Below are 47,178 nucleotides of genomic sequence, written 5' to 3'. Positions count from 1 at the left end.
GGGGCGGCCGGGGAGGGCGCCTGGGGCTGAGGCTGGGGCTGCGGGGAGGGCGCGACGGCCGGGCCGGCCCCGGCACCCGCCCCCGACCCGGCACCCGGGCCGGCCCCGGAAACCGGGTCGGGGGCGGGTCCGTCGGAGGCGCGCACGGCGGCGCGGGCGGCGGCGGCTCCGCCGCCCGGGGGGATGTCGGGCGTCCCGGGGCCCGGCGGCGGCACGGGAACCCCCGGCTGCTGCACGCCCGCGTGGGCCTCGGGCCCGGGGACGTACCCCATCGGGGGCGCGGTGGCGGGCCCCGAGGCCGCGAAGTGGCCGCCGCGCTCCAGCCGGTCGAGGCGGGCCATCACGGAGCGGGCGTCGTCGTACGCGGCGGGCAGCAGCACGCGGGCGCAGATCAGCTCCAGCTGGAGGCGGGGCGAGGTGGCCCCGCGCATCTCGGTGAGGCCTTCGTTGACGAGGTCGGCGGCGCGGCTGAGCTCGGCGCCGCCGAAGACACCAGCCTGGGCCTGCATCCGCTCCACCACGTCGGCGGGGGCGTCGATGAGCCCCTTCTCGGCGGCGTCGGGCACCGCGGCGAGGATCACCAGGTCCCGCAGCCGCTCCAGGAGGTCGGCGACGAAGCGGCGCGGGTCGTTGCCGCCCTCGATGACGCGGTCGACGACTTCGAAGGCGGCGGCGCCGTCACCGGAGGCGAAGGCCTCGACGACGGCGTCGAGGAGCGAGCCGTCGGTGTACCCGAGCAGGCCCGTGGCCATGGCGTACGTCACACCGTCCTCGCGGGCGCCCGCGAGGAGCTGGTCCATGACGGACATGGAGTCACGCACGGAACCGGCACCGGCGCGCACGACGAGCGGCAGCACGCCGTCCTGGACGGTCATGCCCTCGCGCCCGCACACCTCGGCGAGGTAGTCGCGCAGCGTGCCGGGGGGCACGAGCCGGAACGGATAGTGGTGGGTGCGCGAGCGGATGGTGCCGATGACCTTCTCGGGCTCCGTCGTCGCGAAGATGAACTTCAGATGCTCCGGCGGCTCTTCGACGACCTTCAGCAGGGCGTTGAACCCCGCCGGCGTGACCATGTGGGCCTCGTCGATGATGTAGATCTTGTACCGGCTGGAAGCGGGCCCGAAGAAGGCCTTCTCCCTCAGGTCCCGGGCGTCGTCCACACCACCGTGCGAAGCGGCGTCGATCTCGATGACGTCGATCGAACCCGGGCCGTTCCTCGCGAGGTCGCGGCAGGACTGGCACTCGCCGCAGGGGGTCGGGGTGGGACCTTGCTCACAGTTCAGACAGCGGGCCAGGATGCGCGCGCTCGTCGTCTTGCCGCAGCCGCGCGGGCCACTGAACAGGTACGCGTGGTTGACCCGGTTGTTCCGCAGCGCCTGCTGCAGCGGGTCGGTCACATGTTCCTGCCCGATGACCTCGGCGAACGACTCCGGGCGGTAACGGCGGTAGAGCGCGAGAGACGACACGTGTACGAGGTTATAGGCGCCCACTGACAACCAGGACCGCCCCGGGAAACGCAAGCGCCCCCCACGCACCCGCCAGAGCCGACCTACCCTTGCTGCCTTCCGGCCCTGGGGGAGTTCAGTCAGATAGCGCCGCGTGAGGGGCTGGCCCCCACCCTAGCCGATGCCGGGGGGTGGGAACGAGTTCGCGAGCACTCCTCAACGTCTTGTATTGTTTGCCGCGGAGGATTCGCCTAGAGGCCTAGGGCGCACGCTTGGAAAGCGTGTTGGGGGCAACCCCTCACGAGTTCGAATCTCGTATCCTCCGCAGCCGCCTGAACAGGCGAGACGAAGAGCTGGACCGCCCATCGCGGTCCAGCTCTTCTGCGTGCCGTGGTTGCAGTTTCGGTCGCATTCAGAGGCGACATTTGGGACTTTTTCTCAAGCAGGCAGGGCGCACGCTCACGTCCTACAGGGCGACCGGCGATGACTCTGAGGAGCTTTGACACCGCACGCAGCCGCATCCGTCGATGCCTGGTTCACTCATCGCGGGCCGGCCTGCGGCAACTCTGGCTCTGGACGGATCCACGCGGATCCGTCCATGAACCCGGGACGATGGTGCGGTCATAGCCCGATCATCCGAACCTTGCCGCCGCACAGCCGGGTCATGTCATCGACATCAGACGTGAGGACGGCGACCGGGCCAGGCTGACGCAAGGCCGCTTCCGCGACAGTGGCATCGATCGCGTACTTGTGTCCGTGCAGACCGGCGCCCTTGAGCAGTTGTGCCGCCGCCTTCGCCGCCGCCTCCGTGATCGGCTCCACCTTGACACGGGAGAGCGCCCATTGCAGTCGGGGCAGGTTCACCCTGGCGTGGCTCACCTCCACGATGGTGTTGGCGCTGACGACAAGGTCCGCTCCCATGTCGTGGAACACCTGGAACATCGCCAGAACCTTCCGGTCCTGCGCCAGCCAGGCCGACAGCCCCTCGCTGTCCAGGACGACGGTCTCGATGTGCCCGCTCACGCGGCGCTCGCGCCGCCGGCGGCCGACGTCGTACCGAAGATCCGCGCCCGCGCCTCGGCCAGCTCTTCCTCACTGAAAGCCCCGTGCTCGTCTGTGTGGCTGCGCAGGTCGGCCCCCAGGAGCTGGTGTCGGATCTGCCTGGCGACCGCTTCGGCCACGTAGCCGGAGATGTTGTCCGTGATCTTCTTCAGCTCTGCTACCTGCTCGGTGGGAAGTGTCACCGTGATGCGTGTGGTGTCTGCCATACTCGCAAGCATACTGCGGTATGCGCGCTACGTGCTGCCTGTTCCCGCCCTCGGAGACGGGTGGTCCCAGGTGCTCATGGCCTCACCTGTGTTCAGCAGTGGCATGTCTTCGTCGTGGCGCCGTCGTCAGCAGTCAAGCCAAGGCCCGCGGTTGCCAGCGTGTGACGTTGCCTGGTGAGGTTCGGTAGTGAGCGCGCCCGGGGAGGGCCCGGCAAGCGACAGGGCGGGAGAGAGTGGCACGAGGCGTCGCACGAGAGCAGAAAACGGGCACAAAGAGCGCACCGCCGCTGGCCCGGCAGGAAACCTCCGCCTTCGTGAGGGAGTTGCTCGGCGTCGGCTGGGCGGCGGTGTTCCTGCCCGGTGAGCCCGCCCGTCTTGGGCGGCTGCTGCTGTGGAAGCCGGCCGGGGCGGCGGCCGGAGACAGTATGGCGCCCGCCGGCCTCGAGACCGAGGCGGTGGAGCTGATCCTGCCGCACGGCCGCTCGGTCAGGCGGCGCAGGGTCGAGGGTTACGCGCTGCCTGTCGCTGTCGCTGTCTCCGCCCTGGCCACTGCGGAGCCGACGCATCCCTCCGGCGCCGCCTGGCAGGCCGCCACTCGCCTCGCGCTGCGGCTGCTCGCCGACGGCCGCCTTCACCCGGCCCTCACCCCCGCCGGTTACGACACCTGGCAAGTGGGTCCCTGCACCGCCGCCCAGCGCCAGACGCTGGACACCCTGGCCGCCGCTTTCCCGCCACACGCCCACTGCCTGCCCGAGCCCGGCCCCGCTCCGGCACGGATCGCCGAACCGGCCGCACTGGTACGGCAGTTCTGCGACGCGGTCGCCGATGATCTGGTCCGTACGCCGGCCGCGCCGCTCGCCATGGGAGCGCTGCCGTACGCCTGGCGCGAGGCGCGCGCCGTGCCCGCCTTGCGTGAATGGGCCGAGGAAACCCAGGCGGCGCTCACCGCCGAGGTCAGTGTCTCCCTGCGCGTCGACGTACCCGAAGGACGCCGACGGCAGTTCCGGGCCGTCCTGCAACTGCACACCGCGGCGGACCCGGCGCTCGTCATCGAGGCCGCACGACTGTGGAGCGAGCCGACCGAAGTGGAGCGGCTGCTAGGCCCACGCGCCGAGTGCGAGACCCTTCTCGCCCTGCGCCGCGGCGCCCGCGCCTGGCCCCCTCTGCGGAGGCTGCTCGACGATGCTGCTCCCGATCAGCTCCGGTTGACCGACGACGAAGCCTTCGATCTCCTCGGGGACGCCACGGACGCACTGCGCGCGGCCGGTGTCGACGTGCACTGGCCGCGGGAACTGGTCAAGGCGCTCACCGCTACCGTGGAGATCGGGCAGCGCACCGCCCCCGGTTCCACCGCGGGCGGCCTGCTGGACACCGAGGCCCTCCTCGACTTCCGCTGGCAGATCTCCTTCGGCGGCGAGCCGCTCACCGAGGCCGAGATGGACGCTCTCGCGGAGTCGCGCCGTCCCCTCGTCCGGCTTCGCGACCAGTGGGTGATCGCCGATCCGAAGCTGGTGGCCCGCGCGAAGCGCCGCCGGACGGAACCGCTCACCCCCATGGAGGCGTTGAGCGCCGCGCTGACCGGCGAGGCCGAGCGGGACGGTGACCGGGTCCCCTGTGCGGCGGTCGGTGCGCTCGGCGACTTGGTCGCTCGTATCCGCGACCCCGAGTCCCGCACCCCCGTGCCCCAGCCCGCCGCCCTCAAGGCCACGTTGCGCGAGTACCAGAAGCGGGGCCTGGCCTGGCTGGCCGAGATGTGCGCGCTCGGCCTCGGCGGCTGCCTCGCCGACGACATGGGCCTGGGCAAGACCATCACCCTGCTCGCTCTGCACCTGCACCGCCAGACCGACCCCGCCACCGCCGGCCCCACGCTCGTCGCCTGCCCCACCTCTCTGCTCGGCAACTGGCAGCGCGAGGCCGCCAGGTTCGCGCCTTCCATCCCCGTGCGCCGCTACCACGGCGGCGACCGACACCTGAAGGACCTCGCCGGTGACGAGATCGTCCTGGTCACCTACGGCGTCCTGCGCCGCGACCGGGAGACCCTCACCGAGCACGCATGGTCGCTGATCGCCGCCGACGAGGCACAGCACGTCAAGAACCCCTACGCCGTCACCGCCCGTGAGCTGCGCGCCCTGCCCGCCCGCGCCCGCGTCGCCCTCACCGGCACCCCCGTGGAGAACAACCTCTCCGAACTGTGGGCGCTGCTCGACTGGACCACCCCCGGACTCCTCGGCCCGCTCACGGCCTTCCGCGACCGGCACGCCCGAGCGATCGAGTCGGGCGAGGACCCACAGGCTGCCGACCGGCTGTCCCGTCTTGTCCGCCCGTTCCTGCTGCGCCGCAGGAAGTCCGACCCGGGCATCGCACCCGAACTGCCCGCCAAGACCGAAACCGACCGTGTCGTGCCTCTGACCGCCGAGCAGGCAAGCCTGTACGAGGCAGTGGTCCGCGAAACCATGGCGAAGATCGCCCAAGCCGAGGGCATCGCCCGCCGCGGTCTGGTTCTGAAGCTCCTCACCGCGCTGAAGCAGATCTGCAACCACCCCGCCCAGTACCTGCGCCAGTCGGCACCGCTGCGCGGCCGGTCCGGCAAGCTCGACCTGCTCGACGAACTGATCGACACCATCATCGCCGAGGGCGAGTCGGTGCTGGTCTTCACCCAGTACAAGCAGATGGCGACCCTGCTGGAGAAGCATCTCGCAGAGCGAGGAGTGCCCACCCTCTTCCTGCACGGCGGTACCCCCGTCACCGCGCGCGAGGAGATGGTGGACCGCTTCCAGCACGGCGAGACGCCGGTGTTCCTGCTCTCCCTCAAGGCCGCGGGCACCGGCCTCAACCTCACCCGCGCCACCCACGTCGTGCACTACGACCGCTGGTGGAACCCGGCCGTAGAGGACCAGGCCACCGACCGCGCCTACCGCATCGGCCAGGACAAGGCCGTACAGGTCCACAAACTCCTCGCGGAGGGCACCGTGGAGGACAAGGTGGCGAAGCTTCTCGAGTCCAAGCGCGCACTCGCCGACGCCGTCGTCGGCTCCGGTGAGGCCGCCCTGACCGAACTGTCCGATGCCGACCTCGCCGAACTCGTCGCCCTGGGGAGGCAGACATGAGCCCTTCGTTTCCCGGCCAGCGCCGTGCGCCCGCCCGCGGCAGGCATGCTTTCGCCGCTACCTGGTGGGGCCAGGCATGGGTGACGGCCCTGGAGGACTCCACTCTGGACTCGGGGCGCCTGTCCCGCGGACGCACCTACGCCCGCCAGGGCATGGTCGGCGCCGTCACCATCGCCCCCGGCCAGGTCAAAGCCGCCGTCGACGGCAGCAGGCCCCGCCCCTACCGCTCCGCCGTCCACCTGCCCGTCCTCACCGACGCCCAATGGGGCACTCTCCTCGACACCATCGCCGCCCGAGCCGGGCATCTCGCCGCCCTCCTCGACGGCGAGATGCCCGCCGAACTCGTCAACGACGCCCACCGAGCAGGCGTCCCCCTGCTCCCGCAGCCCACCGAACTCGATCCCGAATGCTCCTGCCCCGACTGGGGCTACCCCTGCAAACACGCCGCCGCGCTCTGCTACGCCATCGCCGCCACCATCGACGCCGACCCGTTCGTGCTCTTCGCGCTGCGCGGCCGCGGTCGCGAGGAGGTCCTCGCCCGGCTGCGCGCACTCCGTACGGCAGCACAGGAGACCGCCGCCCCACCGGCACCGGCCGGCATCCCGGCCGCCGCCGCGTACGCCCGCTGGGTCGAAGAGCCCCCCGAACTGCCCGGGCTCCCGGAACCCGCCGCCCACACCACAGCACTGCCCGTCACCCCACCACCCGGCACCGGTCCGACCGCCGCGGACCTGGAGCGCCTCATGGCCGACGCCACCGCGCGCGCCTCCCGGCTCCTCGCGGGCGACACCGCCGACCTGCACCTGACCCAGCACCAGGACGCCGTCCGCATCGCCGCAAGCAACCCCGGGCCCGAGTGGTTCCACCACCTGATCCAGAGCACCGGCGTCAAACCCACTGCCTTCGCACGCCTCACCCGCGCCTGGCGCCACGGCGGTCCTACGGGCATCACCGTCGCCGAACAGCCCTACGCCCCCGACTCGACGGTGATGAAGGCCGCCCGCACCGCCCTGGACGCGGCCCTCGCCGAGATGACCGACTCCCCCGCACCCCTCAGAACCTGGCGCAACCGCCTCACCCTCACCCACCAGGGCATCCAGCTGCGTCTGGGCCCCGACGCCCGCTGGTACGCCTACCTCCGGGACGAAGACGGCGAATGGTGGCCCGCGGCACCAGCCGACTACGACCCGGTCACCGCGCTTACCGCGGCCTGGTCGCAGAACGGGGAGTAAGGAGGCGATCCCCCGCTGACCAGGAACCACGAGCAACAGCTGGACACACTCACGCTGCTCCATTTCCGTGGTCGCAGTTCTGGTTGCGTTCACCGGCGTACAGCACCGTTCAGCCCCCCGGACCAGCTGCACCGCAGGTCAGGACGTGGCCGTACGCGCCAGAACCCCCGGACGAACATTTGGAAAGCGTGTTGCGGGCAACCCCTCACGAGTTCGAATCTCGTATCCTCCGCCAGTGCCTCACCGGGCACGATGTCGAAGGGCCCCACCGTTCGCGGTGGGGCCCTTCGACGTGTGCGGTGGGCCCCGCGTGCGCCGTGGGCCCCGCCTGCGCGGTGGGGCCCGTCGCGTTGTCCGGGTCAGGCGCGGCCCACGTACGCCGCCAGATGCTCCCCCGTCAGCGTCGACCGCGACGTCACCAGTTCCTGCGGGGTGCCCTCGAAGACGACCTTGCCGCCGTCGTGGCCCGCGCCGGGGCCCAGGTCGATGATCCAGTCGGCGTGGGCCATCACCGCCTGGTGGTGCTCGATGACGATGACGGACCTGCCGGAGTCGACGAGGCGGTCGAGGAGGCCGAGGAGCTGTTCGACGTCGGCGAGGTGGAGGCCGGTCGTGGGCTCGTCGAGTACGAGGACGGGCTTGTCGCCGGCCTTGTCCGCCATGTGCGTGGCGAGCTTGAGGCGCTGCCGTTCGCCGCCCGACAGGGTGGTGAGGGGCTGGCCGAGGGTGAGGTAGCCGAGTCCGACGTCCGTGAGGCGGGTGAGGACGCGGTGGGCGGCGGGCGTGCGCGCCTCGCCCGCTGCGAAGAACTCCTCGGCCTCGGACACGGACATCGCGAGCACCTCGCTGATGTCGCGCCCGCCGAAGCGGTACTCGAGGACCGAGGGCTGGAACCGCTTGCCCTCGCAGTCCTCGCAGGGCGTGGCGACCCCCGCCATCATGCCGAGGTCGGTGTAGAGGACGCCGGCGCCGTTGCAGGTGGGGCAGGCGCCCTCGGAGTTGGCGCTGAACAGGGCCGGCTTGACGCCGTTGGCCTTGGCGAACGCCTTGCGGATCGGTTCCAGGAGGCCCGTGTACGTCGCCGGGTTGCTGCGCCGGGAACCCTTGATGGGGGTCTGGTCGACGGCCACCACGCCCGCGTCGGCGGGGATCGAGCCGTGGATCAGGGAGCTCTTGCCGGAGCCCGCGACGCCGGTGACGACGCAGAGGACGCCGAGGGGGACGTCGACGGCGACGTCCCGCAGGTTGTTCGCCGTGGCTCCGCGGATCTTCAGCGCCCCGGTGTGCGCCCGCACCACCTCCTTCAGGGCGGCCCGGTCGTCGAGGTGCCGGCCGGTGACGGTGTCGCTGGCCCGCAGCCCCTCGACGGTGCCCTCGAAGCAGACGGTGCCGCCCGCCGTACCGGCGCCGGGCCCGAGGTCCACGACGTGGTCGGCGATCGCGATCGCCTCCGGCTTGTGCTCCACCACGAGCACCGTGTTGCCCTTGTCCCGCAGGCGCAGGAGCAGGTCGTTCATGCGCTGGATGTCGTGCGGGTGCAGCCCGATCGTGGGCTCGTCGAAGACGTACGTGACGTCGGTGAGGGAGGAGCCGAGGTGGCGGATCATCTTGACGCGCTGTGCCTCGCCGCCCGACAGCGAGCCCGCGGAACGGTCGAGCGCGAGATAGCCGAGGCCGATCTCGACGAACGAGTCCAGGGTGCGCTGAAGCGCGGCGAGGAGCGGTTGCACCGACGGCTCGGACAGGCCGCGGACCCACTCGGCCAGGTCCCTGATCTCCATCGCGCAGGCGTCGGCGATCGAGATCTTCCTGATCTTCGAGGACCTGGCGCCCTCGCTGAGCCGGGAGCCGTCGCACTCGGGGCAGGTGGCGAAGGTGACCGCGCGCTCCACGAACGCCCGGATGTGCGGCTGCATCGCTTCCTTGTCCTTGGACAGAAACGACTTCTGGATCTTCGGGATCAGGCCCTCGTACGTGAGGTTGACGCCGTTGACCTTGACCTTCGTCGGCTCCCTGTGGAGGAAGTCCTGCATCTCCTGCTGGGTGTACCCGCGGATCGGCTTGTGCGGGTCGAGGAAACCCGACTCGGCGTAGATCCCGACCGTCCACACGTTGTCCGACTTCCAGCCGGGGATGGTGAAGGCGCCCTCCGCGATGGACTTGGAGTCGTCGTACAGCTGGGTGAGGTCGATGTCGGAGACCGTGCCCCGGCCCTCGCAGTGCGTGCACATGCCGCCGACGCGGTGGAAGGTCGCCTTCACCGTCTTCGTCCTGTCGGTGCCCCGGTCGACGGTGATGCCGCCGCTCGCCCGGACGGACGCGGTGTTGAAGGAGTACGCGCCGGGCGGGCCGATGTGCGGCTCGCCGAGGCGGCTGAAGAGGATGCGCAGCATCGCGTTGGCGTCGGTGGCGGTGCCGACGGTGGAGCGGGGGTCGCCGCCCATCCGCTGCTGGTCGACGCTGATCGCGGTCGTCAGTCCGTCGAGCACGTCGACCTCGGGCCGCGCCGCCGTCGGCATGAAGCCCTGTACGAAGGAGCTGTACGTCTCGTTGATGAGCCGCTGCGACTCGGCGGCGATCGTGTTGAACACCAGCGAGCTCTTGCCCGACCCGGAGACGCCGGTGAACACCGTGAGGCGGCGCTTCGGGATCTCGATGCTGACGTCCTTGAGGTTGTTCTCGCGCGCGCCGTGCACCCGGATGCACTCGTGGCTGTCGGCGGCGTGCGACGCGGGCGACCGGCCGTCGCCCGCTCTCTTCGTGCTGCTCATCGTGGTGTCGTCTCCCTGTGGGCGGACTCGCCCGTTCGGCGCTGCTCCTGGATGCGGATCAGATTGCCCGCGGGATCGCGTACGGCACAGTCCCTGACGCCGTGCGGCTGCTCGGTGGGCTCCTGGACGATCTCCGCGTCCCAGTCCAGCAGCCGTGCGAAGACTCCGTCCAGGTCGTCGGTGGCCAGGACGAGGGCGGCGTAGGTGCCCTTGGCCATCATCTCCACGACGGTGCGGCGCTCGGTGTCGGTGATCCCGGGGCCGAGCGCGGGCGGCTCCAGCACGAGCGACGTGTCCGGCTGCCCCACGGGCCCGACGGTGATCCAGCGCAGCCCGTCGTACCCGACGTCACCGCGGACCTCGAAGCCGAGCAGGTCCCGGTAGAACGCGGCGCAGGCGTCCGGGTCGTCGTGCGGGAGGAAGCTCGCGTACAAGGTGATGGCCATGCCGGCCACGCTAGGCGCGCAGCCGGGGGCCGCGCTTCTCGAATCCTGACCGTTCGCCGCAGGGCGTGTGCCGCAGGGCGTCTGCCGCAGGCCGTGTGCCGCAGGGCGTGTGCCGCAGGGCGTGTGCCGCAGGCCGTGTGCCGCACGGCGGCAGCGTCACAGGGGGCCTAGGTACACCCCAGGACACCGCTTCGCCCCATGCCCTGCGAGCCGCGTACGCAGCAGAGTTGAGGACATCAGCGAAGACGACGACCGACAGACGACGACCGACAGACGGCTCAGACGCGGCGCAGGCACGGCGCAGCAACGGCGCCGACACGGCGCGGTTGCCGCGCAGAGACGAGGACGAGGCCCGCCATGACGATCGACACCCTCCCCCGCACCACCGCTCCCGCCCGCACGCGGCCGGAGCGGGCACACAAGGGCCCCGCCTTCCGCACGTCCCGCCCCGGCTTCTGGCGGGCCCCCTTCGCCGCTCCCACCTTCCGCACGTTCGGGTACGTCCTGACGTCGCTGCCGGTGGCCGTCGCCGGATTCGTCTTCGCCGTCACGCTGTTCTCGCTCGGCGCGGGCCTCGCGGTCACCCTGCTCGGGCTGCCCGTGTTCGCGGCGATGCTGGCGGGCGCGCGCGGACTCGGCGCGAGCGAGCGGCGGCGGGCGCGGGACCTGCTGGGCGTGGTCGTGGCGGGGCCCGCGCCCGTGCGCGGGGCGGACGCCGAAGGCGCCTGGGCGAGGGCTACGGGCGCGGCTCGGGGACGCGGCGGGCTGGAAGGCGCTGCTGTTCCAGGTCGTCATGTTCCCGTGGCGGGTGGCGAGCTTCGTCCTCGCGGTGACGGTCTGGGTGACCGGCTGGGCGCTGGCGCTGTTCCCCGCGTACTCCTGGGTGTTCTCGCACTACCTGGACTGGCCCGGCTACCGCGTCTTCGACTTCGACTCGGGCAGCGAGCACTACGAGTACTACATCGAGTCGCCCTGGCAGGTCGCGGGCGTCAGCGCGCTCGGCGTCCTGGTCGTCCTGCTCACGCCGCTGCTGCTGCGCGCGTTGACCGGCGTGGACCGGTCGGCGGTACGGGGCCTGCTCGGCCGGTGAGGCCCGGTCCGCGTCAGGGCGGCCCCGGCAGGGTCACCGCCATGCCGCCCTGCGAACCGCGGCTCCCCGCGAGATGATCGCTCCATGACTGCCAAGGCCAAGCTGCACCTCGCACAGCAGGAGGAGGCGGACGCGCTGTTGAGCCGCAGTCCGCTGGCCGCGCTCGTGGGGATGCTCCTCGATCAGCAGGTGCCCATGGAGTGGGCGTTCGCCGGTCCGTACACGATCGCGCGGCGGATGGGGGCGGAGGATTTGGACGCCCATGACATCGCCGCGTACGACCCCGACTCCTTCGTGGAACTGCTGTCCGCGAAGCCCGCGGTGCACCGGTATCCCGGGGCGATGGCGGGGCGGGTGCAGAAGCTGTGCCAGTACCTGGTGGAGCGGTACGACGGGGACGCGGAAGAGGTGTGGCGGGACGCCGGGAACGGCAAGGAGCTGCTGCGGCGCCTGAACGAGCTGCCCGGGTTCGGGAAGCAGAAGGCCCAGATCTTCCTGGCCCTGCTGGGGAAGCAGCTCGGGGTGCGGCCCGCGGGGTGGCGGGAGGCCGCGGGGGCGTACGGGGACGCGGACGCTTTCCGGTCCGCGGCGGACATCACCGGGCCCGAGTCGCTCCAGAAGGTACGCGCCCACAAACAGCAGCAGAAGGCTGCCGCCAAGGCGCAGAAGGCCGCCGCCGATGCGGCGAAGTCCTAGGCCTGCCTCGCCTCCGCCTCCTGCCCCCCCCCGCGGGCGGAAAGCCGAATAACCGAGGGGCAAGGAACGGGCGAGCCGAGGAACCGAAGAGCCGAGGGGCCAAGGAGCCGAGGAGCCGAGGAGCCAAGGAACCGAGGAGCCAAGGAGCCAAGGAGCCAAGGAGCCAAGGAACCGAGGAGCCAAGGAGCCGGGAACCGTCAGCGGCGGCGGCGGGCGGTGCCGAAGACCGAGCGGGAGATCTCGCGTCCGATCTGCGTGCCCATGGACCGCATCAGCGACTTGAACATCCCGCTGCCGACCACCTGCTCGACCACCGATCCGCCACCACCACCCCCGTCGTCCCTGCCGCCCCCGCCCCCCTCGCGCTTCCCGGGCGGTGACGACGGCTGCACCGCCTCCGCCTCCGCTTGCGCCTGCGCCCGCGCGTTCAGCCTCTCGTAAGCCGACTCCCGGTCCACCGCTTCCGCGTACCGCCCGTACAGCGCCGACCCCCGCACGGCCCGTTCGAGTTCGGCCGCCGCCACCGGCCCCATCAGCGACTGCGGCGCCCGCAACCGTGTGACCGCGACCGGCGTGGGCGCCCCCTTCTCGCTGAGGACGGTGACGACGGCCTCGCCGGTGCCGATGCCCGTGAGGGTCTCCTCCAGGTCGTACGGAGAGTTCGGAAAGGTGCGGACGGTCGCCTTGAGGGCCTTCTGGTCCTCGGGCGTGAAGGCCCGCAGCGCGTGCTGGACACGGTTGCCGAGCTGCGCGAGGACGTCGGCGGGCACGTCCTTCGGGGTCTGGGTGACGAAGAAGACGCCGACCCCCTTGGACCGGATCAGCCGCACGGTCTGCGTGATGGACTCCAGGAAGGCCTTGGAGGCGCCGCCGAACAGCAGATGGGCCTCGTCGAAGAAGAAGACGAGCTTGGGTCTGTCGAGGTCACCGACCTCGGGCAGGTCGTGGTAGAGGTCGGCGAGCAGCCACATCAGGAAGGTGGAGAACAGCAGGGGCTTGTCCTGCACGGAGGGCAGCTCCAGCACGGAGACGAGCCCGGACGGCGGCGGCCCCTCCCCGGACCCGCCGAACCCGCCGGAACCGCCGGACCCACCGAACCCGCCGGAATCACCGGACCCACCGGACCCACCGGACCCGACCCCCACCCGCAACAGCTCACTCGTGTCGAACTCCGGCTCCCCGAAGAACTCCGCCGCACCCTGCGCCTCGAACGTCGTGAGCGCCCGCAGGATCACCCCTGCGGTGGCGGTGGAGAGCCCGCCGATGGCCTTGAGCTCGGGCTTTCCCTCGTCGGATGTGAGGAAGGCGACGACGGCGCGCAGATCCTTCAGGTCGACCAGTTCGAGGCCCTTCTGGTCGGCGTAGTGGAAGATCAGGCCGAGCGACTGCTCCTGCGTCTGGTTGAGCTGGAGCACCTTGGACAGCAGGACGGGGCCGAAGCTGGTGACGGTGGCGCGTACGGGAACGCCTGTGCCGATACCGCCGAGGGCGTAGAACTCGCAGGGGAACGCGCGCGGCTCCCACACCTGCCCCACGTCGCGCGCTCGCGCGGTCACCTTGTCGCCGCCCTCGCCGGGGGCGGAGATGCCGGAGACGTCGCCCTTGATGTCGGCGAGGAAGACGGGCACGCCCTGGGCGGACAGCTGCTCGGCGATGAGCTGGAGGGTCTTGGTCTTGCCGGTGCCGGTGGCACCGGCGACGAGTCCGTGCCGGTTGAGCACGGCCAGCGGAATCCGCACCGGGGCGCCGGGCAGACACTGCCCGTCCCAGAGCAGAGCCCCCAGGTCGAGGGCGGGCCCGTCGAAGGCGTACCCGGCGGCGATGGCGGCGACCTCCGGTGCCCCCGGCGTACCGGAGGCCGCCACGTCACCCCCGGAAGGCAACCCGTTCGGGCGGTTTCCGTCCGCGGGTGTGGACGGCATCGGCTGGCTGTCGCTCACTTCGGCCCCTGCTCCCGGCTTGAGACTTTCCGGTTTGTCCCACTTTCCGGCGTCATTTCCCAGCGTCGCACTAGCCCGTCGAGGCTGCGCCCGGAGAGCCTTGACCGGTAGGCTTTCCGTGTGATCTTCAAGCGCATCGGAAACGGCCGGCCGTACCCCGACCACGGCCGGGAAAGCACCCGGCAGTGGGCGGACGTCGCGCCGCGCCCGGTCCGCCTCGATCAGCTCGTGACGACCAAGGGCCAACTGGACCTGGAGACCCTGCTCGCCGAGGACTCCACGTTCTACGGCGACCTCTTCGCGCACGTCGTGAAGTGGCAGGGCGACCTCTACCTGGAAGACGGACTGCACCGAGCGGTGCGCGCCGCGCTGCAACAGCGCCAGGTGCTGCACGCCCGCGTGCTCGAACTGGGCTGACGCACAGAACTGACGCACCGGGCCGCCGGCGCCCGGCGCGACACCCGCCCCGCCCCGTCACGGAACGGCTCCGGGCCGACATTGGCCCTTTCGGGTTGCCCTGACGACCGAGCAATGATCATCTAGTAGGAATCACCGGCGCACAGCACTACGCTGCGCCCATGAGCATGCTCACTCCCCCCGGCATGGGCGGCAAGTACCGCATCACGGGGGACAAGTACCCGCGAATGCGCCGCCCGAGCGGCCGTCGCCGGATCGTGCTCGCGGCGATCGCGGCACTCGCCGTTGCCGGTCTGCTCGGCTGGGGCAGCTTGCAGCTCATCGACGTGTTCGGCGGTGAGGACGAGGCGTCCGCCGCCAGCGGGACGAAGGACTGCGTGACGACGCAGCAGTCGGATGCGGCCCGGCAGCGGAAACCGCTCCCCGAACCGGCCCAGATCAAGGTCAACGTCCTCAACGCGACCCCGCGGGGCGGCCTGGCCAAGGAGACGGCGGACGAGCTGAAGAAGCGCGGCTTCGCCATCGGCAAGGTGGGCAACGCGACGAAGGCGTACGACAAGAAGGTCGAGGGCCCCGGGATAGTGCTCGGCCCGAAGTCGGCGACCGACACCGCGCTGCCGGTGCTCGCGACGCAGGTCGCGGGGGCGCAGCGGCAGACGGACACCCGAAAGGGCGGGGAGATCGACCTGATCCTCGGCAGCAGGTTCAAGGACCTGGCGAAGAAGGAGGACGCCGACAAGGCCCTGGCGGCACTCGCCAAGCCCGCACCGGCGCCCTCGCCGTCGGCGGACGGCAAGAACTGCTGAACACGCGCACAGCGGAACACGAACTCCGCCCGCACGACCCGAGCCCCGACTCAGACGGCGTCGACCGCCGCGACCTCGGGCACGCGACCTCGACGTCCGAGACATCGACGTCCGAGACATCGACGTACGAGGTGTCGACGTACGAGGTGTCGACGTACGAGGTGTCGGCCGCCGCAGCGCGGGCGCAGGCGCCTTCGGCCGCCGCGGTCGCGGCGTACGCAACTTCGGCGCACGCGGCTTGAGGCGCCGCGGCATACGCGACTCCGACGCACGCGGCTCAAGGCGTCGCAGCCGCGGCGTGCGCGACCTCGGCGCACGCGGTCTCGGCATACGCGGCTTCGACGCACGCAGCCTCGGCGCACGCAATCGCGGCGTACGCAGCCTGCTGCGCGCCTACTCGGCGGTCCCGTACATCCGGTCCCCCGCGTCACCGAGCCCCGGCACGATGTATCCGCTCTCGTTCAGGCGCTCGTCCACGGCGGCCGTCACGACGGTGACGGGTGTCCCCGCGAGTTCCCGCTCCATGATCTCGACGCCCTCCGGGGCGGCGAGCAGCACCACGGCGGTCACGTCGTCCGCGCCGCGCTTGATGAGCTCCTGGATCGCCGCGACCAGCGTGCCGCCGGTGGCGAGCATGGGGTCGAGGACGTACACCTGGCGGCCGGAGAGGTCCTCGGGCATCCGGGTCGCGTAGGTGGACGCCTGCAACGTCTCCTCGTTGCGGATCATGCCGAGGAAGCCGACCTCCGCGGTCGGCAGGAGCCGGACCATGCCGTCGAGCATGCCGAGCCCGGCGCGCAGGATCGGCACGACCAGCGGCCGCGGGTGGGACAGCTTGACGCCGGTCGTCGTCGTCACCGGCGTGTCGATGTCGACCTGCTCGGTGCGCACGTCCCGGGTGGCCTCGTACGCGAGCAGGGTGACCAGCTCGTCGGCGAGGCGCCGGAAGGTCGGGGAGTCGGTGCGCTTGTCGCGCAGTGTGGTGAGTTTGTGCGCCACCAGCGGGTGGTCGACGACGTGGATCCGCATTGTTCAACAGTAACCGGGCGAAGCGCCCCCTCGACCCAGCCCCGCACCCGGCCCCGTACCGGACCTCACCGTGCTCCCGCCACCCCACTGGCATCAACAGGCGCCCCGGAGGGAAGGTGGAGATACGAACTGGGGTGGTGTGGCCGATGCCCGACCGGGACGCACGGAACGCACGGGATGCGCGGAACGCACGGGACGCACGGGACGCGCAGAACGCGCGAGACGCACGGGACACGCGGGACGCGCGCGACGCACGGGACGCACGCGAGACCGACGCCGAGCGCCGCAGGCGACGTGCCCAGTTCCTGTACGAGCTCAACGAGGCCCGCGAGCTGCGGGCCCGTGTGACACCGCGCCGCGCGAGGGCGGCCAGACTGCGACAGGCGATGCGTATGCGTACGTTCCGCTGGTAGCCGCGGGGGCCCGCGGCACGGCCCGCGGCCCGCGATTCGAGACGCGACGCGAACACAGCGGCCGGAAGACCTCTCCTGAAGCCGTTGTTTCTGCCACGATTCCGAGTGGGCGGGGCTTGGAACAGCACTCCCGCCCCCTACGTCCGCCGGGGGGATCCCCAACCGGCGCCTATGAACAGTGGGAGAGTCACGGTGTACTTCGCCGCACTGCTCGCGCGCACCGAAGACGGGTGGGAAGCGAGCGACACGGAGCTCGACAATGTGGAGACCCTGTCGGATCTGACCGACCTGGCCCGCGAGGCCGCCGCCGAGATCAGCGAGAACTACGACGACACAGTGCTCGTCTTCATCGAGCAGGAGGACGCCTGGTTCGGCGTCGTGCGCATCGACGGCGAGGAGGACCCGCGCATCTTCGTCTCGAACGGGGCGGCCGCTTCCCGCAGCGCCTACGGCGAGATCCTGCTCACCGACGAAATGCTCGGCCGCGACCCGGACGACGGGGCGGACGACCTGGACGCCCTCGACCTCGACGGCACGGAGGACGGCGAGTCCGAGGCCGGCGAAGCCGAACCGGACGGGGCGGACGCCGGCGGCGACGCCGTGCCCGCCGGGGCTCTCGGCGACACGGAGATCCTCAGCGACCTGGGCGTGCCGGAGAAGGACCTGCTCGGCCTGGTGAGCGGTGACGCGCTCAACGAGATCGCCGACATCCTCGGAGCCGCGGAGGTCCTCGAAACCGTCCGTTAGGTTCGCCGTGTGACACAACTCCCAGATCCGGTACGAGAGCGCTGGCGGGCGCCGATGCGGGTGGCCCTGGACGAGGCCGTGCGGGCCGTCCGGGGCGGCGACGTGCCCGTCGGTGCCGTCGTGCTGTCCGCGGACGGCGAGACCGTGCTCGCCACCGGGCACAACGAGCGCGAGGCCGTCGGCGACCCCACCGCGCACGCGGAGGTCCTGGCGCTGCGCCGGGCCGCGGCGAAGCTCGGCAGCTGGCGGCTGCCGGGCTGCACGCTCGTCGTCACCCTCGAACCGTGCGCGATGTGCGCGGGGGCGCTCCAGCAGTCCCGGGTGGACCGGGTGGTCTACGGTGCCCGCGACGCCAAGGCGGGCGCCGCGGGCTCGCAGTGGGACCTGCTGCGCGACCGGCGCCTCAACCACCGCCCGGAAGTCGTCGAGGGCGTCCTCGCCGAGGACTGCGGACGGCTCCTCACGGCCTTCTTCCGGGACCGCGGCACCCCCCGGGGGCAGGGGTAGCCACAACCGATTTCGGACCGGGGCCCACCTTGGGCTAGGATCTCTCTCGGTAGCGTGTCCGAGCGGCCGAAGGAGCTCGCCTCGAAAGCGAGTGTGGCGCAAGTCACCGAGGGTTCAAATCCCTCCGCTACCGCTGGTAGAAGGGGCGCCCGGTTCGATGAACCGGGCGCCCCTTCTGCTTTCGTCTCAGTTCCCGTCTCAGTAGCGCTTTTTGGGGCCTGCTTCCCTCACCTTGGGCACCGTCCGGCCGTGTTTCAGCGAAGCGGCCCACACTCGATCCGGGGCCCCATAGGCTTCACTTCGGGATGGCCGTGCGCCGTTCCGTCAGTCCCCCAGATCCGTCCCGTGCCCGTCACGGACGGGCTCCGATCTGGAGGTGATCGATGGAAGGCAGGAAAGACGGACAGCCCCCCTCCGAACCGACTCGGGCGACCGAGGACGAGAAGGAGGTACGAAAGAAGGGCCCAAGCTGGGCTGCGGGCTCATTCGCGCTCAACCTGTGGCGCACTTGGCGCGACTGGTGGAACGAGAGTGAGTGATCGCAACCTCAACTCAGGCCCTCCTTCCCGAGAGGACTGCGTAAGCAGTCCAGCCCTGCCGTGAGGCAGGTCGACGCGCCCTGGAACGACGCGTCGGAGGAGGCCGCACGCTTAACGGCGCTGCGGCCTCCGGCCTTGGGGAACTGCGTCTGAGTCCGAGGTACCGGCTTGGTGGCGGGTCCATGCCGGGCCAGTCTCTTAGTAGGTACCTAAGTTTGCACCGTCAGAGTAGCGGTCCATCCCCGCACGCGCGGGGCGAAGGAGCGACAAAGTTGCGTTCCTGTCTGTGTCTCCACACCCTCATATCAGGACACGGCACCACTCTGACCTGCATTTATAGCTAAGCGTGAAACGATTCACGCTTGTCCAGTGCCGAGCCGTAGCCCCTCAAGGGGTAACTCAGCAGTGTCAGTTTCCTTCTCTCCCGCCTGCTGACCAGATGATTCCGTCGACTTGCCGAGCAACATCGCTGCGGACTGAAGCGACCATGTGCTGGTAGCGAGCGGCCATTGCGGTAGTAGACCAGCCCATGAGCCCCATGACAGCGCGTTCCGAGACGCCGAGAATCAGGAGAACCGTGGCAGCCGTGTGCCGTGCGTCGTGCAAGCGGCCGTCGCGCACCGTGGCAGCCTTGAGCAGTTCCTTCCACTCGTCGTAATCCGTCCGGGGTGACGTTCCCCGGCCGGTCGGCGTCGCAAAGAGCCATCCTTCTTCCGTCCAGTCGCCGCTAGCAGCCGCTCGTTCGGTCCGCTGCCTGACCTGGTGGGCACGCAACAGGTCTACGAGCTGGGCCGGCAGCCCGACGGCTCGCCGTCCAGCCCGAGACTTCGTGTCAGCCGTCTCCGGGTTCGTCCGTTGACGCTGCGGGCAGTACCCGGCTTTCTTGCCACACCTATCCCCGCACCCGTGGGCGTAACGCGGACGACGTCGACTGCGCCGGACCATCAGAACGCCCCGTTCAAGGTCCACGTCCGACCACTTCAGGCCAAGTGCCTCGCCCTGCCGAAGTCCGAGGGCGAGCGCGACAGCCCATCGTGCCGCGTTCCGACGCTCGTTAGCCGCGCGCAACAGGCGTTGCACCTCTTCGACGGTGTAGGGCTCCACCTCCTCCTCACTGACCCGGGGGGCTTTGGCGAGTTGGACAGGGTTGCGGCCGAGGTGACCGCGCCGTACCGCTTCGTTCAGAGCGGTACGGAAGGTGCGGTGAATCTGGTGGATGGTCCCCGCCTTACGACCGTCGGCGACCATGCGCCCGTAGAAGTTCTCGATGTACTCCGGCTTGAGCTTGTCCAGTCGGTGAGCACCGAGGGCGGGGATCAAGTGCTTTCGCACGGCAACGCCGTACCCGACCATCGTGTTCTCGTTCACGGCGAGTGGTGCGATGTTCTCGACCCAGTGCGTCAACCACGTCTTGACGGTCCACGGGCGCCCCGCCTTCCGGATCGTCTTGGCGTCGCGCTGCCGTTCCAGCTCTCGGACGGCGGCGGTCACCTCCGCGCGGGTCTTGCGTTCGACGTGGCGGCGGTCCGGCGTGCCATCGTCGCGGATGCCAACCGTCACGCGACCATGCCATTTGCCGTCGCTGCCCTGGTAGATGGAACTGCGGCCGTTGGGCTGCCGGGTGCGCTTCTTGTCTTCCGCCACTGGCGGACTCCTTGAGGTAGAGGTCAGCGAAGAGGGCCGGAGCGCTGCTCGCGGTGCGGCAGCGCTCCGGCGGGGCACGGGTCAGGCAGCCTGTCGCTCGGCGCGGCGGCGGGCGAGGTAGGCGGCCGGAGCGTCGGCGGGGACGCGCCGGAGTCCCCCGACCATCAGGGACTCCAGTTCTCCGGCGCGGATGAGGGCGAAGCAGGTGGTGCGGCCGATGCGGAGACAGCGGGCAGCTTCTTTGACGGTCAGGAGTACGGGGTCGGGGTGGGTGGCCTGGGGAAGTCGGGTGGTGTCCACGCTGGCGAGGCTCATGTGGGCTCTCCTGTGCGGCAGTCCGGCGGGGTTCCCTCTGAGGGCCGCTACTTCCGCTACCACCGCTACCGTGCAGGTCAGGGGCCTGTTCGGGGTAGCGGGACGGGGTAGCGGTAGCGGATGGGGTAGCGGCAAGCCCAGGGCCTGCCGCTACCGTTTTGTTGCTGGTCAGGCCAGGTTTTCGGTGCCCGGTAGCGGAGGTAGCGGACTTTCCGGGGGCGGGGGGCAGTAGCGCTGCCATGCGTCGTGCAGGTCTGCGGCGTAGTAGCCCTTCAGGACGCTTCCGGCGGTCTTGATGTTGCGGGAAGCGATCGGCTCGTTCTCGCTCGTCACGTACTCGGCGAGCATCTTGGACAGGCGCCGGTTGTCGAGCGGCTTGCCGTGCAGGTCGGCCCACGGGGCGTCGTCCAGGGCGTTGAGCCTGTCCAGGATGGCGACGGTGGGCAGGCGGTCGATACCGACCATGACGTGATCGCGCAGATCGGTCAGCAGCCGGACTCCCACGCTGCCTCTGTCGTTGGCCTGCGAGGCTTTGACCAGGGTCAGGCAGGCTGCGCGGGCCCGCTCCGGCCACGCGCCACCGGCGGCATCCGCGATGGCGAGCAGGGGCTCCCACACGTCCGCGGGACGATCGCTGACCCCTTCCGGCATCGTCGGCCAGGCGTCCATGACCGATCCGCGGACCTGCTCGGCCCATGCCGCAAGCCGGTCGCGCAACTTGTGCCCTTGCGCCTCATGGGTGCGGGCCCGGAAGGGCTCGACCTTCTCGTTCCTGGCCCTGCGGCGCATGCGGATGATGACGGAGCGGGTCAGGATCGTGTCGGGCAGCGAGCCGAGTCCGGCGACCGCGACCGCGCAGTACGAGGGGAAGGCCTGCACGGTCTGGTTGCCGCCGTCACCGATGCACCGGTAGGTGACCCCGGTACGGCGGTGTCCGGCGTTGAGGAACCCGCGCAGTTCCTCGTTGTCCCCCGCTTTCGGCCCGAAGACCGTATCGATCTCGTCGAACAGGATCGTCGGCTTCCCGGCGCCCGCGGACACGGACCGGAACAGGGCGGCGGCGGACGCGTTGACGGCGGTCATGGGTTGCGGCACGAGCGTTTCCACGATCTCCAGAGCCCGGGTCTTGCCCGAACCCGGCTCCGGGGACAGGAACGCGACGCGCGGGGTGGAGTCGAAACAGTCGAGCAGGTGGGCGTGCGCGTCCCACAAGGCCACGGCCACGAACGCGGCTTCGGTGGGGAAGACGTTGAAGCGGCGGTGGAAGGCCTCCACCTCGTCCAGCAGTGCGGCACCGTCGATGGGGGCGATCATGCGGCGGCCCTTCCTTCCTGGGGGGTGCGGAGCGGGCACAGGTCGCGGTGCGCTTCGTGCTCGGAGATCAGCGCGAGCACGCGGACCATTCCGACGGCGCTGCGGTCCCGGCCGCACTCGCACCGCGAGGTGGCCGTGGGGGTGGCGCCGCGCGGGGCGACGATGCACAGCCACGCCACGGGGTACCGTCCGTCTCCTGCGGGCGGGTTCGGGCGAACAGCAGTGGGGACGCCTTCGGCGACGCCCTTCGGGGCGCCCACGGCCGCCCGGTGCGCACCCTGCCCTGCGGCTCGCGGGTCGGTCGTGGTGCTGGGGATGCTCTTCAGCAGGGGGCGGGGTCGGGTGCTCATGCCGCGTCCCGGCGCTGCTGGTTATGGGCGATGGACCAGTCCAGGGCGCTGCGCAGGGTGGAGCGGCACTGGGAAGGCGGCAGTCCGGCCGCCTCCCCCGCCTCCTGAAGAGCCTGCTCGACCCGGTGACGGGGGAGGTCGCCCCACGCGATGAACCGTCCCAGGGCTCGCGCTGCCCGGAACAACGTCGCGTCGCGCCGACCCTGTTGGGCCCCGGCGACGTTGCGCACCTCCAAGACGAGCGCGGTGTCCGCGTATCGGCGGGATTGTGCCGCTACGGCCGCAGAACGGACCTGTACGGCTTTGGATGACGGACGGAGGATGCTCAGCAGCCATGAGGGCAGCGGAGCCGCCACAGGGGCGCCCACGGGCTCGTAGGGTCCGGTAGGGGTGGTGCTGCCCGCCGCGACGACGTACCCGCCCCAGGCCCGGGTGTCCACCAACGGCGCGATGGTCCCTGCCGTGTTGGCCAGCCGGATGCCGTCCGGTGCGGTGAAGTACAGGTGGCGTCCGCCGCTTGCGGTCCGGGTGCGGTAGGTGTCGGGGACGGCGTGGCCGGTGCGCTCGCAGAGCGCCGTGAAGGTCGTCACGCCGCAAGGCGTGTCCGCACTGCTGTTGTCCTTGGGCATGTCGAGGTCGACGACGACCAGCCCGGACGGACCCGTGGCGATTCCGATGTTGTACGGCGCGTGGGTCCAGGTGGCGCGGATGAGCACGGGGTCGGTGGTGGCGCGCCGCTCCCACTTCAGGTGCCCGACCGTGCACGGGCCGGTGCGGGGGCAGGTGGTTTCGCCGTGCAGGGCGGGGCGCTTGGTGCCGGGGCGCAGGGGGAAGACGTGCCAGCCGCGGGCGGCGGCGTCCAGTGCTGCGGACAGCAGCGCGGGGCGGGGGTCATGCGTCATGCTGGATGCCTCCAGTCCTTTCAGGGTGCTGGGTGACAAGGGCGGCCCCGGTGTCTTTGGCGAGATGGGGGCCGCCCTTGGTCGTGCGCGGGTCAGGTCGCGAGGGGCCGGAGCAGGACGATCACTGTTGTGTCGTCGCGGTACAGCTCCCCGGAGTCGTCTTCCTCGCCCTCGGCTGCGGCGACGAGCGCGTCGGCGAGTGCCTGCGGGTCCTCGGGGTGCTCCCGGCACAGGGCTTGCCACGTCTCCTGGGTCACCTGGTCAGAGACACCGTCGCTGACGAGCAGGACCATCGGGACGTCCTCGGGGATCTCGACCTGACGGCACGTCACTTCCGTTGCCTGGCTGAGTCCGAGACGGGCCCAGTTGTCCTGGGTGGCGGCGATCTCGACCGGAACGCCTCCGTTCCAGCGGAGCCACTGGCCCATGGTCTGGTCCGTGCTCCACTGGGTGAGCGTCTGACCGTCCCAGCCGTAGGCCCGACAGTCCCCGATCCAGTGAATCCCCGTGGGGTGGCCCGGCTCCATGGACGCGTAGACGGCGGACATGTGCGGGGGCCTGCCGTAGGCGCCGGTCATCCGCCCGGCGGTGATCAGGCCGACGAGCCCGCCCATGGCCATGCCCACGAGAGTGATCACGGACGGGGCGTGCCGGGCGAGGTCCACCACGTCCGGGTGGTGCCCGGCGCCGTCCACCACCGCGGCGGTCACGCGGTTGTCCCGGCGGTGGATGTGGGCGCCGTCCGCGCAGGGAGTTTCGGTTCCCTCGCGGGTGGCGTGACCTGTACGGATCATGAGGTCTCCTTGGCGGAGTGGAGGTGCCGACGCGCGCGGATGACGCGGATCTCGAACACGGCTGCTCCTACTTGGCATTGGGGCGGGCGAGGCGGAGGGTGATGCCGCCGACACCCACGGGCCCGGCGGCGGCACCGACGGCGGCGGCGGTGTGGGCGGCGACGTCGAGCAGGGCGAGGAAGGCGGCCACGAGTCCGAAGACGCCCATGGCGCCCGCGCCCGCGACGGCGAGGGGGAAGAGGTAGTGGCGCAGAGGGCGCCCGGTCTGGTCGGCGGTGTGGACGACGATGACCACGGGCTGTCCGGTGGCCTCGGCGCGGCGGTATTCGTCGGCGGGGATGTGCGGGGCGATGATCCCCGGCGGGTCGCGGTGGTTCATCCGGAATCCCTTCAACCGGTGGCGCAGGGAGGCAGCAGCACCCCCTTGCGGGGGCGTTGCAGAGGGGTTTCAGGGGCGTTGACCTGCGTGCCTCCCTGCCTCCCTGACAGATCATTTGCGCAGGTCAGGGCCAGGGAGGTGGGGCAGGGAGGCGGGCAGGGAGTTCTCCCTGCCTCCCTGCCCGTCCTGGCTGTGGCTCCCTGCTATGCCGCGTCGGAAGCGGAACCCTCGCCGTCACGGTTGGCGAGGGCGCGGGTGACGCGTTCGCGGGCGACGACCATGCGCCCGTCGGACTTGTACGGCTCGGCCCCGGTGCCTTCCAGCACCCGGCGCAGGTCGCCCGGAGTCCACGAGCCGTAGGCGTCCTTGTCCAGCGCGTCGAGTCGCTTGATGACGTCTTGGGTGACCAGACGCGGCGCGACCCCGAACACCGAGGCGATGTCGGCCAGCGGGTCACGCTCCTGGCCGCGCTCGATGGCGTGCAGCGTACTCACGCCGCCGCGCAGGGTCTTGGCCCGGTCGGTGATGGCGGTGGCCTGCTCGTCGTCGATGTAGTGCGTGCGCACGGTGAGGGACGCCTGCCCCGCGGGGATGGCGATGCCGTCCGTGGCAACGACCAGGGTCCCTTTGTCCAGTCCCTGCCGCAGCAGGTGCGGCGCGGCACCGCCGTCCACCGCCTTGTCTCCCAGCGCCATGCGGGCTTGCGACTCGGTTCCAAGGGCGAGGGAAGCGCGGGTGTGGGCGCCCTCGCGCACGAGCTTGGGCAGGTTCTGGTCGGTGGGGTCCTGGGTGCCCTCCCACAGCAACACGTCGACCACGCGGCCTTGGTTGTGGACCTTGCGGACACCCATGAAGTACCGCGAGACAGCCTTGGACCCACCGTAGGGGCGGCCGTCTTCGTCCTTGACCGGGCACATGAACGCCACCTGAGCTTCGTCCACGATGCCGATCAACGGGGAGAACACCGCGCTGGAATCCCGGCGGCGGATCTCGATCCGGCGGTTCATCTCTTCGACCAGACCCTCCACCATCTCGGTGGCCTCGATCACCTGCTCATCGGCCGGGCCCTGGATCAGGATCGTGGCGAGACCATCGAACATCGCCCAGTCACCGGCGCCTTTGAGGTCGGCAACCCGGAACTCCACTCGACGGTCCAGGCAGGCCCACAGCGCGAGTGCCCGCAGCGCGGCGGTCTTGCCCTGGTTGGACAGTCCCGTGATGAGGAGGTGGCGCTGGTGCAGGCTCAGTGCGGCGGCATCTCCGCGCAGGTCCTGTCCCCAAGGGGCGCGGCCCTTGGCGTAGTCGGCGGTCAGCGTCTCGTCGGTGACCAGCGGGGACGGGCCGATCGGCTCGTCCAGCGCACCGGAATCGGCGATCCACAGCCGCACCGTGCGCGCGGCCTGGGGGATGGTGATGAACACTTCGTGCTCATGGCGGGTGAGGTTCTCCGCGAGCTTGCGGCGGCGCTGCTGGACTTCCACCGTGGACACCCCGGAAGGCAGGGTGACGTCGACTTCCACGCCGCACCCGGCGATCCGGATCGGTCCCAGCATGGCCGCGCCCGCATCCCCCATCTCCTTGATGGCGTTGCGCAACGCAGACACCCCCAAATCCCGCAGGGCCTTGACCACGATCGAAGGGGTGATGGGCTCGCCCTCGCCGTCCCGCTCCCGCGCGGGCAGGGCCCACTGCGGTGCTGCCTTCTGACGCCGACCCACCGACCACAGGCCCAGCAGGGCCAGGAACGGGCCGATGGTGACCAGCGGCCCCCACACCACCGTGACGATGGTGATCAGCAGAGCAACCAGCCCGATCACCGCGGCCAGCGGCGTGATGACGTCGGCGGGGTCCTGGTTGGCGATGGCCAGCATCACCCCGAGCCCGACCAGCGCACCCGCCCCCATCCCCGTGCCGACCAAGGCGCCCTTGGCCGCGTCGATCGGGGAGGTCAGCAGGTCCATGCGGCGGCGGTGGCGCTCGGCACGGAAGCGCTGCCCGCGCTCCTCCCACTCCGCAGCCACCTCATAGTTCCCAGCCGCCTCCGCCGCGCGGAGCATCCGCTCGTAGCGGGACGCGGTCCGCCCGTCCCAGGCCCGCCGCGCCACGATCCGGGTTCCGCCGACCACGTACAGGCCGTGCCGGGCGACCGCACGGGCGCCGGTCCTGGTCCGCTCATGCGTGAGGGCCGTGCGCACGGCGCGGCCGGAGCACACCCACAGCGGCACCACCGGCGCCGCCTCCACCCCCGCGGCCGGATCGGGCACCACGGTCAGGACGGTCGGGCCCGCACCCGGAGCGGGGTCCTGACGGTCTTTGTCGAGACGTACGACGTTCTCACTCATAGGGGAAGGTCTCCAGAATCCTTGAGGGCTGCTCAGGCAGCGGCGGATGCGGTGGCACCGGGGATGAGCTGGTCGGCCAGGTACTCGTGGCCGTACGCCTCCTGCTCGTGCTGCTCGACCAGGCGGGCGAACGCACGGGCCTGACGGCGCGACTGCCGCTCCACCCCGAACTGGGCACGCGCATCGCGCCCGACCTGTTCGGCGACGTTCTTGCGGCTGAACTGCATGGCGTGCACGAGTTCGTGCACGAGCGTCACGGCGAAGTGCGCCGGGGTGCGGTGCTGGTCGACGTTCACCAGGACCAGGACGCTGCCGTTGGCGCGAGGGACGGCGCGGCCGGACGCGTCCCGGGCCAAACGCAGTGCGGCGCGCTCGATGCGGCTGCGGGTGCGCCTGTCCAGGACGCCGGCCAACTCCGCGTCCGCCGCGGTGCCGAGTTCGGCCAGCCCTCGCGGGTCGGTCAGGATGAGTTCGACGTCCGGCATCCGGCCCGGCACGGCCCGCTCCACCAGGCGCACGGCCTGCGGGGCGAGCTGCTTGGCGGTGCGCAGGGTGGGCCCGTAGCCGGGAATCTTGTGCGTGCTCACGGTGAGGTTCACAGAGAGTCTCCGTCTTCAGATGCCGCAGCTCAGGCGGCGGACCGGCGGAAAGGATGATGTGGCGACGGCGCTTGGTACCTGTCGGGCCCGGCGCGGTCGAGGAGGATGCGCAGCGCGGCCGCGGCCTGCGGTGGGACGACGCCGTTGCCGAGTGCTTTGAGCTGCGCGGTGCGTGACAGGCCTGGCACGGCGGTGACGTGGCCGTTGTCCAGGGCCATGAGCCATTCGACGAAGGGCGGGTTCAGTCGTCCCAGATCGTCAGTTGGCCGGGGGGCGGGGCGGCCGGTGACCGTTTCCCACCTGCGGATCGCGGGCTCGTACTCGCCCCAATCCGGTACGCCGCCGACGGCAGCGTGAGGTCGCCCTTGCTGCCCCGCTGGTTTGGCCCGCCCTTGGTGCCGTCCGTCGCCCTCGGTGTCGGCAGCAGGTGCGCCACCTCCGCGGCCAGGCTCTTGCCGTGCGTCCCGGCTTCCTGCGAGGGACTGCGTCGGGTTTGCCGGTTCTCGCTGGCCGACGCGCGTGGGGTGGGCAGCAGGGCGACCCTTGCCCGCAGCGTGTCGTTGCGGTTCCCGTCCGGCCTGCCCACCCCGGTGGCCTCGGAGGTCGAGGGGGTGGGCAGCAGGGAGACCGCGGCCGGAAGCCCGTCGGGGTAGCCCCTGCCCTTGCCGTCCCTCGCCCTGGGGGTCGGCAGGGCGGGCCAGGACGAACAGCCGCTTGCGCTGGTGGGCGCCCCCGACGTCCGACGCGCGAAGAGTGCACCACTCCGCATCGAACCCGAGGGCGGCAAGGTCGGCGAGGACGGCGTCGAATCCGAGGGAAAGGTGCCCTGCGACGTTCTCAAAGAACGCGTAGCGGGGTCGTAGAACGCCAAGGGCGCGGGCGATGTGGGGCCAGATGTGCCGGTCATCCTCGGTTCCCTTCCGTTTGCCCGCGGTGCTGAACGGCTGGCACGGGTAGCCGCCGGTGAGGATGTCTACCGGTTCCACGTCGCGCCAGTCGACGGCGGTGATGTCCCCGAGGTTGGCCACCTCGGGGTGGCGGTGGGCGAGGATCTGGGCGGCGCCGGGGTCGTTGTCCGCCACCCACGCCAGCTCCCCGCCGAACACGGCTCGTACGGCGTCGTCCAGACCCCCGTATCCGGTGCACACCGACCCGATCCGCAACCCGCTCACGCCGCTGCCCCCCGCTCGCGACGCAGGGTGTCGCGCAGCACGCGAGCGTTCGCGGGCGAGGTGTGGACCTCCCGGCGGATACCCTCGCCGGTCAGCTTCGACAGCGGCCAGTCGGCGGTTGCCGTACGCGTCTCGTCCAGCAGCTCAGCCGCAGTGCGCTTGGCGCGCCGCGGCCGGGCGACGTCGGGAACCCGGCCGGTCGCCCGACGCGGCCGGACCGACTCCGCAGCGGCCACCGTGCGCGGCCCGATCGGCGCCGCGATCGGGGCGACCGGAGCCATCGGGGCGGGGGCGACCGGCTTGAGCGGGAGGGTCGACTTCAGGAAGCCGACCGGCACCGGATCGGGCATCCGCACCCGATGCACGGCCACCGGCCCCGGGGTCGATTCCGGCAGGTCAGCCGTAGACCGTTTCCTCACACTCTCAGTAGATTCCTCCACTTTTGCGTCCCGTGCAGGGGTCGGGGTGGAAACGCTGTGGAACATCGAGGCGAGTGCGGCGTCCGCGCCTTGGGTGATGCGGTCGCGCTGGACGTCGAGCAGCCTCGATCCCAGCGCCACGTCCCCGATGCCGACCTTGCGGGCCAGCCGCCACGATGTCCGTTCCGAGGACTTCCTGACCCAGCCGGTCGGGTGCTGCGCGGCACGGGCCCGGTGGTAGGCGAGCGCTTGGACGATGTCGGCGGTGCGCCGTTCGTGCTCCGCGTCGCGGCCGTCGGTGTGCACGACGATCCTGCGGGCGAGGAAGGCCATGCCCTCCGCGGAGACGGACATGCCCATCGGGGTCAGAGCGAAGATGACCGTGCGGCCGATGTCGGGGGCGGCCATGGCGCCCATGACCGCGGCGGCGGCGGGCAGCGCCCACAGTCCCGCCCGCACGATGCGGGGGGAGGACTGGCCGAGCATGGTCAGACCGAGCAGGACCAGGGCGAGCACCGCGGTGGCGCCCTCGCCCGCGGCGAGCGCACCGAGCGCGGTGCCCTTGCCGTAGGCGTGCCCGATGTTGCTGTAGGTGCCGATCCCGCCGAACACGCCCGTGGCGAGCATCGGTACGAACGCGGCACCCAGCACCCCCGCTTGCACCTTCGTCAGCTTGACGTCGGCCATCACGCACCCCCGACTGCGAGCAGGGCGGCGAGGATGAGCAGGGCGCCCCCGGCGCAGGTCAGGTCGACCGCGCGGCGCAGGCAGGTGAACTTGCTGACGGCCATCCGGGACAGTCCGGCGATGTCTGCGGCGAGATCGTTCGCCATCGCGGCGGGGATTTCTTCCGGGGTGAGCGTCGCCCACAGGGTGAAGCCGTGCCGACCCCGCAGGTTCGGCCGCGTCGAGCGCAGCAGCAGACCAGCCGCCGCGACCAGCAGACCCAACCCCAGAGCGCCCGCGACGCAGGCCGCAGGGTTCAGGGGCAGGGCACGGGCCACGGTCCAGGCGCCGGCGAACACCGCGCCGACGAACGCCAGCAACAACCCGGTCTTGGTGTCCGTGCGCGTGATCTCCGCCTTCACCTCCGCATGCGCGGCAGCAAGGTTCCGGTCGGCGGCGCTCACGCGGCACCACCCGGCAGACTCGCCCCGGCGGTGCGGTTGGTGAGCGCGATCCGCGCGGCCAGCGCCCGGCGCCGGGCCCGGCGGATACGCCGCTCGTCCAGCTCGGACGGCGTGCGGTCCAGGGTGATGATCTGCGCGTCCAACAGGTCGACGTCCGCGAGGATCACGGGCATCTCCTGCTCGATCGCGTCCAGCTCAGCAGCCGTCGGTTCGATCCAGTCCGCGAACGCCGTAACAGCGTCCTGAACAGTGACGATGTGGTTCATGGGTCGTGTCTCTCCCTAGCAGGTGAAACGGCCCGAACAGCACCCCCGGAGTTGCCCCTCCGGGGGTGCGCGCCGTTGAGGTGATGAAGGTCAGGCGTAGATGTGCCGGGCACCGGCCACGCGCAGCGCGGTGTGTGCCTGACGGGCCCGCAGGCCTGCCGCGTCCAGCTCACTGGCCGGTACGTCGCCGACAGCCATCGCGGCATCCACCGCTTCCTGCGCGATGGCGAGAAGGTCGCTGTCCTGCGTGGTCATGAACAGGGTGTCCATCGCGCTGGTGACAGCGGAGCGGGCCGCGTACCGGGCCCGCCGCGCCTCGACGGTGTCGGCCACACCGTCCCGGCGGGCCACGATCTTCAAGTACTGCTGCTCACGGTGGCGGACCAGCGCGGACAGCAGCGCCGGGACGGCGGTAGCCAGTGCCTTACGGCGCTGCTCTGCCATCGCCGTGCGGGCGGTGCGGGTGGTGCTCAGGTGCTGCATGAAACCGGCGACAACGGCCCCGGCCAGAGTGCCGAGAACCGCGATCAGCGTTGCAGTCATGAGGACTCCCAAAGGATGAAAGGAGCGCGTTCCGGCTCCCCTCAGCGCTGCTCGTACGAGACGAGCAACGGAGGCAACCGGCCGCAGCGAGAGCCGCGGAGAGGCTGACGTGCGCTATGCCGCACACGGGACAGGACCCGTGCGCGCCCGCCCACTTGCAGAGGTGGGGCGGGATTCCCTCAGGACCCATCGACCATCCGTGTACAGATGGCTGAGTCCGCACGCTGTTGAGTTCTCAAGGACCGACAACTCCCCGGTGGGCGCGGTAACCCCTAAGGGCTCCCGTTCGCACGGGACACACCGAGTGCTGCCACCCGCTAGTCCAAGAACGGACCGGCGGTCACATCCCTAAGGTTCCCTAGGGTTCCCTGCGGTGTCAAGCAGTAAGCTAGGGAACCTCAGGGATGTGACGAGAAGGAGCAAGCGAAATGGCAGGTCACGCCGACAATCGGGCTCCGTACGCGAAAATCGCTGCCCACTACTCCGAGCGGATTGCGTCCAGACAGCTACAGCCGGGAGACCTCCTGCCGAGCATCAAGAACCTCTCGGAAGAGTGGAAGGTGAGCACGGCGACAGCGGAGAAAGCGCTCCGCAAGCTGCGCAACGACGGGCTTGTCCGTGGCATCCACGGCATTGGCACTGAGGTCCTGGAGCAGCACGCCCCGATGTCGTCGGGGGCTCAGCGTCAGGACCGGGGACGCCGCACCGGTTCGAGCTGGGGAGCGGGCGAGCGGTCCGACTCGCACCAGGCGGCCGTGGTCCCCGCGCCCGACGAAGTGGCGCAGGCTCTGGATATCCAGCCCGGTTCCGACGTGGTCCGCCGTAGCCGCGTGTACAGGGACCGGCACGGGATCGTCGCCCACAGCACATCGTGGATTCCCGCGCGGTACGGGAAGCTGATCCCGCAGCTAGCAGCGAGCGAGCGACTGACGGGGGGAACCTCGCTTCAGCTCATCGCTCAGGCAACCGGCCACCCGATCAGCCACCGCGTCGACACAGCGTCGGCCTGTCGAGTGACGCCGGAACACGCCAGGCTCCTCGAACTCGACCCTGACCATCTGCCTACAGAACCGGTAGTCATGATGACTGCGAAGTTCGTCGACTCCGAGGGCAACATCGTGGAGTACGGCGTAGACCTCGGCGGGCCCGGCCGAAGCTGGCGCACAGAATCGGAGGTATCCACGTGACGGTCGCGGATGACACCCTTGTGCACGTGCTCGAAGACCGACTCGATGCACTGCTTGCGGCCCGCAGGGCGGGCACCGTCACGCCTGAGGCCGAAGCCGAGATAGCCGTTATCTGCCGGACCATGACGAGGCCTATGCCCGCGCGCCCTCCCTTTTGCGTCCTGATGGCCGGACTTCCCGGCTCCGGCAAGACGACCCTTTCCCGCGCGCTCACCACCCGTGGATTCGTACGCCTGTGCCCTGACGAAGAGATGTTCCGCCGACACGGCGTCTATGGGGTGGACTTTCCCCGGGGCGTCTTCCCCACCCTTGAGCGGCCGGTTCTGGAGGACGTGGCCAGCGAACTTCGGGAGCACCTCAAGGCCGGGCGGGACGTCGTCGTTGACCATGGCTTCTGGACCCCTGAGGATCGGGCGAGATGGCAGGTCATAGCGCAGGACTCCGGCGCCACCTCCGTACTCGTCTATCTCGCGGCCACTCACGACGAGCTTTGGGCGAGGATCAGCAAGCGCAACGAGTTCCACGCGAACGATCCCAATTCGATCTACTTCGCCGAAAGCGACCTACAGCGGTACCGCACCCGGTTCGTTCCTCCGGGGGCCGACGAGCCGCACTTGCTGTACGACGGCGACTCAGCTCCCGTGCTCGCAGCTCTTGACGAATCTCGCCCGTGAGGAGCGGTCGAACGTGCTGGTCAGGGCCGGAGCGCCCCGTCTCAGTTTCCGTCTCATTCATCCCCGTCCAAAGCCGTTCACAGCGGTTCGCGCGGCGAGGGTCCGTACGGGGATGAACGAGGTTGAACGGCCCCGGCCCACCCTCTCACCAGCATGAACAGACCTCGAAAGCGAGTGTGGCGCAAGTCACCGAGGGTTCAAATCCCTCCGCTACCGCTCAGATAGAGGAAGGGCCCCGTCCGATGGACGGGGCCCTTCCTCTATCTGCTCCTCTATCTGCAAAAGCTCTGGACGGGGGAAGCGACATCGGGGGACAGCCGCTTCCCCCGATGAGGACCGAACTCTCAAGTCGGCGCCGTCACCGGGGGAAGAGGACGGCGCGGACTCCGCAGTGGAGACCGGTCCCGGGCCCGTGGATTCCTGCCGGATCCGACGGGCCCGATCCCCATCCTGCTCGGTGCGGCACGGCGGAAAGGCAGGCGAAGGGCCCGTGCCGCCGGGTCATTGGTCCCTAAAAACCTGGTGAAACCTGGTGAGTTCGCGCCACGTTAGACTCGCCCGGCACAGACGGAGCAGAAGGCACACGGCACACGGCAGCGGCGGCAGCGGCACACGGCAGCAGGCACACGGGTGCGGACATGAGCGGGCACGGGGAGGCCACAGCGTGAAGGACCCGAAGAAGATCGTTCTCTTTCTGCTCGTGGTGTTCGTGCTCTACGTGATCATCACGGACCCGGAGAAGGCCGCCGACTACGTCCAGGTAGGGTTCGAGGGCATTTCGGACGGTGCCAAGGCCATCGGCGACTTCATGACCTGGGTGGCCAACGGCGGCAAGGACGACTGACCGAACTGAACGACCCGTACGACCTGACCGACCCGTACGACCTGAACGACCTGTACGACCTGAACGACCTGTACGACCTGACCGACGGAACCGACGGGACCGGCTCGACCGGCCCGGTCGGCCCGATCGGGCCGACCGCTGGGAGCCCCCGTGATCCGCCATCTGGTCCTCTTCAAGCTCAACGACGGCGTCGAGCGCGACGAACCGCGCGTGGCAGCCGCCGTCAAGGCCTTCGAGGAGCTCGGCGGGATCGTTCCCGAGCTGCGGTTCTGGGAGTGCGCCTGGAACATCTCCGAGCGCCCCATCGCGTACGACTACGCCATCAACTCGGCCGTCGACGACGCCGATGCGCTGACGCGCTACCTGGAGCACCCGGCCCACCAGGCGGGCGTCGCGCTGTGGCGCGAGTTCGCCACGTGGGTGATCGCCGACTACGAGTTCTGAGGGCGTCCCCGCACCGCCCCGACACAGCCCCGCACCGCGCCGGTGCGGGGCTTTCGCGCATCGTGCGCCCAACTTGCCGGTCAACACGGAATTTCAGGGTGCTTGCACACAGTGCACATGTCTTGTGATGCTATGACCGCTTTTGACGGATGAGTTGACCGAGTGCGACCGGGCTTGACTGGGATCGACTGAGCTCTGCCGGACTCGCGGGAGAAGGGGTGGCGTTGACCGTGCCGGCCAGTTCTGCGCCCGAAGCACCACCCGCCCAGGCCGCCGAGGCGGCAACCGCCCCGGGAAGCGAGGCCCCGCCCGCCCAGGCCGCGCCGGCCGACGGAGCACCGCGCACCGCACCGGCCGGGGCGCCACCGCGCGCCAAGGCCCCGAGCACCCGCGGCGCCGACACCCGCGCCCTCACCCAGGTCCTGTTCGGCCAGCTCAAGCAGCTCGAGCCGGGCAGCGCCGAGCACGGCAGGGTGCGCGGCGCCCTCATCGAGGCGAACCTGCCGCTGGTGCGGTACGCGGCGGCCCGCTTCCGCAGCCGCAACGAGCCGATGGAGGACGTCGTCCAGGTCGGCACCATCGGCCTGATCAACGCCATCGACCGCTTCGACCCGGACCGGGGCGTGCAGTTCCCCACCTTCGCCATGCCCACGGTCGTCGGCGAGATCAAGCGGTACTTCCGCGACAACGTGCGCACGGTCCACGTACCGCGGCGGCTGCACGAGCTCTGGGTGCAGGTCACCGGCGCCACCGAGGACCTGACCACGTCGTTCGGGCGCTCCCCGTCGACCGCGGAGATCGCCGAGCGGCTGCGGATCACCGAGGAGGAGGTGCTCTCCTGCATCGAGGCCGGGCGTTCGTACCACGCGACGTCCCTGGAGGCCGCGCAGGAGGGCGACGGGCTGCCCGGCCTGGTCGACCGGCTCGGGTACGAGGACCCGGCCCTCGACGGCGTCGAGCACCGCGACCTCGTACGCCATCTGCTCGTCCAACTGCCCGAGCGCGAACAGCGGATCCTGCTGCTCCGCTACTACAGCAATCTGACGCAGTCCCAGATCAGCGCGGAATTGGGCGTTTCCCAGATGCATGTGTCACGACTGCTGGCCAGAAGCTTCGCTCGGCTTCGGTCCGCAAATCGGATCGAGGCGTAACCGTATCGGGTGGAACGGCCTTTTGGCCGTTACCGACGGAGTCGCGGCAGAAAAAGTCCCAGACCCCCTCTTTCCTGCACGGATGTCACCCTCACTTGTCGACAAGTCACTACAGCGTGTTGCCGACATGTGACATTCTGCTGGAACAGCGTTTGCCGGGGCCTCGCCGCCGGTATTCAGGTGGAGGCTGCGTTCCCTCGGAGGAGCGTCGGCCGCGACCGTCCGCGACCTCAAGGGGGTGGCATGTCCGCAGACCAGGGCAGCTCGAAGGTGCTCACGCTCACGCTCGAAGACAGCGAGAGCGGATCAGCGCCCGACGCGCTTCACGGTTCCGAGGCCACGGCGGCCCCGGAAGCCATCGACACCCGCACCCTGTCCCGCTCCCTCTTCCTGCGGCTCGCGACGCTCGCTCAGGACAGTCCCGAGCGCGCCTACGTCAGAGACACCCTCATCGAGCTCAACCTCCCCCTCGTGCGCTACGCGGCGGCCCGCTTCCGCAGTCGCAACGAACCGATGGAGGACATCGTCCAGGTCGGCACCATCGGCCTGATCAAGGCGATCGACCGATTCGACTGCGAACGCGGTGTGGAGTTCCCGACGTTCGCGATGCCGACCGTCGTCGGTGAGATCAAGCGCTTCTTCCGGGACACCAGTTGGTCCGTGCGCGTGCCGCGCCGGCTCCAGGAGCTGCGGCTCGCCCTGACGAAGGCCAGCGACGACCTGGCCCAGCGCCTGGACCGCTCGCCCACGGTGCCCGAACTGGCCGCCGTGCTCGGTGTGTCCGAGGAGGACGTGGTCGACGGCCTCGCCGTCGGCAACGCGTACACCGCCTCGTCCCTGGACTCGCCCGCGCCCGAGGACGACGGCGGCGAGGGCTCCCTCGCGGACCGGCTCGGGTACGAGGACACCGCCCTGGAGGGCGTCGAGTACCGCGAGTCCCTGAAGCCCCTGCTCGCCAAGCTGCCGCCGCGCGAACGCCGCATCATCATGCTGCGGTTCTTCGCCAACATGACGCAGTCGCAGATCGGCGAAGAGGTCGGCATCTCGCAGATGCACGTGTCCCGGCTGCTCACGCGGACGCTGGCGCAGCTGCGGGAAGGGCTCATCGCGGACTGAGCCGCCCCCCTGCCGAACCGGTCCCGGTCGGTCAGGTTCCTTTCCGCTGCCCTGATTCCCCAACACCGTTGGCCCCTCGGGGCGTTCGGGCAGCGTCACCCTCGGTACGCACATCATCGGCGGCCTCGGCGCGGACCGCGGGACGATCGGGTCCGCGCCGAGGCCGCCGATGATGTGCGGTGGAAGTAACCGCCGTGGCGAAGGAGTAGCGGAACCGACCTGGCGGAAGGGCTACTTCAGCGCGAGCCAGGCGACCGCCGCGACGATCACGACGCCGACGATCACGCCGAGGATCACGCCGATGCGCGGGCCCGCCGGGGCCGCCGCCTGCCGCTGCTGGGCGCGGCCGCCCTGCGGCGGCTCGTCGACGAAGGCGCGGAACATCTGGGTGGAGCCCGCCGGGTCGTGCTGGCCCTCGGGGCCCTGGGGGGCATGGGGGTTGTGTGCCATGAATCAGGACCCTAGCGAATCCCCCGCGCCCGGCCCAACCCCCGCTGACCGGCGACTTTACATCCGGCGGCGGAGACTTTTGCCAGCCCTTTAGGCCTTTCCTCCGAATTTAGTTTGCCTGCGGCAACCAACTGCTTCTATGGTTGCCCTAAGCAACGAATAAGTGGTGAGGGTGGGTGCCGTGGCCGCACAGCGTGAGTACGAGGAGCTGGCCCGCCAGCTCAGCGCGATCGGCGCCGTGAAGCGCGGCCTCGGCCGGGGCCTGCCCGCCGACTGTCCGGGCGGCTCCGCCGCCGTGCTCACGCTCCTGCAGCGCCACGGCGAGATGCGGATGAGCAGGCTCGCGGAGCTGCTCGCCGTCGACATGTCCGTGACCAGCAGGCATGTGGCGCACGTCGCCGAGCGCGGCTGGATCGACCGGGCCCCCGACCCGGCGGACCGGCGCTCGCGCATCCTGCGGCTCACCCCGGCGGGCGAGGCCAAGTTGGCGGAGCTGTCCGAGCTGTCCATGCGGACCCTCGCCCACTACCTGCACGACTGGTCCGACGACGACGTCGGCCGGCTCAGCTCGCTGCTCGGGCGCCTGCGCACCAGCTTCGGGGACTGCCGCGCGGCTTCGGCCCGGCTCCCCGGGCCGCCGCACGCGACCGAGGAAACAACCCGTACACCCGCGTAAGTACCAGGAACAGGAAAAGGAATCCCATGGCAACATCCACACCGTCCGGTGTGCGGGGCAGCCATGCCAAGCACGGAGCGCACGGCGCGCACGGCGGCCGTGGCGCCGACGGTGCCCCGATGACGCACCGGCAGATCATGGAGGCCCTCTCCGGCCTCCTGCTCGGCATGTTCGTCGCGATCCTGTCGTCGACGATCGTCTCCAACGCCCTGCCCGAGATCATCGGCGACCTCGGGGGCGGCCAGTCCGCCTACACCTGGGTCGTCACCGCCGCGCTGCTCTCGATGACGGCGAGCACCCCGCTGTGGGGCAAGCTCTCCGACCTGTTCAGCAAGAAGACGCTCGTCCAGATAGCCCTGGTGATCTTCGTGCTCGGATCGGCCGCGGCCGGTCTGTCGCAGAACGCCGGGATGCTGATCGCCTGCCGTGTGGTGCAGGGCATCGGCGTCGGCGGTCTGTCGGCGCTCGCCCAGATCGTGATGGCCGCGATGATCTCCCCGCGTGAGCGCGGGCGTTACTCCGGCTACCTCGGCGCGACCTTCGCCGTCGCCACCGTCGGCGGCCCGCTGCTCGGCGGCGTCATCACCGACACCTCCTGGCTCGGCTGGCGCTGGTGCTTCTACGTCGGTGTGCCGTTCGCGGTCATCGCCCTGATCGTGCTCCAGAAGACCCTGAAGCTGCCCGTCGTGAAGCGCGAGGTCAAGGTCGACTGGGGCGGCGCGTTCTTCATCACCGCCGCCGTCTCGCTGCTCCTGGTCTGGGTGACCTTCGCGGGCTCCGGCTCCGGCAAGAAGTACGACTGGCTGTCCACGCAGTCGTATCTGATGGTGGGCGGCTCGATCGTCCTCGGCCTGCTGTTCCTGCTCGTCGAGTCCAAGGCGCGCGAGCCGATCATCCCGCTGCGCCTGTTCCGCAACCGGACCATCGCGCTCGCCTCGGTCGCCTCGCTGTTCGTCGGTGTCGCGATGTTCGCGGGCACCGTGTTCTTCAGCCAGTACTTCCAGCTCGCGCGCGGCAAGTCGCCGACGATGTCGGGCGTCATGACGATCCCGATGATCGCGGGCCTGTTCGTCTCGTCGACCGTCTCGGGCCAGCTCATCACCAAGACGGGCAGGTGGAAGTCCTGGCTGGTCAGCGGCGGCGTGCTGCTCACCGCCGGTCTGGGTCTGCTCGGCACCATGCGGTACGACACCCCGTACTGGCACATCGCCGGCTACATGCTCCTGATGGGCCTCGGCATCGGCATGATGATGCAGAACCTGGTCCTGTGCACGCAGAACCAGGTCGCGCCCGAGGACATCGGTGCCGCCAGCTCCGTCGTCACCTTCTTCCGGTCGCTCGGTGGCGCGGTGGGCGTCTCCGCGCTCGGCGCCGTGATGGCGACGCGCATCAGCGACTACGTCAAGGACGGCCTCGCCGACCTCGGCCCGAAGGGTGCCGCGGCGGGTCACGGCGGCACCGGCGGGGGCGGCATCCCGGACCTGGACGCGCTGCCCGCGCCGTTCAGGACCGTAATGGAGAGCGCCTACGGCCACGGCATCGCGGACGTGTTCCTGATCGCCGCGCCCATCGCGTTCCTCGCGTTCCTGGTGACCCTGTTCATCAAGGAGGTGCCGCTGCGTACGGCGGGCGCCCTCGCACAGGCCGCGGAGACCTCCGCCGCCCCGGTGTCCGCCGAGGCCACCGCCACCGCGACCCCCACGGCCACCGGCGCCCCGGTCGACGACGAGCCCGTGCTCGCCTCCGTGGCCGCGCGCACCGAGCCCGCGCCCGGGACCGGGCCCGCGGGCACGCAGCGGCTCGCCGCCGTGGCGTCCGTCGCCGGTTCCGGTGCCGCGCCCGCGCAGGCGTCCGGCGGCGGAGTGCCGGTGACCGGGTACGTGCGCGGTGCCGAGAGCGCGCCCGTGCCGCGGGCCGCCGTGACGCTGATCTCGCTCGGCGGGCAGCAGCTCGGCCGGTCCGTCGCGCAGGGCGACGGCTCGTACTCCCTGGCCGCCCCCGGCGCGGGCTCGTACGTCCTCATCGCCTCCGCCGACGGCTTCCAGCCGCAGGCCTCCACCGTCGTCGTCGGCACCGAGCCGCTCGGGTACGACCTGCTCCTGAGCGGTACGAGCGGGCTCACCGGATCGGTGCGCACCGCGGACGCCAAGCTGCCCGTCGCGGGCGCCATGGTGGTCGTCACCGACGTGCGCGGCGACGTGCTCGCCACCGGCGCCTCCGGTGAGCAGGGCGACTTCGCCTTCACCGAGCTGGTGCCCGGGCCCGTGACCGTCGCTGTGAACGCGGCGGGGCACCGGCCGGTGGCGCTGCCCGTCGAGGTCTCCGCCGTGGGGGTCACCCGCGTCGAGGTCGAGCTGCGCTCCGGTACGCGGGTGCTCGGCACCGTGCGGGCCGCGGGCGGTCCGCTGAACGGCGCCCGGGTCACCCTCGTGGACGCGGCCGGGAACGTGGTGGCCTCCGCCACGACCGGTACGGACGGCGAGTACGCCTTCACGGACCTGGACGGCGGCGAGTACACGGTCATCGCGACCGGCTACCCGCCCGTGGCCACCAGCCTGTCCGTGGCCGGTGACAGCGGCGTCGTCGAAGGCCACGACATCGAACTCGCCCACCCCGGCGAGTGACCGACCCCGCCCCGGGGCCGCGCTTTGAGCGGACGCGGCCCGGGGGCGGTGTGTAGGGCCCCCGGAACGGTGGCGACACGACGGCAGGGGACGGCCGGTCGTCACCGCCGGGGGCCGCTTTTCTTGTGGATCCCGTTTTTCCTGTGGATCCCGTTTTCTTATGGATCCCGTTTTCCTATGGATTCCGTGTCTTTCGGATCTTGTGGATCTTGGACTTGTACGAGGAGTGGGCAGCGTGGGACTCAGTGGACGCATCAGGACCCGGGACGGGTGGGCCGTGCCGCATGCCGTCGTGACGGTCACGGACATGACGGGTGCGCAGGTGCTGCGGGCCGGGGTCGACGGTGACGGCGTGGTGCGGGACGCCACGGAGCTGGTGCCCGGCCCCTACACCGTCATCGTCACCGCGGTCGGGTACGCGCCCGCCGCCGCCACCGCCCTCGTCACGGCGAGCGGGCGGGCCGAGGTCGGCACCGTGGTGCTCGCCCGCGCCGGCGGCACCGAACTGCCGCCGCCGGGACCGTGGACCATCGACCCCGTCCACTCGACCGTGGCCGCCGTCGCCCAGCACCTGGGGATCTCCAGCGTGCGGGGCCGGTTCGGCGAGTTCTCGGGGCGCATCGAGATCGCGCGGGACACCGGTGACCTGGAGAAGTCGCGGGTCGACGCGGTGATCCGGTCGGCGTCCGTCGACACCGGCAACGCCCTGCGGGACGGGCACCTGAAGTCCGCGGACTTCCTGGACGTGGAGACGTACCCGGAGATCACCTACCGGTCGTCGGGCCTCGAACCGGCGGGCACCGACCGGTGGACGGTGCACGGCGAACTCGGCATGCACGGCGTCGTGCACCCCGTGGACCTGGACCTGGCCTACCTCGGCACCGGCGCCGACCCGTGGGGCGGCACCCGGGCTGCGTTCCGCGCCACCGCCGAGCTGCGCCGCGAGGACTTCGCCATGAACTACAACCAGGTGCTCCAGGCGGGCATCTCGGCCATCGGCACGACGCTGCGGGTGGAGCTGGACATCCAGGCGGTGCAGGGGGAGAGCCTGCCGCAGATGTAGGGAGCGGTGCCGGGCCTCAGGGCCCGGCTGCCGCGGGTCTCAGGGCCTCGCGCCGGTCCCGGGGTCCTGCGTCGCGGGCGGGGTCAGCGGGCGGTCGGGGTCCAGGAGGGCCTCGATGCCCGCGATCATCAGGTCCAGGGCGATCGTGAAGTCCCGTGCCCACATCTGGCTGACGGTGCCCTCGCTGCGGGAGTCCATGAGTTCCTGGGCCGACCGCACCGCCTCGTTCGTGGCCAGTTCCTCGTTGACGCTGCCGACCGCGTCCCGGAAGTACTCGTCCTGGGTCATCCCGGCCGCCGCGCACCGGGCGAGGAAGTGCCCCTCGATGGTCCCGAACCCGTACACGAACTGGAACACCGCGGCGATGGCGCCGTTCCTGCGGTAGGGCGACAACCCGGTGTTGCCGACGGCCTGCTGGATGGCGAGGGAGAACCGCAGCCAGTTGGGGCCGATGTTCAGGAACTGGCCGACCAGGGGCGACACCCAGGGGTGGCGGACGAGGAGCTCCCGGTAGCCGTCGGCGAGTTCGCGCAGCTGTTCGCGCCATCTCTCCGGTTCGGACGTGGTGTCGGGCAGCCGCACCTCCACGCACACCGCGTCGAGCGCGAGCTCAAGGAGGTCGTCCTTGGTGTCCACGTACCAGTACACGGACATCGCTGTGACGTCGAGCTCCGCCGCGAGCCTGCGCATGGAGAACTTGGCGAGCCCCTCGGCGTCCAGGAGCCGGACCGTGGCCGCGGTGATGCGGTCGCGGTCGAGGCCGGTCGGCTGGTCGCCCCTGCGGGAGGTGGAGCGGCGGGCCTTGCCCTCCAGCCAGACGCTCGTGCGCGCCGCTCGCTTCGCGCGGTCGGCTGCCTTCGCCATGGCGCACGCACCTTCCTGGTCCTGAACGGATATTTGCCTCCCCGGAGGGACGGATGCCTGGTTCCCCGGAGGGGCGGGTCGCTGATCCCCGGAGGGGATGCCTGATCCTCCGGAGGGGCGGGCGGTCCGGAAAGTCCCGGTCCGCCCGCCCCCGATGCTATGCCGACGCGGCTACCCGGTGGTCTTCTCCGTGGCGTCCTCCGGCTGCGCCGGGCGCTGCCGGGAGTCTGCCCGCTCCGCCCGCCACAGCAACGCCGCGGCCAGCGCGCCACCGAGGAACAGGGCCACCGCGCCGACGAGCTGGGACGTCTCCAGGCCGGAGGAGAACGCGTCCGCGATGCGCTCCCGCTCGCCCGCCGACTGAGCCGCCGCCATGGCCGCGGGGAACGACGCCGCGGACACCGTGACCAGGGCCGAGAAGCGGGAGTTCAGGACCGCGCCGAGCACCGCCACGCCGAGGCCGTTGCCGAACTCGGCGAGGGTGCCGTTGATGCCCGCGCCCACGCCCGCCTTCTCCGGCGGGATCGCGCTCATGATGGCGTTGGCCATCGCGGGCATGGCGAACGCGATGCCCGCGCCCATCAGGACCAGGCCGACGAACATGCCCGAGTAGTCGTGGCCGCCGAAGGAGGCGACCACGGCGAGGCCGCCCGCCAGCATCGTCATGCCGGTCAGGATCGTCAGCGGCGTGCCCAGCTTGGCGTGCACCTTCGCGCCGATGCCCACCAGGTTCAGCAGGACGACGGTCGCGGCGAGCGGCGCCGTGCGCAGACCCGCCTCGAGAGGTTCGTACCCGAGGACGAACTGGAGGTGCTGGGTGAGCAGATAGAGCGAGCCGCCGAGGCCGAACGCCACCAGGATCGCGCCCGTCACCGCGCCGATGAAGCGCTTGTTCTGGAAGAAGTGCATGTCCAGCATCGGGTACGGGGCGCGCAGCTCCCACAGCGCGAACAGCGCGAGGACACCCGCGCCGACCCCCGCCGCGACCAGGACCTGCGCCGACGTCCAGCCGTGCTCGGGCCCCGAGATGATCGCGTACACCACCGACGCCATGCCGATGGTCGAGAGCAGCGCGCCGAGCAGGTCGGGGCGGTCGCCCTGCGGATTCTTGGACTCGGGCACCATCCGCACCACCGCGACCACGCCGATCAGCGCCACCGGGATGTTGATCAGGAAGATCGAGCCCCACCAGAAGTGGTTGAGCATGAAGCCGCCGAGCAGCGGGCCCGCGGCGAAGCCGAGGGAGTTGACGGTCGCCCAGAGGCCGATCGCCTTGACCCGCTCGGCGTCGTCGAAGAGCTGCACCACGACCGCGAGGGTCGTCGTCATCAGCAGCGCACCGCCTATGCCCATCCCGGCGCGCGCCGCGATGAGCTGCGCCGAGGTCTGGGAAAGCCCGGCCACCAGCGAGCCGATGCCGAACAGGACCAGGCCCGCGGTGAGCAGTTTCTTGCGCCCGTACCGGTCGGCCGCGCTGCCCGCGGTGAGCAGCAGGCCCGACTGGACCAGCGAGTACGCGTTGATCATCCACTGGATGTCGGACGTCGACGCGTCGAGCTCCTCTGTGAGCGAGGGGATCGCGACGCTCAGGACGGTGTTGTCGAGCAGCACGGTGAGCTGGGCGAGGCAGATGACGCCCAGGATCAGCCAGCGCTGCGGGTGGCGGCCGCTCGGGTCGGCGGCCGCACCGGGGCTGTCGGCGGTGGTCACCGTCATCGGACCCCTCCTCTTCTACGGTGTAAGTCAACGTCTGCCTTACACCGTAGAGGAAGTCCCATACGCTGTACAGCTGATTTTTGGCGGGGTCGCGTCAGGCCCGGTCGCCGGTGCTCTTCGTGCTGGGCTCCGTCAGGTCGTAGAAGGTGGCGTCGCCCGCCGTGACCTCGGTGAAGTTCTCCGCCACCCACGACCTGATCCGGGACGCCTCGCCCTCGCCGCCAGGACCGAGGCCGCCACCAGGGCCGCCGCCCATGCCGCCCGCGACGAAGTAGTGGATTCTGCCGTCCGCCACCAGGCCCTTGAACTGGGCGAGGGTGGGCGACGGGTCGCTGCCGTTGAAGCCGCCGATCGCCATCACCGGCTTGCCGGTGGCGAGCTGGTAACTGGCGGCGTTCTGCGCGCCCACGGCCGCGGCGGCCCAGGTGTGGTCCTCCGCGTTCCGCTCCAGGAGGCGCTTGGCCGCCGTGCCGACGCGGGCGCCGTCGAGGAGACCGCCCATGCCGCCGCCTCGGCGACCGGGGCCGGGTCCGCGTTCGGGGGTTTGGCCGTTGGGCTGTCGGCCGTTGGGGGTTTGGCCGTTGGGCTGCCGGCCGTTGGGGGTTTGGCCGTTGGGAGTTCGGGCATCGGGCTGCCGGCCGTTGGGGGACCGGCCCTGTTGGTTGCCCGTGGGCGGGGCGGCGCCGTCCTGGCCATTGCCCGGGGCCTGGCCCTTCCCCGGGGCCTGGCCCCGGCCCGGACCGCCGGGACCGATGATCATCATCCCGCCGGGCGCCGGGCGTCCGGCCGCCGCGGGTCCCGCCGTCACGATCGAGCCGGTGTGCGCGCTGTCCACCGTGGACAGCGTGTACGCGACCGGGCCCGCGAGGGACGCCGCGAGGCCGAGCCCCATGGCCGTCAGGGCGAGCGGTCGCCCGAGGCGCGCCGTGAGGAGCAGCCCCACCGCTCCCGCGAGCCCGGCCACCAGGACGGCCCTCCGCAGCCAGGGCAGGTGGTCCGGGGTCCTGGCGAGGAGTTCGTGGGCCCACCAGGCCGTGACCGCGGCGGTGCCGCCGAGCGTCACGCCCGCCCACCACTTGGCGCGCTCCTCCCACAGGACGGTCGCGCCCATGCCGACGAGCGCCGCGATGTAGGGGGCGAGGGCGACCGTGTAGTACTCGTGGAAGATCCCGGCCATGAAGCTGAAGACGGCCGCGGTCATCAGGAGCGCGCCGCCCCACGCCACGAACGCCGCCCGCGCGGTGTCCGTACGGCGCGCGCGCCACGTCACGACAAGGCCCGCGACCAGGAGCAGCAGAGCCGCCGGGAGCAGCCAGGAGATCTGGCCCCCGACCTGGGAGTTGAACATCCGGTCGAGACCGCTCTCGCCCCACCGGCCGCCCCCGCCCCCGGGGCCGCCGCCGGGCCCCGCGCCGCGCGGGTAGCCGCCGCCCTCGATGACGAGGCCGCCGCCGACGCTGCCCGCCTCGTCGCCGTTGATGCGGCCGAGGCCGTTGTAGCCGAAGGTCAGCTCCAGGAAGGAGTTGTGCTGGGAGCCGCCGATGTAGGGGCGTGAGGAGGCGGGCCACAGTTCGACGGCGGCGACCCACCAGCCGCCCGCGGCGACCATCGCCCCGGTGGCGAGCGCGAGTTGGCCGAGCCTGCGGCGCAGCGGTGTCGGCGCGCACACCGCGTACAGGACCGCGAGCGGCGGCAGGATCAGGAACGCCTGGAGCGTCTTGGTGAGGAACGCGAGTCCGACCGCGACGCCCGCCCACACCAGCCACTTGGTGCGGGCGTGCTCCAGGGCGCGCAGGACGCAGTACACGGTGACGGTCATCAAGAGCGTGAGCAGCGCGTCGGGGTTGTTGAAGCGGAACATCAACGCGGCGACCGGCGTGAGCGCGAGCACGGCGCCCGCGAGCAGTCCGGCGACGGCGCCGAAGCGTCGTCGTACGGCGGCGTACAGCACCGCGACCGTCGCGACGCCGAACAGCGCCTGCGGCAGCAGGATCGCCCACGCGTTCAGGCCGAGGAGCCGCACGGACAGGGCCATCGGCCACAGCGCGGCCGGTGGCTTGTCGACGGTGATGGAGTTGCCCGCGTCGAGGGACCCGAAGAACAGCGCCTTCCAGCTCTGGCTGCCGGCCTGCGCGGCGGCGGAGTAGAAGGAGTTGGCGTAGCCGGACGCGGCGAGGTCGTAGACGTAGAGCACGGCCGTGGCCAGGAGCAGCCCGAGGAAGGCGGGCCGCACCCAGCGGGCGTCGTCGGCGCGGCCGCGCCACAGCCGGGCGAGGAGCCCGGCGGCCAGCAGGCCGCCGCGCCGGGTTCGGGGTCCCGCGAGGCTGGGGGCGGCGGGTGGCGGGGCGGTGGTCATCGGGGAGTCCTAGGGTCGTGGGGGTCGCTCGGCCCCGGTGGTTCGGTCGCGCGCGTGCGGTCCGGGAAGACCCAGGAGCGCAGGAGCAGGAAGCGCAGGACGGTCGCCGCGAGGTTGGCGACGACGAGGACGGCCAGCTCCGCGCTGTGCGCGGGGTGTCGCGTGGCCGCGTCGAGGGCGGCGAGGGAGCCGCTGGTCAGGGCCAGGCCGATGGCGAACACGAGCAGACCCTGCGCCTGGTGGCGGACGGCGCGGTCCCGGCCGCGGACACCGAAGGTGAGACGGCGGTTGGCCGCCGTGTTGGCGACGGCGGAGACCAGGAGCGCCGCCGCGTTGGCGGCCTGCGACCCCGTGAACGTACGGAAACCGGAGTACAGGAGCAGATAGAAGAGCGTGGAGAGGACGCCGACCGCGCAGAAGCCGACGAGCTGGCGGGCGAGTCCGCCCGGCACGCCGGGCAGCGCGCGGTCGCGCGGGTCGTCACCGAAGGGGCGCGCGAGCCGATCGAGGGGGAGCGCGCCCACGGCGAGGGCGCGCCCGACGCGCCAGACGCCCTTCAGGTCCTCGGCCGCCGTACGGAGGATGTGCACCGTCGAGTCCGGGTCGTCGACCCAGTCGACGGGCACCTCGTGGATGCGCAGACCCGCCCGTTCGGCGAGGACGAGCATCTCGGTGTCGAAGAACCAGCCGGTGTCCTCGACCAGCGGCAGCAACTCCCGCGCCACGTCCCCCCTGATCGCCTTGAACCCGCACTGCGCGTCGGAGAAGCGGGCGTGCAGCGAGCCGCGCAGGATGAGGTTGTACGTCCGCGACACGAACTCCCGCTTGGGTCCGCGCACCACGCGCGACGCGCGGGCGAGCCGGGAGCCGATCGCGAGGTCGGAGTGTCCTGAGATCAGCGGTGCGACGAGCGGGAGCAGCGCGTTCAGGTCCGTGGACAGGTCCACGTCCATGTACGCGAGCACGGGCGCGTCGGACGCGGACCAGACGGCACGCAGTGCGCGGCCGCGGCCCTTGTCCTCCAGGCGTACGTACGTCACGTCGGGGACGCGGGCGGCGAGCCCGGCCCCGATGCGGGGTGTGGCGTCGGTGGAGGCGTTGTCGGCGATGGTGACGCGGAAGCGGTAGGGGAAGGTCCGCGTGAGGTGGTCGTGCAGCCGGCACACGGACGGCGCCAGGTCCTTCTCCTCGTTGTGGACCGGGATGACGATGTCGAGGACGGAGTCGACGGGGTCCTTCGGTGTGTCGCGAGGGCCGCTGTGCGTCTGCGGGGCCTGTACCGGCAGGTGGGCCCGGGTCGGCAGCTGGGCTCGGACCGGCGGGGCGCCCGACGGCCCCGGGGAAGCGTCGGTTGGCATGGTGCCGACGCTCGTCGGCGGCGCTGTCAGGGC

The 47,178-nt window shown here is 71.0% G+C and carries 45 protein-coding genes, 2 tRNA genes, 1 other RNA gene and 1 pseudogene; 21 read left to right on the top strand and 28 right to left on the bottom strand.

The annotated features are described in order from the left end of the window. Together GPA10_RS32875 and ffs are read right to left on the bottom strand one after the other, a co-directional pair. A partial coding sequence (locus tag GPA10_RS32875) for a DNA polymerase III subunit gamma and tau (RefSeq protein WP_343041590.1) occupies positions 1 to 1,466 on the bottom strand: 1,466 nt, incomplete at its 3' end. 47 nt (positions 1,467 to 1,513) lie between these two features. Then, positions 1,514 to 1,612, bottom strand: an RNA gene (gene ffs, locus GPA10_RS32870) — signal recognition particle sRNA small type. Positions 1,613 to 1,685: 73 nt separating this feature from the next. Here ffs and GPA10_RS32865 point away from each other — a divergent pair. Further along, a tRNA-Ser gene (locus GPA10_RS32865) sits at positions 1,686 to 1,770 on the top strand. Positions 1,771 to 2,066: 296 nt separating this feature from the next. Here GPA10_RS32865 and GPA10_RS32860 read toward each other — a convergent pair. Together GPA10_RS32860 and GPA10_RS32855 are read right to left on the bottom strand one after the other, a co-directional pair. Further along, on the bottom strand, positions 2,067 to 2,468 hold the full coding sequence (locus GPA10_RS32860) for a PIN domain-containing protein (RefSeq protein ID WP_343041589.1): 402 nt from the start codon (positions 2,466 to 2,468) through the stop codon (positions 2,067 to 2,069). After that, the gene (locus GPA10_RS32855) at positions 2,465 to 2,713 is read right to left on the bottom strand and encodes a hypothetical protein (RefSeq protein ID WP_058850160.1); all 249 of its coding nucleotides are present in this window, start codon (positions 2,711 to 2,713) and stop codon (positions 2,465 to 2,467) included. The genes GPA10_RS32860 and GPA10_RS32855 overlap by 4 nt, the downstream gene beginning before the upstream one ends. A gap of 314 nt (positions 2,714 to 3,027) precedes the next feature. On the opposite strand from GPA10_RS32855, the gene GPA10_RS32850 reads away from it, so the two are divergent. Both GPA10_RS32850 and GPA10_RS32845 read left to right on the top strand, forming a co-directional pair. Further along, complete coding sequence (locus tag GPA10_RS32850) at positions 3,028 to 5,820, top strand: DEAD/DEAH box helicase (RefSeq protein ID WP_343041588.1); 2,793 nt, start codon at positions 3,028 to 3,030, stop codon at positions 5,818 to 5,820. Next, the gene (locus GPA10_RS32845; RefSeq protein WP_157168626.1) at positions 5,817 to 7,052 is read left to right on the top strand and encodes an SWIM zinc finger family protein; all 1,236 of its coding nucleotides are present in this window, start codon (positions 5,817 to 5,819) and stop codon (positions 7,050 to 7,052) included. Before GPA10_RS32850 ends, GPA10_RS32845 begins: the two co-directional genes overlap by 4 nt. Positions 7,053 to 7,411: 359 nt before the next feature. On the opposite strand, the gene GPA10_RS32840 is transcribed toward GPA10_RS32845, so the two are convergent. From GPA10_RS32840 to GPA10_RS41925, 3 genes are all read right to left on the bottom strand, one after another. Then, positions 7,412 to 9,823, bottom strand: a complete 2,412-nt coding sequence (locus GPA10_RS32840) for an ATP-binding cassette domain-containing protein (RefSeq protein WP_157168625.1) — start codon at positions 9,821 to 9,823, stop codon at positions 7,412 to 7,414. Further along, positions 9,820 to 10,269 carry a VOC family protein gene (locus GPA10_RS32835; protein ID WP_157168624.1) on the bottom strand — a complete coding sequence of 150 codons (450 nt, stop codon included), beginning with the start codon at positions 10,267 to 10,269 and terminating at the stop codon, positions 9,820 to 9,822. The genes GPA10_RS32840 and GPA10_RS32835 overlap by 4 nt, the downstream gene beginning before the upstream one ends. Before the next feature lie 278 nt (positions 10,270 to 10,547). After that, positions 10,548 to 10,853 (bottom strand): hypothetical protein, encoded by a 306-nt coding sequence (locus GPA10_RS41925; RefSeq protein WP_198351777.1) that lies wholly within the window; start codon positions 10,851 to 10,853, stop codon positions 10,548 to 10,550. Here GPA10_RS41925 and GPA10_RS44180 point away from each other — a divergent pair. The 3 genes and pseudogenes from GPA10_RS44180 to GPA10_RS32825 all read left to right on the top strand — a co-directional run. After that, positions 10,789 to 10,962: pseudogene (locus tag GPA10_RS44180) on the top strand (sensor domain-containing protein); the annotation flags it as partial. The gene GPA10_RS41925 and the pseudogene GPA10_RS44180 overlap by 65 nt on opposite strands. A 100-nt stretch (positions 10,963 to 11,062) precedes the next feature. Further along, the gene (locus GPA10_RS41920) at positions 11,063 to 11,359 is read left to right on the top strand and encodes a sensor domain-containing protein (protein WP_425505854.1); all 297 of its coding nucleotides are present in this window, start codon (positions 11,063 to 11,065) and stop codon (positions 11,357 to 11,359) included. Between the two features lie 84 nt (positions 11,360 to 11,443). Next, positions 11,444 to 12,055: an HhH-GPD-type base excision DNA repair protein gene (locus GPA10_RS32825; RefSeq protein WP_157168622.1), complete on the top strand. Its 612-nt coding sequence runs from the start codon at positions 11,444 to 11,446 to the stop codon at positions 12,053 to 12,055. A 197-nt stretch (positions 12,056 to 12,252) separates the two neighbouring features. On the opposite strand, the gene GPA10_RS32820 is transcribed toward GPA10_RS32825, so the two are convergent. After that, on the bottom strand, positions 12,253 to 13,995 hold the full coding sequence (locus GPA10_RS32820; protein WP_343041587.1) for a helicase HerA-like domain-containing protein: 1,743 nt from the start codon (positions 13,993 to 13,995) through the stop codon (positions 12,253 to 12,255). A gap of 120 nt (positions 13,996 to 14,115) precedes the next feature. On the opposite strand from GPA10_RS32820, the gene GPA10_RS32815 reads away from it, so the two are divergent. Together GPA10_RS32815 and GPA10_RS32810 are read left to right on the top strand one after the other, a co-directional pair. Continuing rightward, a complete protein-coding gene (locus GPA10_RS32815; RefSeq protein ID WP_003955420.1) occupies positions 14,116 to 14,412 on the top strand; it encodes a type II toxin-antitoxin system VapB family antitoxin in 297 nt (98 codons plus the stop codon). A gap of 161 nt (positions 14,413 to 14,573) precedes the next feature. Continuing rightward, complete coding sequence (locus GPA10_RS32810; RefSeq protein ID WP_157168621.1) at positions 14,574 to 15,218, top strand: LytR C-terminal domain-containing protein; 645 nt, start codon at positions 14,574 to 14,576, stop codon at positions 15,216 to 15,218. A gap of 393 nt (positions 15,219 to 15,611) precedes the next feature. Here GPA10_RS32810 and upp read toward each other — a convergent pair whose 3' ends face one another. Continuing rightward, positions 15,612 to 16,247 carry a uracil phosphoribosyltransferase gene (gene upp / locus GPA10_RS32805; RefSeq protein WP_157168620.1) on the bottom strand — a complete coding sequence of 212 codons (636 nt, stop codon included), beginning with the start codon at positions 16,245 to 16,247 and terminating at the stop codon, positions 15,612 to 15,614. Between the two features lie 146 nt (positions 16,248 to 16,393). Here upp and GPA10_RS32800 point away from each other — a divergent pair, with 146 nt between their 5' ends. The 4 genes from GPA10_RS32800 (at position 16,394) to GPA10_RS32785 (ending at position 18,047) form a co-directional block, all read left to right on the top strand. After that, positions 16,394 to 16,660 carry a hypothetical protein gene (locus GPA10_RS32800; RefSeq protein ID WP_157168659.1) on the top strand — a complete coding sequence of 89 codons (267 nt, stop codon included), beginning with the start codon at positions 16,394 to 16,396 and terminating at the stop codon, positions 16,658 to 16,660. 192 nt (positions 16,661 to 16,852) lie between these two features. After that, positions 16,853 to 17,407: a tRNA adenosine deaminase-associated protein gene (locus GPA10_RS32795; RefSeq protein ID WP_343041597.1), complete on the top strand. Its 555-nt coding sequence runs from the start codon at positions 16,853 to 16,855 to the stop codon at positions 17,405 to 17,407. Positions 17,408 to 17,461: 54 nt separating this feature from the next. Further along, on the top strand, positions 17,462 to 17,914 hold the full coding sequence (gene tadA, locus GPA10_RS32790; RefSeq protein ID WP_058849921.1) for a tRNA adenosine(34) deaminase TadA: 453 nt from the start codon (positions 17,462 to 17,464) through the stop codon (positions 17,912 to 17,914). A gap of 48 nt (positions 17,915 to 17,962) precedes the next feature. Next, a tRNA-Ser gene (locus GPA10_RS32785) sits at positions 17,963 to 18,047 on the top strand. Between the two features lie 814 nt (positions 18,048 to 18,861). Here GPA10_RS32785 and GPA10_RS32780 read toward each other — a convergent pair. From GPA10_RS32780 to GPA10_RS32715, 14 genes are all read right to left on the bottom strand, one after another. After that, entirely contained in the window at positions 18,862 to 20,097 is a 1,236-nt protein-coding gene (locus GPA10_RS32780; protein WP_343041586.1) for a tyrosine-type recombinase/integrase, read from the bottom strand. A gap of 81 nt (positions 20,098 to 20,178) precedes the next feature. Then, the gene (locus GPA10_RS32775) at positions 20,179 to 20,412 is read right to left on the bottom strand and encodes an excisionase family DNA-binding protein (RefSeq protein ID WP_157168618.1); all 234 of its coding nucleotides are present in this window, start codon (positions 20,410 to 20,412) and stop codon (positions 20,179 to 20,181) included. A gap of 168 nt (positions 20,413 to 20,580) precedes the next feature. Beyond that, a complete protein-coding gene (locus GPA10_RS32770; protein WP_157168617.1) occupies positions 20,581 to 21,726 on the bottom strand; it encodes a DUF3631 domain-containing protein in 1,146 nt (381 codons plus the stop codon). Then, positions 21,723 to 22,076 (bottom strand): hypothetical protein, encoded by a 354-nt coding sequence (locus tag GPA10_RS32765; RefSeq protein ID WP_157168616.1) that lies wholly within the window; start codon positions 22,074 to 22,076, stop codon positions 21,723 to 21,725. Before GPA10_RS32765 ends, GPA10_RS32770 begins: the two co-directional genes overlap by 4 nt. After that, a complete protein-coding gene (locus tag GPA10_RS32760) occupies positions 22,073 to 22,978 on the bottom strand; it encodes a bifunctional DNA primase/polymerase (RefSeq protein WP_157168615.1) in 906 nt (301 codons plus the stop codon). Before GPA10_RS32760 ends, GPA10_RS32765 begins: the two co-directional genes overlap by 4 nt. 92 nt (positions 22,979 to 23,070) lie before the next feature. Beyond that, on the bottom strand, positions 23,071 to 23,772 hold the full coding sequence (locus GPA10_RS32755; RefSeq protein ID WP_157168614.1) for a SpoIIE family protein phosphatase: 702 nt from the start codon (positions 23,770 to 23,772) through the stop codon (positions 23,071 to 23,073). 67 nt (positions 23,773 to 23,839) lie between these two features. Beyond that, positions 23,840 to 24,151, bottom strand: coding sequence for a hypothetical protein (locus tag GPA10_RS32750; protein WP_157168613.1), 312 nt, complete (start codon positions 24,149 to 24,151; stop codon positions 23,840 to 23,842). 203 nt (positions 24,152 to 24,354) lie between these two features. Further along, on the bottom strand, positions 24,355 to 26,493 hold the full coding sequence (locus GPA10_RS32745) for an FtsK/SpoIIIE domain-containing protein (protein WP_157168612.1): 2,139 nt from the start codon (positions 26,491 to 26,493) through the stop codon (positions 24,355 to 24,357). Between the two features lie 32 nt (positions 26,494 to 26,525). Continuing rightward, positions 26,526 to 27,092, bottom strand: a complete 567-nt coding sequence (locus tag GPA10_RS32740) for a hypothetical protein (RefSeq protein ID WP_343041585.1) — start codon at positions 27,090 to 27,092, stop codon at positions 26,526 to 26,528. Positions 27,093 to 27,121: 29 nt separating this feature from the next. Next, positions 27,122 to 28,240: a DNA cytosine methyltransferase gene (locus GPA10_RS32735; protein ID WP_343041596.1), complete on the bottom strand. Its 1,119-nt coding sequence runs from the start codon at positions 28,238 to 28,240 to the stop codon at positions 27,122 to 27,124. 20 nt (positions 28,241 to 28,260) lie between these two features. Next, positions 28,261 to 29,370: a conjugal transfer protein gene (locus tag GPA10_RS32730; protein ID WP_157168611.1), complete on the bottom strand. Its 1,110-nt coding sequence runs from the start codon at positions 29,368 to 29,370 to the stop codon at positions 28,261 to 28,263. Further along, complete coding sequence (locus GPA10_RS32725; RefSeq protein ID WP_343041584.1) at positions 29,370 to 29,813, bottom strand: Pycsar system effector family protein; 444 nt, start codon at positions 29,811 to 29,813, stop codon at positions 29,370 to 29,372. Before GPA10_RS32725 ends, GPA10_RS32730 begins: the two co-directional genes overlap by 1 nt. Then, positions 29,810 to 30,079 (bottom strand): DUF6284 family protein, encoded by a 270-nt coding sequence (locus GPA10_RS32720; protein WP_157168610.1) that lies wholly within the window; start codon positions 30,077 to 30,079, stop codon positions 29,810 to 29,812. Before GPA10_RS32720 ends, GPA10_RS32725 begins: the two co-directional genes overlap by 4 nt. Before the next feature lie 90 nt (positions 30,080 to 30,169). Beyond that, positions 30,170 to 30,622, bottom strand: a complete 453-nt coding sequence (locus GPA10_RS32715) for a hypothetical protein (protein ID WP_157168609.1) — start codon at positions 30,620 to 30,622, stop codon at positions 30,170 to 30,172. Between the two features lie 428 nt (positions 30,623 to 31,050). On the opposite strand from GPA10_RS32715, the gene GPA10_RS32710 reads away from it, so the two are divergent. The 6 genes from GPA10_RS32710 to GPA10_RS32685 all read left to right on the top strand — a co-directional run bounded on the left by GPA10_RS32710 (position 31,051) and on the right by GPA10_RS32685 (position 36,038). Further along, positions 31,051 to 31,809 (top strand): GntR family transcriptional regulator, encoded by a 759-nt coding sequence (locus GPA10_RS32710; RefSeq protein ID WP_157168608.1) that lies wholly within the window; start codon positions 31,051 to 31,053, stop codon positions 31,807 to 31,809. Beyond that, positions 31,806 to 32,483 carry a P-loop nucleotide/nucleoside kinase family protein gene (locus GPA10_RS32705; RefSeq protein WP_343041583.1) on the top strand — a complete coding sequence of 226 codons (678 nt, stop codon included), beginning with the start codon at positions 31,806 to 31,808 and terminating at the stop codon, positions 32,481 to 32,483. The genes GPA10_RS32710 and GPA10_RS32705 overlap by 4 nt, the downstream gene beginning before the upstream one ends. Positions 32,484 to 33,147: 664 nt before the next feature. Continuing rightward, positions 33,148 to 33,327, top strand: coding sequence for a hypothetical protein (locus tag GPA10_RS32700; protein WP_058849922.1), 180 nt, complete (start codon positions 33,148 to 33,150; stop codon positions 33,325 to 33,327). A 150-nt stretch (positions 33,328 to 33,477) separates the two neighbouring features. After that, the gene (locus tag GPA10_RS32695) at positions 33,478 to 33,771 is read left to right on the top strand and encodes a Dabb family protein (RefSeq protein WP_058849923.1); all 294 of its coding nucleotides are present in this window, start codon (positions 33,478 to 33,480) and stop codon (positions 33,769 to 33,771) included. Positions 33,772 to 33,989: 218 nt separating this feature from the next. Then, a complete protein-coding gene (locus tag GPA10_RS32690; RefSeq protein ID WP_058849924.1) occupies positions 33,990 to 34,922 on the top strand; it encodes an RNA polymerase sigma factor SigF in 933 nt (310 codons plus the stop codon). Positions 34,923 to 35,165: 243 nt separating this feature from the next. Next, positions 35,166 to 36,038 (top strand): RNA polymerase sigma factor SigF, encoded by an 873-nt coding sequence (locus tag GPA10_RS32685; RefSeq protein ID WP_058849925.1) that lies wholly within the window; start codon positions 35,166 to 35,168, stop codon positions 36,036 to 36,038. Between the two features lie 231 nt (positions 36,039 to 36,269). On the opposite strand, the gene GPA10_RS32680 is transcribed toward GPA10_RS32685, so the two are convergent. Next, the gene (locus tag GPA10_RS32680; RefSeq protein WP_058849926.1) at positions 36,270 to 36,488 is read right to left on the bottom strand and encodes a hypothetical protein; all 219 of its coding nucleotides are present in this window, start codon (positions 36,486 to 36,488) and stop codon (positions 36,270 to 36,272) included. A 181-nt stretch (positions 36,489 to 36,669) separates the two neighbouring features. On the opposite strand from GPA10_RS32680, the gene GPA10_RS32675 reads away from it, so the two are divergent. From GPA10_RS32675 to GPA10_RS32665, 3 genes are all read left to right on the top strand, one after another. Continuing rightward, positions 36,670 to 37,164: a MarR family winged helix-turn-helix transcriptional regulator gene (locus GPA10_RS32675; RefSeq protein ID WP_343041582.1), complete on the top strand. Its 495-nt coding sequence runs from the start codon at positions 36,670 to 36,672 to the stop codon at positions 37,162 to 37,164. Between the two features lie 119 nt (positions 37,165 to 37,283). Beyond that, on the top strand, positions 37,284 to 39,788 hold the full coding sequence (locus GPA10_RS32670) for an MFS transporter (RefSeq protein ID WP_157168651.1): 2,505 nt from the start codon (positions 37,284 to 37,286) through the stop codon (positions 39,786 to 39,788). A gap of 235 nt (positions 39,789 to 40,023) precedes the next feature. Then, positions 40,024 to 40,851 carry a YceI family protein gene (locus GPA10_RS32665; protein ID WP_343041581.1) on the top strand — a complete coding sequence of 276 codons (828 nt, stop codon included), beginning with the start codon at positions 40,024 to 40,026 and terminating at the stop codon, positions 40,849 to 40,851. A 39-nt stretch (positions 40,852 to 40,890) separates the two neighbouring features. Here GPA10_RS32665 and GPA10_RS32660 read toward each other — a convergent pair whose 3' ends face one another. The 4 genes from GPA10_RS32660 to GPA10_RS32645 form a co-directional block, all read right to left on the bottom strand. Continuing rightward, positions 40,891 to 41,715, bottom strand: a complete 825-nt coding sequence (locus GPA10_RS32660; protein WP_157168607.1) for a TetR/AcrR family transcriptional regulator — start codon at positions 41,713 to 41,715, stop codon at positions 40,891 to 40,893. 171 nt (positions 41,716 to 41,886) lie between these two features. Beyond that, positions 41,887 to 43,431 carry an MFS transporter gene (locus GPA10_RS32655; RefSeq protein ID WP_157168606.1) on the bottom strand — a complete coding sequence of 515 codons (1,545 nt, stop codon included), beginning with the start codon at positions 43,429 to 43,431 and terminating at the stop codon, positions 41,887 to 41,889. A 94-nt stretch (positions 43,432 to 43,525) separates the two neighbouring features. Further along, the gene (locus GPA10_RS32650) at positions 43,526 to 45,787 is read right to left on the bottom strand and encodes an ArnT family glycosyltransferase (protein ID WP_157168605.1); all 2,262 of its coding nucleotides are present in this window, start codon (positions 45,785 to 45,787) and stop codon (positions 43,526 to 43,528) included. Next, positions 45,784 to 47,145: a bifunctional glycosyltransferase family 2/GtrA family protein gene (locus GPA10_RS32645; protein ID WP_157168604.1), complete on the bottom strand. Its 1,362-nt coding sequence runs from the start codon at positions 47,143 to 47,145 to the stop codon at positions 45,784 to 45,786. The genes GPA10_RS32650 and GPA10_RS32645 overlap by 4 nt, the downstream gene beginning before the upstream one ends. Between the last annotated feature and the right edge of the window lie 33 nt (positions 47,146 to 47,178).

The organism is Streptomyces typhae, from assembly GCF_009755605.1.
In the GTDB taxonomy this organism is placed as follows: Bacteria; Actinomycetota; Actinomycetes; order Streptomycetales; family Streptomycetaceae; genus Streptomyces; species Streptomyces typhae.
This window is presented reverse-complemented; position numbering and strand designations above follow the sequence as displayed.

What these genes read in the sequence shown, in the direction of transcription:
- GPA10_RS32855 (WP_058850160.1), bottom strand. Translation starts at nt 2,713, where the DNA reads ATGGCAGACACCACACGCATCACGGTGACACTTCCCACCGAGCAGGTA.
- GPA10_RS32710 (WP_157168608.1), top strand. Translation starts at nt 31,051, where the DNA reads ATGGCAGGTCACGCCGACAATCGGGCTCCGTACGCGAAAATCGCTGCC.
- GPA10_RS32660 (WP_157168607.1), bottom strand. Translation starts at nt 41,715, where the DNA reads ATGGCGAAGGCAGCCGACCGCGCGAAGCGAGCGGCGCGCACGAGCGTC.
- GPA10_RS32670 (WP_157168651.1), top strand. Translation starts at nt 37,284, where the DNA reads ATGACGCACCGGCAGATCATGGAGGCCCTCTCCGGCCTCCTGCTCGGC.
- GPA10_RS32840 (WP_157168625.1), bottom strand. Translation starts at nt 9,823, where the DNA reads ATGAGCAGCACGAAGAGAGCGGGCGACGGCCGGTCGCCCGCGTCGCAC.
- GPA10_RS32750 (WP_157168613.1), bottom strand. Translation starts at nt 24,151, where the DNA reads ATGAACCACCGCGACCCGCCGGGGATCATCGCCCCGCACATCCCCGCC.
- upp (WP_157168620.1), bottom strand. Translation starts at nt 16,247, where the DNA reads ATGCGGATCCACGTCGTCGACCACCCGCTGGTGGCGCACAAACTCACC.
- GPA10_RS32825 (WP_157168622.1), top strand. Translation starts at nt 11,444, where the DNA reads ATGACTGCCAAGGCCAAGCTGCACCTCGCACAGCAGGAGGAGGCGGAC.
- GPA10_RS32685 (WP_058849925.1), top strand. Translation starts at nt 35,166, where the DNA reads ATGTCCGCAGACCAGGGCAGCTCGAAGGTGCTCACGCTCACGCTCGAA.
- GPA10_RS32770 (WP_157168617.1), bottom strand. Translation starts at nt 21,726, where the DNA reads ATGATCGCCCCCATCGACGGTGCCGCACTGCTGGACGAGGTGGAGGCC.
- GPA10_RS32655 (WP_157168606.1), bottom strand. Translation starts at nt 43,431, where the DNA reads ATGACGGTGACCACCGCCGACAGCCCCGGTGCGGCCGCCGACCCGAGC.
- GPA10_RS32745 (WP_157168612.1), bottom strand. Translation starts at nt 26,493, where the DNA reads ATGAGTGAGAACGTCGTACGTCTCGACAAAGACCGTCAGGACCCCGCT.
- GPA10_RS32775 (WP_157168618.1), bottom strand. Translation starts at nt 20,412, where the DNA reads ATGAGCCTCGCCAGCGTGGACACCACCCGACTTCCCCAGGCCACCCAC.
- GPA10_RS32650 (WP_157168605.1), bottom strand. Translation starts at nt 45,787, where the DNA reads ATGACCACCGCCCCGCCACCCGCCGCCCCCAGCCTCGCGGGACCCCGA.
- tadA (WP_058849921.1), top strand. Translation starts at nt 17,462, where the DNA reads ATGCGGGTGGCCCTGGACGAGGCCGTGCGGGCCGTCCGGGGCGGCGAC.
- GPA10_RS32680 (WP_058849926.1), bottom strand. Translation starts at nt 36,488, where the DNA reads ATGGCACACAACCCCCATGCCCCCCAGGGCCCCGAGGGCCAGCACGAC.
- GPA10_RS32715 (WP_157168609.1), bottom strand. Translation starts at nt 30,622, where the DNA reads ATGACTGCAACGCTGATCGCGGTTCTCGGCACTCTGGCCGGGGCCGTT.
- GPA10_RS32800 (WP_157168659.1), top strand. Translation starts at nt 16,394, where the DNA reads ATGCCCGACCGGGACGCACGGAACGCACGGGATGCGCGGAACGCACGG.
- GPA10_RS32730 (WP_157168611.1), bottom strand. Translation starts at nt 29,370, where the DNA reads ATGGCCGACGTCAAGCTGACGAAGGTGCAAGCGGGGGTGCTGGGTGCC.
- GPA10_RS32845 (WP_157168626.1), top strand. Translation starts at nt 5,817, where the DNA reads ATGAGCCCTTCGTTTCCCGGCCAGCGCCGTGCGCCCGCCCGCGGCAGG.
- GPA10_RS32760 (WP_157168615.1), bottom strand. Translation starts at nt 22,978, where the DNA reads ATGACGCATGACCCCCGCCCCGCGCTGCTGTCCGCAGCACTGGACGCC.
- GPA10_RS32810 (WP_157168621.1), top strand. Translation starts at nt 14,574, where the DNA reads ATGAGCATGCTCACTCCCCCCGGCATGGGCGGCAAGTACCGCATCACG.
- GPA10_RS32755 (WP_157168614.1), bottom strand. Translation starts at nt 23,772, where the DNA reads ATGATCCGTACAGGTCACGCCACCCGCGAGGGAACCGAAACTCCCTGC.
- GPA10_RS32835 (WP_157168624.1), bottom strand. Translation starts at nt 10,269, where the DNA reads ATGGCCATCACCTTGTACGCGAGCTTCCTCCCGCACGACGACCCGGAC.
- GPA10_RS32645 (WP_157168604.1), bottom strand. Translation starts at nt 47,145, where the DNA reads ATGCCAACCGACGCTTCCCCGGGGCCGTCGGGCGCCCCGCCGGTCCGA.
- GPA10_RS32720 (WP_157168610.1), bottom strand. Translation starts at nt 30,079, where the DNA reads ATGAACCACATCGTCACTGTTCAGGACGCTGTTACGGCGTTCGCGGAC.
- GPA10_RS41920 (WP_425505854.1), top strand. Translation starts at nt 11,063, where the DNA reads ATGTTCCCGTGGCGGGTGGCGAGCTTCGTCCTCGCGGTGACGGTCTGG.
- GPA10_RS32765 (WP_157168616.1), bottom strand. Translation starts at nt 22,076, where the DNA reads ATGAGCACCCGACCCCGCCCCCTGCTGAAGAGCATCCCCAGCACCACG.